This window comes from Paenibacillus sp. FSL R5-0928 (assembly GCF_037970385.1).
Classification (GTDB): domain Bacteria; phylum Bacillota; class Bacilli; order Paenibacillales; family Paenibacillaceae; genus Paenibacillus_AQ; species Paenibacillus_AQ odorifer.
The window spans coordinates 3,575,628-3,633,298 of the sequence record NZ_CP150225.1; the positions used below are offsets into that span (position 1 = coordinate 3,575,628).

The window sequence follows — 57,671 nt, forward strand, 5'->3', positions numbered from 1 at the left end:
CCACATCCTTTTTTCGGAAAATTCACTCCGGAGCAATGGGGTAAAGGGATTTATAAACATCTAGACCATCATTTAAGACAATTTGGTGGTTAGTATTTTTTCGCAATGAACAATAATATATTATTGACATAAAATCCCTATTACTTTATATTGTATCTAATTACATTGCAATCAAATGCGACGAAGAGGACAAGTAAATCCGGATATGTCGATCAGAGAACTGCTGGTTGGTGCGAGGCAGTGGACACCCGAATCGAACAATCGCCTCAGAGCTGGCTCCCGAAATCATAGTAGGCGGGCCCGGGATTCTGCCGTTACAAAGAAGCATCGTTGTTGGACGATGGCAGAGAGGGTGTATTCACGAATACACTAATCAGGGTGGTAACGCGGAATCTACTCCGTCCCTAATGGGACGGAGTTTTTTGCGTTCATATAAATAAATAAGGAGGAGTAACGATGTTCCAAAAAATCAATGTTTCCGATCGCATACTAAGCCAGGATATGTTTATTGCTGATGAGGTTCAATACAACCTGATTCACCTTATTTGCGAGTCGAAGAGTTCTAGATGCTTAAAAGATTCTAGTGAAACAATGATCTATGCCCAGTCAACGGGACATAACGCATGGCTTTGGAGTTCTAAGGAGATTGCCGAGGATAAGAAGATCGTTCTCTACGAAGAACTTATAGAATTCCTTAAAGGGACAACATTATCGGGAGTATCTGGAGAACCAAAAACAACAGAACGTTTTGCACAGCTGTATTCTCAGGCAAATAATCTTCAATATGAGTCCACGATGACTATAGAATCTTATTTCTGTACAGATCCAAAGAAACCTTTGAACGTAAAGGGCATAATGCAACAAGCAACGAGAAAAAATGTGGCCATTGTAGCAGAATTTTTGGCGGGTTTCTCAGAGGGGGCTTATGGGATTACGGTGAACCCAGAAACTAAAATTCTAGATGCCAAGAGGATGATTGAGACAGGTGACTTGTATTTATGGTTTGTAGACGATAAACCTGTATCGATGGCGTACATTGCACATCGGTCGGCAAGATATTCCAGATTAAATGCGGTATACACACCTCCGTCTTGCCGGAAAAAAGGTTATGCAAGTGCACTAGTAGCAGAGTTATGTTCTGTACTTTTATCGGAGGATTTAGTGCCCATGCTTTATGCTGATTTAAAGAATCCTGACTCCAATAAGGTTTATCGAAATATTGGTTTTGTGGAAAGCGGAAAGATTGTTGACATCAAGTTCAAATAGGCACGAAAGGGCTACCGCAAGGTAGTCCTTTTTCTATGATCAATATGTTACTTGGCATTACTTTTATACAATTTAACATAGTTTGTAAGTTCAGCTATCGCGAAAAATTGCTTCGTTAATTGAGAATTCAATTTTTGTAAGGCAAGCTGAAAGGATACCTCCACTTTTTTGTAGTTATGTGTTTCTATTTCATTCAAAAGCTGTTTCATATTCTCGATATAATAAACAGTTTTCCTTAAACTGCTGATAAGAATAATTTTTCTTAATTCCGTTAAAGTGAAGACTCTGTAGCCATTATCTTTGTTCCTATTCGAAGAGATTAGCCCTTCTTGTTCCCAATGCCGAATAGCTGATGGATTAACTCCTGCCATTTGTGCAACTTCACCAATCGTCATTGAATCTGTTACAGTTAAATCTTTGTATTTTGTTAAATCAACATCCCGAAACATGCGTAAAACTTCCTCTAACCTTTCTTTTTCCACTTGGGTCTTATGTTGCTCTTGATTGATTGCCCAAAGAGCAGACTCCATCTGCTGGCCTTTAATCTTCCTCATCACATCGTACACAACCGGAATTTCATATCCCTGCAATAATGCCCGAATGGTAATAAAAGCTTGCACATGGATGGAAGTGTAACATCTGCGGTTGCTGGCGGTCCTTGGTACATCTGGAATTAAACCTTGATCTTCGTATCTCCTTAAAGTAGTGGTACTCACATTTAATTGCTTAGCTATCAGTGTAGGTGTATATATCTCTTCCATAATCATCATCGCCCCAAAACATTAAAGTTGAACCTTCAAGTGCTACAACAATATTAAATCGAATTTAGGCAGATATATCAAGGGAGGTAAAGGGATAAACCGAAAGATTGCATGAATGTCATATGATACTTTTATAGAACACAAAGGAGTGAGTTCATTGAAAAAGATAATACAATTAGCAAACCAATCAGAAATAGAAGTAGGTATGGCAGGGCTTCCAAATCGTCCAACCATCATGTTACCCATCGCTAAAAAATCTGTGTACAATCAGGAAGCAGAAAACTTAAAGCTGTGGGGAGTAGATCCCGAATTAGGTAAACATTTTGTTGAAGGACTAGCGGACACTTTTCAAGTGCTTTATTTCGATTATGAAGGTCATCTATTTCAACATCCAGTGGAAAATCTAACAGCAGATCATATTGTGAAGGATCTTCTCCACATTGCGGATGAAATGAATGTTACAAGCTTTAGTTACTACGGTTATTCCTGGCTTGCGTTGATTGGATTGCAAATGGCTATAAGAACAGATCGCTTGGAGAGTTTGGTAATGGGAGGTTTTCCACCCTATAATGGCCCCTATCAAGAAATGAGGGTTGTGACCCATAAAACACATACACAAGCTTTGAGTAACCAAAATGAATCTGTGGAAAGCCCTGCTGGACCGGATAATCCAAACGAAATGGATTGGGACAATATAAAGGTTACCATAGATACCCGTGTTACAGCACAATTTGTCTCCCTATACCAGAGCCTCACAGCCTTTGATGATCGCAGAATTCAACATTTGCCTAGTCTCCCTAAACTAGCTTTTGCAGGTGGAAATGATACGATCGTATACGGTGAAAATTTCGGGAGCGTTACCGTTGACATCGTCGGGTTGTTAAAAAAGAATAAGGAGCAGTTGGCGGATTTAGGCTGGGATGTTGAAATCCTTTCGGGAGCCCAGATGGACCATACAAAAGCTATGCAGCCAGCAGTAGTTGTACCACTGATTAAGCCATGGTATATGAACGTGTTACTAAAAAATACTGGATTGTAATTGTGGCAGATACAAAAATCCAGTGAATTAGGTATCCCAAAAGAACAATACTTTTTAGGGTAAAATCTTTAATTTGAAGAGATTAAATAGTAAACGATCTATGATAAGATTCCATATGTAATCGCTTACATTAATATATATGGAAGGAAGTGGTGTTGCGAATCTGCCCCAACAAGAAATTGCTCGACTACTAGAAATACAGACAAGCAGTATGTAGGTATGTAGTGACAAAAAATTTCAGGAGGTAGATTATGTTTAAATTTAACAAGAAAATCGTGACTGTAATTATGGCCGCTTCAATGAGTTTCAGCTTGTTTGCAGCAACCTCAAGTGCAGCGACAGACTATTGGCAAAATTGGACCGATGGTGGCGGGACAGTAAATGCTACTAATGGATCTGGTGGGAATTACAGTGTTACATGGTCAAATACTGGTAACTTTGTTGTTGGTAAAGGTTGGAATACTGGATCCCCATCTAGAACAATAAACTACAATGCAGGCGTCTGGGCACCATCCGGCAATGGGTATTTAACTCTTTATGGGTGGACGAGAAACTCCCTCATAGAATATTACGTCGTTGATAGTTGGGGCACTTATAGACCTACTGGAACCTATAAAGGTACCGTGACTAGTGATGGAGGCACATATGATATATATACGACTACGAGAACGAACGCCCCTTCTATTGATGGTACGGCAACCTTCACACAGTTTTGGAGTGTAAGACAATCCAAGCGAGCAACGGGAAGCAATGTCGCGATCACTTTTGCCAACCACGTTAATGCTTGGAAAAGTTACGGAATGAATCTGGGCAGCAGTTGGTCTTACCAGGTATTAGCGACAGAAGGATATCAAAGTAGCGGAAGCTCAAACGTAACAGTGTGGTAATAACAGGTTATCTATAAGTAATCACTATCATTGCTAAGGTTGTCGGTCCACAACCGGCAGCCTTAGATCATTCTAGATCATTCAGCAAATGATACTTAACTACATACCAGTGGTTGGAAAGGAGATATATCCATGAGAAAACTATTAATTTCTCTTTTAATAGTTGTTGCTATCAGCGCTTGTTCGCAAGAAAAGCCTGAACAGAAGGATACTTATGTATTGGTCAAAGGTGGAAATTTCATTAACACAAATTCCAACTACAAAAGTACAACTATATCAAATTTCTATATCGGCCAATATGAAGTTACTCAGAAAGAGTGGGTTGAAATAATGGGAAGCAACCCTTCAGCATTCAAAGACGACAACTTGCCAGTAGAAATGGTTAACTGGTATGACGTAATAGATTACTGTAATAAAAGAAGTATAAAAGAGGGGCTCAAACCCTATTACAATATAGATAAAAATAAAAAAGATCCGAATAATAAAAGTGATAACGATACTTTAAAATGGACAGTAACACTCAATGCAGGAGCTAATGGTTACCGATTGCCTACAGAAGCAGAGTGGGAATATGCTGCGGGTGGAGGACAGTTGAGCAAAAGTTACACCTACAGTGGAAGCAATAAAGCAGATGAAGTAGCATGGTATTGGCAAAACGCTGGAGAGAAATTCTTATCAGGAGATTGGAACTGGCCGATCATAGAAAACAACCATAACAAAACAAAATCTATTGGTGGCAAAAAACCTAATGAGCTAGGTCTTTACGATATGTCAGGGAATGTTAGGGAATGGTGTTGGAACTGGTACGGAGATATAGATAGTAAGAGCGGTTCTTTCCGGGTTGTAAAGGGTGGCGGGTGGATCGGCGGCATTAACAACAACGAGATTTCATTTCGGGGAAAGTTCGAAGCGAATGGTATGGGTCCTGATCAAGGTTTTCGAGTGATTCGTGGTGAGTAGACGGGAACAAGACATACCAAGTATAATCGGAAAAAGCTGAAAAGGGTTTGATTAATATACAAGCTTTGCGCTCGAATATAATCAAACCCCAATATGTATGTTGCTATATTTCTTCGATCATTTGGATTAATTTTGACAACGCACTAGTAAAAACCGCGTTCCGGCGATACACAAACCATACCTGCAAATCTCGATATCCTTCAGGCAGACGGTGGGAAGTAATTACTCCCGCCTCTTCGGCCTTAGAGATCGAAGATTGGGGCAGCATAGACACGCCGAGTCCAGCGGAAACCCCACTTAGAATTACATCTAACGTTCCGTATTCCATAATCTTATAAGAGCTCACCCCGCTTTCATTTAGGAAACTCTCAGCTTTGGCACGATGTGTACATCCGACGTCGAAAAACAACATTGGCTTTGTAAGCAATTCGCGCATATCGCTCTTACCTGGTTGTGAGATAAGCACCAGCTCCTCTTCGAAAGCAACTACATGTTCTATATCAGGCTGGTCAATGGGTCCATAAACAAAGGCTCCATCTAGTTGGTAATCAAGCACTTTTTGTAAGAGTTTATGCGTTTCTCCCGTTATAAGCGATAGATTAACATCGGGATATCGTAAGTGATATTCGGTTAGCAGAGGCGTTAGATGAGTAGCCGCTGTTGTTTCGATGGAACCTAAACGGAGCGGACCAGTAGGGTGCTCAGAGTATTGTGTGGTTATTACAGCCTCGTCCATTAGTAATAATATTTTGTCTGTATATGCCAGTAAGTTCTCACCTGCCGGCGTTAACGTCATCCCTCGATTGGATCGGCGAAATAGGGGGATTTTCAGCTGAGCTTCTAGATACTGAATCCGGTTTGTCACATTTGACTGGACATAATTTAAGACTTGAGCAGCCTTCGTTATGCTACCCTCGCGAGCAACCGCTTGAAATATTCTCAAATCTCCACTTTCCATTTCCTTTGCACCTTCTTGGTATGATGATTTATGATAGTCACCTTCAGTTTTGATCATTTTACTGGATTACACCCACTATGTAAAATTTATTATAGATTCATTAATAACAACTTGAGGAAGGGGCTTGGATGATGAAAGCCATTGTACATGCTGGAGAAGGTGGCCTGAAGGGCTTGAACTATAAAGAGATTATGGATAAAAGACCGGGGATTGGAGAAGTGAAGGTTAGGTTAAAGGCTGCAGGGCTGAACCACAGGGACTTGTTTATCATGGATGACAGAACAAAACAGGATACTCCTTTGATTATCGGCTCTGATGGCGCGGGGAGAATTGAAGCAATAGGTGAAGGTGTACTTGATCATAATGTTGGTGAAGATGTCATCATTAATCCGTGCATCGGATGGGAATATGCCGACAATGTTCCTAACGTTCCAGCCATTATAGGGGGACCTTCAGAGGGTACATTCGCTGAGTCAATCATCATTCCAGCGCAAAATGCCGTCAGCAAGCCAGCTTACCTGTCATGGGAAGAAGCCGGCGTGCTGCCCTTATCAGCCTTAACAGCCTATCGGGCGCTGTTTACTAGAGGCTGCTTAAAGAAAGGTGAACGCGTTCTTATACCTGGCATTGGTGGTGGGGTTGCGACTTATGCCATGATGATGGCTTCAGCGGTGGGTGCACGTATCAGTGTCACTTCACGCAGTGAATCGAAAAGACTAGCTGCACTCGCTCATGGAGCTGACCATGCTTTTGACAGTCATAGCAATTGGAAGGAAAGCATGAATGGAGACACCGTTCATCTCATCCTCGACAGCATTGGGCCTGCGACGTTCCCACATTACTTTGATATTATTAAACCCAATGGACGTATTGTCACGTTAGGTGCAAGCTCAGGAGACCGAATGGAAATCCCGACGCGAGCCATATTTTTCCCGCAAATTAGTATCATAGGTAGCTCAATGGGAAGTAGTGAAGAGTTTGCGGATATGCTTCAGTTTATGGAACATCATTCGATTCGACCTATCATTGATCGAGTGTATCCTTTACAAGACACAGTTCAGGCATTTCACCGAATGCAGCAGGGAGAACAATTTGGTAATATTGCGATAAGAATAGAATGAGCTGAGTCCCTTATAACTGGAATTCAAATGCCAAATATATCGATTTCGGAGACAGGAAACCACTTCTTCGAAGCCACATCTTTAAAAAACACTTGAATAGTGTAGGTGCCCTTTGTATTAAAGGAATATGTATACTCGTTGGTTTTGAACCAAAAGTTTTCTTCGCTGTTCTTAATTTGTTGAGCATCAATGGTTTCTGTTTTGTCCGCAGGATCGGTGATCACAACCTTAATATCTGAAATTTCTGCTTTTAAATGATCCACCTGTAATAGAGTAGAAAATGCAAAACGTGACGGGCTTTTTACTTTACCAAAAATCTCTCCATTATTATCGAGCATAACCATGTTTATATTAGGCTTGTAGATTCGAACCGTTTTACCTGATTCATCCAAGGCGAATAGTGCAAATAAATCTTTAGACAACTGTTCAGTCGTCAAGGAAACCGAACCTTCGGATAATATTGCGGGCTGTTTTTGAAGCACATTATTCAAATATAATGATACTTCAGATGAGCCAGCTGCAGCATAAATCACGGTTCCCGGTAAAATCATGATGCAAAATCCTAAAAGAATCAGCTTCCTTAATTTTTTCAATGATTTTCCCTCCTATAAAGCTTTATGTTAATTATACCCATAAGATGGAAGATAGTTTCTTTTACACAATTAATAAAATAAAAGAAGGTCAGTAGAGGGAACTACCCTTACCTGACCTTCTTGGTGTTAAATGAAAGAGTTATTTTTTCTCAGGAGCCAGGATAAGAATGTAACAAAACATTGTGGCATAAAAATAGCATTGGGACTAGATTTCATTTGACAGAGGAGATGTGTTTGGTAAAATTATACATAGGTTTTATTAATAGGAGGTTAGCAATGGATATCGCCATTGAGTTAATTGAAAGTATGTTAGTCAAATTTAGATCGGAAAAGAAATGGACGCTCCAAGCAATCGAGCAATGTACCCAAGAGGATATTACATGGTCCCCAACCGTGGAAAGTAACAGTATTGCAAATTTGGTTGCTCATATTAGCGGGGCAGTACATTCACGAATTGAAACTATCCTTTTAGATATTCCGGATACTAGAGATAGGGAGAGGGAGTTTGAAAGAGGCCTAGAAATGACAAAAGAACAAGCCATAACCATGACCAGGGATGCTTTTGATATTATCATCCAATATCTTGAACGGCTCCAATCTAACCCGGAGTTATTGATGTCACAACCCTTTCTTAATTTACCACCACTTACATATAGCCAAGTAAATAACGAGACTACTGCTCTTAATCTCATGATAGCGATGGTGAGAGAAGTCCATTATCATACAGGCCAAATCATTTATGCAGCAAAAATAAGAAAGGGTCAGCTTGTATGGCAATGACAGTTTAACTAGAGGAACGATACATACACTAACAAAGGACTGCCAAGAGGCAGTCCTTTGTTCACTCTAACTAGAATCCTCTCACACTGCTAGGGGTTACCTTTTTATGTTTTTTAAAGGTGCGGCTGAAGTAGTAGATATCGCTGAAGCCAGTAGTGGTAGCGATTTCAGAAATCGTTAGCTGGGTATGGCGGAGCAAATAATCTGCACGGTCTAAACGGACAGCATTTACATATTCCGATATCGTATGCCCAGTGAGTTCCTTAAAGAGACGGCTGAAATGGAAGCGGCTTAACCCCGCTAGCGCCGCAAGTTCGTCAACTTGAATCGGCTCCTGGTAATGGGTATCGATATAACGCAAAACAGGTGCGAAGCGTTCAACGGTCTGAATACGCCTCTCTTGCTCAGCCTGTGAGAGTACGGTGACGATATGTCTGCGCAACAACAGCGTTAGCAGGCGGTATAACTCGGATTTGACAGCCAGCTCGTAACCAAATTCGCGACGTTCCAGTTCCCGGATAATCGCCAACACACAGTCTGTAATATGTTGATCCCCCCGGATATGGTTACGTAACAGCAGCTGGTTCCGCTGAATCGGGGCGATGAACTTGGTTTCGGCAGCATCGCTTACCGCACTATGCAGCAAAGAAGTATCTGCAATAATCGCATAATACAATAAATCAGAAGAAGCGCTTACCCCATAATGCAGCTCGTTGCTGTTCACAGCAACTAAATCGCCAGTTCGAACGTTGATCGGTGTTCGTCCGCACTCAAAAACAGCCTCACCACTTTCAATAAATATAAACTCAAGATGCTCATGCCAGTGATGTGGGAACAACATAACTCCTTCTTGGTTGAAACGCTGGGTATGTACTTTAATCGGAAACTCGGGATCCGGCATGTCCATGGGTTCCTGTAGATGTTTATCATAGTCCAACATTTATAGACTGCACCTCCTATAGCACAATTGTACAAATGAAACCGCAAGGCTCTGCATGGTGTTTAGGGTTGAAATCATTATAATACGAATCATAACCTATGCAAAATAAAGGAGCGAGTGTTAATGGATAAGATCAAAATTGGCGTGATAGGTACGGGCTCTATCTCCGGCATGCACTTAAGTGCTTATCGGAATAATCCGCAGACAACCATATATGCGGTATGTGATCTGAATGAAGAGCGTGCACGCGAAGTTGCTACAGAATATAACGTCGAGAAGGTATACACGGATTATCGTGAACTACTGGCCAATTCCGAAATAGATGCAGTCAGCATCTGCACATGGAACAACTCTCATGCCGAGATCAGCATTGCGGCGCTTGAGGCAGGCAAGCATGTGCTTGTGGAAAAGCCGCTTTGCCGTACGGTTGAAGAAGCGCTTCAGGTACAGCAAGCAGTGGAAAAGAGCGGCAAGATTTTGCAAGTAGGCTTTGTACGACGTTATGACTCCAATGCCCAGCTCCTTCAGACATTGGTGGAACAAGGAGAATTCGGCGAAATCTACTATGCAAAGGCAACGACGTTCCGTAGACTAGGCAATCCCGGCGGCTGGTTCAGTGATATTGAACGCTCAGGCGGCGGACCGCTGATCGATATTGGCGTCCATGTGATCGATCTTTGCTGGTATTTGATGGGCCGTCCGAATCCAGTATCGGTAAGTGCCAATACCTACCGGAAGCTCGGCAATCGTTCTAATATTAAGAATCTCTCTTTCTATAAAGCCGCGGATTACGACGCAGCGAACAATACGGTGGAAGATTTAGCAAATGCACTAATTCGCTTTGAGAATGGAGCTTCGCTGATGGTCGATGTCAGCTTTACACTGCATGCCAAAGAAGACGAGCGCTCAGTACGCCTGTACGGGGACAAGGGTGGTTTTGAAATCGATCCTGAGATAGTCATCGTTAAAGAACAGGCGGATACGATCGTCAATACCTATCCGCAGACTGATAATAAAGGATTTGAGTTCAACAGTGCATTCCAGAATGAAATTAATCATTTTGCGAGCAACATCAGTACCGGCTCTACACCGATTAGTCCTGTGCAAGACGGCGTTACAATCATGAAGGTACTCGGCGCGATCTATGAATCCGCAGCCAAAGGTGAAGAGGTGAAACTATGAAGTTAGGAATCAGCACTTACAGTCTGCATTCAGCTTTTTCGACGGGTGAGCTCACGCTTGAAGGAGTCATTGAGACGATCGCCGATCTGGGCGCAGAACATGCGGAGATTGTACCCTTGGGTATCAATTTGGTTGAAAATCCTGAGCTAATTGATCAGATTGTACGAACAGCAGCGGGTCGTGGACTAGAGTTATCCAATTATGCTATCGGGGCGAACTTTGCCGGGCTAGAGACAGCGGAAATGCAGCGGGAAGTCGAGCGGGTAAAGCGGGAAGTAGACGTGTGCGCGGCATTAGGCATTCAGCGGATGCGGCATGATGTAGCCTCCTCAAACGATCTATCCATCACGCATTTTTTGGAAGAGCTTCCACGTTTGGCTGAAGCCTGCCGAGAAATTGCCGATTATGCTTCAGGTTTGGGCATTACGACCAGTGTGGAGAATCATGGATACTTTATTCAGCACAGCGATCGTGTACAGGCGCTGGTTCATGCCGTAGGAAGAGACAACTTCCGTACAACACTCGACATTGGGAATTTCCTGTGCACAGATGAGAACCCGCTAATAGCTGTACCTAACAACATCAAGCTTGCTTCGATGGTGCATTTCAAAGATTTCTATATTCGTCCACAAGACCGCCAGCCTGGCGAAGGTTGGTTCCAATCCTCCGGTGGGAACTGGTTGAGAGGTGCCATCGTTGGTCAAGGAGACATCGACATGCCAAGTGTAATTCGAATCGTTAAAGAAAGCGGTTACGACGGATATATCTCTGTAGAATTTGAGGGAATGGAAGAGTGCCGTAAGGGAACAAGACTGGGGCTGGAATACATCAAGCGGGTTTGGAACCAAATCTAATTCATTATACTGGAGGATTATTGCCATGGTTAAGCCAATTATCACTAATAAAATCGGTGTTATCGTAGACAGCTTTCAGGTTGGAGTGAAAGAGGGATTGCGTAAGGCAAAAGAAGCTGGGGCAGATGGAGTTCAGATTTATGCGGTGCAAGGCGAATTTGATCCCGCTACTCTCTCTCAGTCAGCACGCCGTGAATGGAAGGATTACATTGCTTCGCTGGGTTTAGAAATCTCTGCCCTCGTTGGAGATTTAGGCGGACATGGCTTTCAGGATCCTGCCCAGAACCGTGCCAAAATTGAAAAGTCCAAGCGCATTATGGAGCTGGCTAAGGAGCTAGGTACAGATATCGTAACTACACATATCGGTATTGTTCCCTCTAACCCAGCCAGTAAAATTTATGAAACCATGCACATTGCCTGTGAGGAACTTAGCAGATATGCACATGAGATGAATTCTTATTTTGCGATTGAGACTGGGCCAGAACCCGCTGCACGTCTGAAGACTTTCCTCGACGGTCTGGGTTCCAGAGGGGTTTCCGTTAATTTTGATCCGGCCAATATGGTCATGGTGACTGGTGATGATCCGGTGCAAGGTGTTCATACTCTAAAAGATTACATTGTACACACCCATGCTAAAGATGGTCTCAAGCTTGCCGATATCGATCCGCGCGATGTTTACGGTCAATATGGTTATGAAGCACCAGCATTAGACCATGAGAAGATCGCTGAAATGGCCGAGACCGGCTCGGCATTCCGTGAAGTTCCGCTCGGAGCGGGTTCTGTTGATTGGAACAACTATCTGCAAGCGCTGAACGACATCGGTTATACAGGATTCCTGACCATAGAACGGGAGGTTGGCACTAATCCGGAGGAAGATATCCGCCAGGCTGTGAATTTTTTGAAGGGTTTTCGGCTCTGAACACGGTAGTAATAAAGATTAAATAGTTCATCCAAACAGTCCCTGTGAAAAAAGATCTTACATCCATTGGGACTGTTTGTGTTATAGAGTGTGCGGGAAAGACCTAGGACGGTAATGTTCTGAATTTGGAAAGAAGGTGTGACGATGACAGCAGAACGTTTGCTCCTCCGCCGGGCGAAAGTCCTGAATGGAACGGAAATGGACATTGTCATAGCTGATGGCAACATAGTCCAGATAGTTCCCGGTGGCACCGCCGAAGACCATGGTTTCAAGGTCGTGGAAGCCAATGGGGCATATGTCTCTAGCGGCTGGATCGACTTGCATGTACATGCGTTTGCAGAACTGAATCCGTATGGAGACGAGATTGATGAGATTGGAATCAGATGCGGCGTGACTACGCTCGTGGACGCAGGCAGCTGCGGAGCGGAGCGAATGGGTGAGCTGGCGGAGGCGGGGAAAAAGTCAGCAACGCAACTGCTAGCTTTTCTTAACATTTCAAAGATTGGCCTAATGCGAATTGACGAGTTGTCCCAACTAGAGTGGATTGATCATGAAAAGGTGCTTCAGGCGGTAGTTGCTTATCCAGAATTTATCGTAGGCTTGAAGGCCAGAATCAGCAAAAGCGTAGTGGGTGACAATGGCATTCAACCCCTTCATCATGCGCTGGAGCTCTCGGAGAAGACCGGGCTGCCGCTGATGGTACATATTGGCTCCGCTCCGCCGGATATCCGTGAGGTTCTACCGCTACTTCAACGCAACGACGTGATAACCCATTATCTAAATGGTAAAAGCAACAATTTATTCGATAAGGAGAATCGTCCGCTCCAGGTATTGAGAGATGCTATTGAGCGAGGAGTTCACTTGGATGTGGGACACGGTACGGCTAGCTTCTCGTTCGCTGTGGCCGAGGCGGCCAAACAAAACGGTATTGATCCGGATACGATCAGCACAGACATATACAGAGGCAACCGTATGAATGGTCCCGTCTACTCCATGGCGAATCTGTTGGACAAGTTTCTCGCACTGGGATATTCCCTTGAAGAAACAATTGCGCGGGTGACGAGCAGAGCAGCCCAGTGGCTGGGACGCCCGGAACTTGGGGAGATTCGGATCAATAACAAGGCAAATTTGACCCTTTTTCGTGTGACGGATGAGAAGATTGAGCTGGTAGATTCTGAGGGGGAACGCCGGGTAGCGCAGCAAACCATTCAAGCAATAGGAGTGATCATAGGTGGCAAATACATGGAATGCGAAATACGGCCTGAAAAGAGTAATTAATGCAAGCGGCCGGATGAGCATCCTCGGGGTATCGGCACCGACCGATACGGTGATGGAAGCTATGCGCCAAGGTGGACAAAGCTATGTGGAAATCGCCGATTTGGTGGATAAAGCGGGAGATTATGTTGCACGTCATACAGGTTCTGAAGCAGCGGTGATCGTGAACTCGGCTTCCAGTGGAATTGCTTTATCCGTGGCGGCGCTGGTAACCCGCGGTAATATTCGTACAAGTCTGCGGCTCCATCAGGATAGCATTTTTAGAAATGAAATTGTAATGCTAAAAGGTCATAACGTACAATACGGTGCACCAGTAGAAACCATGGTTTATCTCGGTGGCGGTAAGGTGGTGGAAGCAGGTTATGCCAATGAAGGACGGGCGGAGCATTTGGCCGCTGCGATCTCGGATCAGACTGCAGCTATTTTGTACGTCAAATCTCATCATGCCGTTCAGAAGAATATGATCTCGGTAGAGGAAGCTTGGGCTGTGGCCCAAACTCATAACGTACCGCTTATTGTAGATGCTGCAGCGGAAGAGGATCTGCAGAAATACGTGCAAATATCCGATCTGGTTATTTATAGTGGCTCCAAAGCTATAGAAGGTCCAACATCCGGACTTGTGGCGGGAAAACGTCTTTATATTGAATGGCTGAAAGTGCAGCTTCACGGCATTGGCCGCAGCATGAAGGTTGGTAAGGAAACATCCTTCGGCCTGATGCAGGCGTTGGATGAATATGCTCACAAGCAGGATACAAGCGAAAAGGAAAAAGCTACGCTCCAATTGCTGATGCCGCTCGACGGGCTTCCCGGAATTCGGGTAGCTATCGTGCAGGATGAAGCAGGCCGGGCAATTTATCGTGGACGCATCCATGTGGACCCGAATCAGTGCGGAATAACAGCACTTGAGCTATCCCAGCAGCTTCAACAAGGTGAAGTGGCTATATACACTAGAGACTATGGGGTAAGGCAAGGTTATTTTGATATTGATCCGCGTCCGCTAATGGGTGATGACATAGAAATGATTACTGCGAGGATAAGGGAATTGACAGGAGGGGCAAGCAATGTCTGAAATTAACAAGCGGTTCTATAAAGGTCGGGTGGCCTTAAACGTATTGGCTAAGGATATAGAAAATGCCAAAGAAGTGTTTACTGCCGCCGAAGGTTATGTACTGGTCGGTGTATTGTCCAAAGACTATGCAACGGTAGAGGAAGCCGTGCAGGCGATGGAGGCATATGGGCGGGAAATTGACGGTGCGGTATCGATAGGACTAGGCGCGGGTGATAATCGGCAAGCTGCTGTTGTTGCAGAGATTGTCAAATCCTATGCTGGCAGCCATATTAATCAGGTGTTCCCGGCAGTTGGTGCGACCCGTGCCAACCTTGGAGCGAAAGATAGTTGGATTAACAGCATGATCGCACCAACGGGACAACCTGGTTTTGTGAATATCTCCACCGGCCCGGCCAGTGCGGCACAATCTGTACCAGCTGTAATTCCCGTAAATGCGGCGATTGCATTGGTTCGGGATATGGGCGGAAATGCTTTAAAGTATTTTCCGATGCAGGGGCTGAGCCGTAAAGCGGAGCTAATCGCTGTGGCCAAAGCCTGTGCGGAAGAGGGGTTTGCGCTGGAGCCGACCGGCGGTATCGATCTGGACAACTTTGAAGAGATCTTGTCCATTATATTGGAAGCAGGAGTGCCGCAGGTGATTCCCCATGTCTATACATCGATCATCGATCCGCAGAGCGGAAGAACGAGAGTGGCGGACATACAACAGCTGTATCGGACGATGAAAAAGCTGGCGGATCAATATGCCTAAACATATCGCCGCTTTTGGTGAAATAATGATGCGGCTACAGGTACCAGGCTTTGAACTGTTATCTCAGGGTAACCTGCTGAAGTATTCCTTTTCCGGCACCGGCGTCAATGTACTGTCTGCATTGTCCCGATACGGACATCAAGGAAGCATGGTGTCGAGGCTGCCTGCGAATCCTATTGGTGACGCAGCAACAGCCTATCTTCGGCGACTGGGTATCCAGCCGGAGCATATCCAGCGCGGGGGCTCAAGTATAGGGATGTACTTTCTTGAAAACGGATTCGGGGCTCGCCCCTCCCGAGTGACTTATTCCGGTCGCCCGGAGAGCAGCTTCAATACTGCTCCTCCGGGCACTTATCCATTCGCAGAGCTGGCAGACCTCGCGGATGCTGTTCATTTCTGTGGGATAACGCTGGCAATGAACGACGGTGTGCGAAAAGCGATGAAAACTTATGCAGAAACGGTTAAGCAGCGCGGTGGTCTAGTCGTTTTTGACTGCAATTACCGCCCATCGCTTTGGGGAGAGAGAGGCTATGAGCTGGCGCGTTTCCATTACGAAGACATGCTGCATTTGGCCGACATCGTGCTGATGAATGAAAAAGACGCAATGCTAATCCTTGGTATGAAGCCCGAGGGAACTTCAAGGGAAGAACAACTTCAGGAGCTAATTCCCGCAGTAGCTTCACGCTACAGTCTATGTACGATAGCAGGAACGCATCGGTCCATCCATGAAGATAACCGCCATTCGTTGCGCGGTTATATCTTCAAATCCGGTCGCTTCGCATATTCCGAGACCTTAAGCTTTCCGGTGCTTGATAGAGTCGGGGCTGGAGATGCATATGCCAGTGGTATAATTCACGGAGAGCTGGAAGGTTTTGATCCTCAGCATACTGTAGCCTTTGCGGCCACGGCCGGTATGCTAGCCCACACAGTAGAAGGAGATTCTCCGCTGGCCACCGAGCAAGAAGTTATTGGTGTGCTGACAGGTGCTGTAAGAGATATATTGAGATAAAGAAGAAGCTGCCTTACAGGAGAACAGGCCTGTGCGGTGGCTTTTTTTATCGCTACAGACACTGTAACTTTGCTCAGATCAAGAATCTGATCCAATGGCTACAGGCTAGATTTGGCTTATTTAGGTCTTTTTAAATAGGTGTAAAATCTCATTTTTTGCAACTTTATCCTCTAACCGGCGTTAAAGAAGAGAGAATAAGAAGGGGGAGCCTATATGAAAAAGTTAGATCTACTAGCCCTTTTAGCAGTTATTTCAATAATCTTTGTTGGATGTGTCAATACAGGGGATAAAGATAAAGCGAATCAAACGCTAATCGATCTGAGTTCTGTGGACTCCATTACAATCCATAATGATAGCGGCGGATTAATAACCATAACGGACCAAAAGCTAATAGAACGTTTCAATAAAACTATACATACTGCTGAGTATGACAACGCGAAGCTTGATATTGCAGCACCTGATTATGAGGTTACTGTTGAATTGAAGAGTAAAGAAAACGAAAAATTCTCATTCTGGATTATGGGCAATAATAATGGTCTTTTCACCAAATCAGGAGTAAATGGGCATTACAAGTTATCAGAAACGGATAAGGCTGCTTTGATTACCTTATTTCAATCAAATGATCAACAAGTAGAATCAGATAATCTAAAATTAGATGAGACCATCAAGCGAATCACATTAGCAAACTCTCTAGCACATGGTTCAGTGAATGCTAACATAAAGGATGAATACACAGATCATGAAACCATAGATACTTTCGTCCGAGCCATCCGTACCGCTGAACAAATACCAGGGAATTTAAATACCGCAACGCCTAACTACGATATCGTTCTAATTTCAGATAATAATAAATATGCCTTTCATTTATGGATTAACGAGACAAGCGAGCAAGGCATGTTAATGAATGTGAACGAAACGGATACAGGCTACACACTTACTAAGGAATCAACTGCCGAGTTAAAAAAGATTCTGTTCTCGGAAGCAAAATTTAATGGTTTGGAGTTTAATACAGAACGGAACTCTATTGGAGATCTGGTGGCCAAACCGATGGGCCTATCCGAAAATAACTATCTATTAAACGGTGGAGAAGTAGTTGAACTGCAAGGGATCTCTTATCATACCATTCATCTTTTCTATGGCGACCATAATGCTGTCAACGCTTTATTAGCCCATGATCCTGCTACGGATGAGGTAAAGGTGAAATGGAGCGACGAGCTCAACGATTCCAATAATCGATGGAATAATGCTTTTATGAGCAACTATAATATGCTAATCCCGCTGGATGAGGATCATCTATTATTTCTGGAATCGGATGTGACGAAAAAAGCCGGGCAATATCATTTGTCCTCATATAATGTTCTTACAGGAAAGATTGAACGACTTCGGGAAAACTTCTGGCCGCTTTCTGATGATTATGATTACATTTATAAATTTCAATGGAAAGCTGATGAGCAAAAATTGTTTATGCAGAGTTATCTCGGCAATGTATGGATCTTTGATCTGAAAACAGGAAAGGACGATATCCATCTTCTGAAATATCGCGTAATCCCACATTCGACGACCGGGGCGCCATCCCTGTTCCTCTCACCAACTTTTAAGAGATTTGTACATGATGATGAGAGCGGCGAATTAACTTTTTACGATAATAAAGGAGTTTCGCTACGTACTGTACCGTTACCACAAGAGCAATATGTACCTTCTGAGAAAATAAAGTGGAATCCGGCGGGCACGATTGCCTGGATGGATACAGCAGAGATCAACGAAAACCGAATTCTTGACATCGATATCGATTATCTGAAAATAGCTGCACAAAAAATTATTTTTTATAATCAGGATGGTCTTTCCATCGGTTCCATTAAGACTGAAGGCAACCATGAAGATACAGCTATTGAAGTTGTGGGGTGGATGGACGCTAATGTAGCCGTGATAAAATCCTATACTGTAGAACTTATACACAAGGATAATGTAGGGCTTAATGTTAAGGATGTTTCTTATTATCTCTATGATGTAAAAAAGAAGCAGAAGGGGGCAAGCTTTTCGTCCATCCCTTCCAGTGCTACCGTTACTACAGATCTTCGAATGGGCGATGCTGATAATACGGGGGAAATCACTGTGAGTTTTAAAGAAATTACTTATAAAAAAGAAAAATAAATAAGCCTCGGGAGTTCGCCGTAACGATCACACAAGATCATTGGGTAAGCTTTCCGAGGCTTCTTTTTATATTTAAAAGACAAATATTTAAGAATTCTCGAATTCTATATTTGTCCCGCTGTAGAACGGACGGAGGACAGCAGGTCTAGCCGGAAGCCTTGTACTAGAGTGTCACCGTTCATAAGATCGGTCTCATACGCACGATTAAAGCCTAAGCGCTGGTACAGTTTGATGGCTGAAGACATCATTTCCGAGGTGTGCAGGTTCAAGGTGGTGGCACCCAACTGTAGTGATCTCCGTGCAGCATCGCGAATCAGAAGGGTTGCAACGCCAAGACCACGAGCGGATGGAGATACGGCTAGCAGACGTAGGATAGGGGAGTGAATCCCGAGCTCCGGTTTCCCGTAAGCCGTTTCCGAGGAACTGAACAAGAGTGCGCTACCAACGATTTTCTTGTCGATTTCAGCGATGATCCGAACGAGCGGGGTATCACCATGAACGGAATCAAGAAGCGATTTCCGATACTCCAGCCACAACGGCTCAGGCATGATCTCCGAATATTGGTGGTATGCATCTAACAGCAAATCGGCGATAGCATTACGATCTTTATTCTCAGCTTCACGGATAATGATCTTTTGTGACATGTTTTCGCTATCCCCTTTCAGACAAATGTAATGTTCATTCGAATGAAATTATTATACATGATAAATCCTAGTGGAATAAGATGAGTTTCATAATTCTGATTTAGGAATAGAAAAGTTCTATATGAAATAAACATGACTTTCAGTTCAAAATCCGATTGATTTACACGGAATTAATTGTTGACAAAAAATAGGGTGATGACTAAGATATAAACAAAATCTATAGGGTAGCATCGCTTTAATTCATTGTTATTACATCGGAATAGTAAAATTAATAAAAGCATAGGGGGATTAGGGATGAACATTGAAAATATTGAGGCTTTTGTCTACATCAACCATTATGGAAGCTTCAATAAAGCGGCCGAAGTTCTATATATCTCCCAGCCGACAGTAACGGCCCGGATTCAATCGCTAGAAAGGGAACTGGATTGCAAAGTGTTTGATCGGTTGGGCAAGCAGATTAACCTAACGGATAAAGGTAAACAGTTTCTTCCCTATGCCCAGCAGATTCTCCAGATCTATCAGAACGGTAAATATCAGGTTCAGGCTAAGGGACACATTCCAAATGAACTGAGAATCGGCAGTACGGTCTCGGTTTCCAATTATTTAATGCCCCATCTGATGCTCCATTTAAAGCGCAGATATCCTCATATCACAATCAAGCTGATGACAGCTTCTACGGAAGTATTGACTGAAAAGTTGAAATCGAAGGAGCTTGATTTGGCTTTTATCCGTAAGATCGTAAATCCGGCAATTCAAACCTTTCCTTTCTGCGAGGACCCCATCTCACTGTATGTACATGAGGGACATCGCTTTGCTAAAGCACAGCGGGCTTCACTGGAGGATATCCGCCAGGAGACGTTGGTTTTTTTTGAATGTGGCTCTTTAGATTGGATGCGGCTGCATCGTGTATTTGAGAGCATGGAACAGCCGCCGAAGATTGAATATCAGGTAGATAACCTGGAGACAGCCAAAAAGCTGGTATTGAAAAAAGCAGGCATCTGTTTCCTTCCCGCCCTCAGTGTGCAAGAGGAAGTGGCGACGGGGTCGCTGATCCGGGTGGATATTGCGGAGACGGAAGGCATCTCCTTACGAACCAGCTTGATTTCGCTAAATGGAGAGAACGCAGAATTCATCGAAACCCTGCTTGAACTGGGGATTGGTAAAGTCGGAGATCGACTAATTGTATAGATGTATTAAAAAACTCTATTAGCGCATGGACACATGCAGTGATAAAGTTAATTGCATATAATCACAACTAATTCGATAGGGATTATAAAATTAATTTTCGAAAGGCTGGAGGGCATGTGATGAGTGAGGTATACAGGCTGGCAGAACTGAAGGATGCGGAGCAATTACTGGATGTTACATATCGTGCCTATCAGCTGATTCGTGAACTTGGGCTGCATTGGCCTGCGGCCACAGCCGACTTGGCGCTTATTGAAGACAATATAGCTACGAATGAGTGTTATGTGCTTGAAGTTGACGGAACGATAGTTGCGACCATAACCCTTTCAAAGGAAGAAGAGATTAAGAAGATTAGCCCACTGCCTTTTATCAAATGGTTTGCTGCTCATCCAGATTACAGTAACAGAGGTTATGGTGGAAAACTTTTGGATTGGGTGGAAGAGAACATTATTGCTGGACAGTTAGGTTCGGCTGCGGTCACGCTGGCAACGGCGAAGAAACATCCGTGGTTGGTTCAAATGTATGAACGCCGGGGGTACGAACGGTTTCTAGAACTGGATCAGCAGAATGGTGACGGCATTATGTATCTGCTGAAAAAAACACTTACAGACAAACCACAGTTCATTCAAAGGGGATAAAACAATGAAAAAGTCCATTTCACTAGTATTTGCATCGATATTGACACTGGCGATTGCCGGCTGCGGAAACAACAGTAACAGCGCTAGCAGCAATCAGAATGGAAATACAGCAGAAGCTGCGGCACCGGCAAAGGATTCGGCTAAGATAACTAAGATCATTGTGGGCACGGGTACTGCTTTTCCGAAAGTCTGCTTCATTGATGAGAACGGCAAACTCACCGGATTTGATGTGGAGCTGCTCAAAGAAATCGATAAGCAGCTGCCAGAATATGAATTCGAATTTCAAACCATGGATTTCAGCAATCTGCTGCTGAGCCTGGAAACCAAAAAAATCGATTTGGTCGCCCATGTCATGGAGAAAAATCCGGAACGGGAGTTGAAGTACTCTTTTAACAAAGAAGCCTATGCCCACTGGAGAAACCGCATTGTAGTGGCAAAGGATAATAATTCAATCCAATCGCTTGATGATCTCAAAGGGAAAAAGGTGCTTGTAGGTGCAACGAGTGCACAAGCACAAATACTCGAGAACTACAATAAAGAGAATGACAATGCGATTGATATCGTGTATCAGAATGGTGCAGCGAATGATACCGTCGCACAGATTAGTACTGGTCGTGTGGACGCAACGCTGGCTGCAGATTTTGTCCTGCCGATCATTGATCCGCAGAATCAGCTAAAAGCAACGGGCGACGAGCTGTCCTCCGCGGACATTCTCTATGTTTTCCGTAAGGATGATGCCGATTCACAAAAGCTGTCAGATGCGATTGACAGTGCGATTAAAGAGCTGAAGACAGACGGCACACTAGGCAAGCTTAGTACGGAATGGTTGGGTGCGGATGTTACAGCGGATTCGGTTAAATGATTGAGCCGGTGAGCACGGGAAGGGAGGGAATATATGGGCGCACAGTTTGATATCAGCTTTGTATTTTCGTTTTTGCCTAAGTTACTAGAGACTTTAAGCACCACGCTTCTGATTGTCGCCTGTTCTCTACTGACAGGAATTCTTGTCGGCTTTCTCGTAGCTCTGCCAAGACTTTATAAAGTGCCTGTGTTAAAAACCATCTCCGAAATCTATATTTCTTTTTTTCGGGGAACTCCGATTCTTATCCAGCTCTTCTTGTTTTATTATGGTCTGCCCGAAATTATGAAGCTGGTTCATGTCGATATGACCCGGACTCCCGTGCTTGTTTTTGTGATACTTACTTACGGGCTGCATACGGGGGCATACATGTCCGAAATGATCCGGGCTTCTGTAATGGCGGTGGATAAGGGGCAGGTAGAGGCTGCTTATGCTACAGGAATGACGGGGTTTCAAGCCTTTACGCGAATCGTGCTGCCGCAGGCGCTCGGAATCGCAGTTCCGGTATTCTCCAATCTGGTGATTGCTCTACTGAAAGATACGTCATTGGCCTTTACTCTTGGAGTGATGGAAATGTCAGGCAAAGCACAGACGCTAGGCAGCTTAACTCAGCATTTTATTGAAACGTATATCGCGCTTGCGCTAATCTATCTGGTCATCAGCTTTACAATCGAGAAACTGCTGCTTATAGCAGAACGCCGGCTGCTGCGGCATGAGAAACGGAATACACCGGAGAAAAAATCGTTCAAAATCAACAAAAGCTGGTCCTACCGCCGCATCATTGCTGAACTTGGACCGGGTAAAGGAGGTAGCGGATTATGAAGCTGGACCCATCTTTTATCTGGACTGCTCTGGTGCAAATTTTAAGTGCAATTCCTGTGACCTTATCTATTACTGTTGTCTCAGTACTCATTGGATTTGTGATTGGTGTGGCTGTAGCGTTGATCCGGATATACAGAATTCCGCTGCTGTATCCGCTGGCTGTCGGTTATGTTACGTTCATCCGCGGGACACCGATGCTGACGCATCTTTTGCTCATCTATTTTGGGCTTCCCGTATTAATCGATGGTCTGGCGGTACAGTTCGGCTGGAGCTTCAGGTCAGTATCGATTCCGATGATCGGTTTTGCCTATATTTCGTTCTCGATTACAGCGGGAGCCTATATGTCCGAAGTCGTCCGTTCCGGTCTGCTTGCGGTGGATCGCGGTCAGTTGGAAGCGGCACATTCTATCGGCATGACCACGCCCCAGGCACTGCGGCGGATTGTTTTTCCTCAGGCGCTGGCGGCGAGTCTGCCCAATCTCTCAAATTCGGTAATTGGTATGCTGCATGGATCTACCCTTGCTTTTACCGTTTCGGTGGTGGATATCAATGCTAAGGCGCAAATTGTTGCTTCAACGAACTGGAAGTTTTTTGAGGCTTATCTGGCGGCAGCACTGATTTTCTGGGGACTTACGTTCCTGATCGAACGCGTGACGTCGCTGATTGAAAAAAGAATTAATCTTTACAATCGAGGTGGAGTAGCATGATCAAGCTTGCGCAAATTTCGAAGTCATTCGGTCGGAATCAGGTGCTCAACAATATAGATTTAACGGTGACGAAGGGTGAAGTTGTCGTCATTCTCGGTCCCAGCGGCTCAGGCAAAACGACATCTTTACGCTGTGTGAATTATCTGGAGAAGCCAAGCAGCGGAGAGATCGCCATCGGCGATTTCAAAGTGAACTGCAAGCATGCCCGTAAAAAGGAGATTCATCTGCTCCGGCAAAAAACGGCAATGGTGTTCCAGCAGTACAATTTATTCCGCCATAAAACCGCGCTGGAGAACGTGATGGAGGGACTGCTGATTGTCAAAAAGCTTCCGAAGGAAGAAGCGAAAAAGCGGAGTATTGCTCTACTTGAAAAGGTTGGTCTTGGCAGCAAGCTGGACGCCTATCCAAGTCAGCTGTCCGGAGGCCAGCAGCAGCGGGTTGGCATTGCCCGTGCCTTGGCACTCGAGCCGGAGGTTATATTGTTCGACGAACCCACATCGGCGTTGGACCCAGAGTTAGTGGGTGAGGTGCTGGCCGTCATCCGTAAAATTGCTAAGGAAGGCATCACAATGATTGTGGTGACTCATGAAATGGGTTTTGCTCGTGATGTGGCGAATCATGTGGTTTTTATGGACGGAGGCGTCATTGTTGAAGAAGGGACTCCGGCAGAGCTGTTTAACCATCCGCGCGAAGAAAGAACGAAGCAGTTCCTGAAGCGGATCACACCTGAATTTAACTATTCCATATAGGAGGAAAAACAATGGCTATTACAATCAGCGTACTTGATCAAAGTCCGATCTATCCGGGAGAAACGCCGGAGGAAGCATTCCAGCATACGATCAAGCTGGCACAATTGTCCGAAGAGCTTGGATTCCACCGGTTCTGGGTTTCAGAGCATCATGACTCCGAGCAGGTAGCCGGCTCTTCCCCGGAAGTACTTATCTCACATCTTCTGGCTAAAACAGAGCGAATCCGCATTGGCTCCGGTGGAATCATGCTCCAGCATTACAGCCCGTATAAGGTAGCGGAGAACTTCAATGTGCTGTCTACACTGGCTCATGGACGAGTGGATCTCGGTGTGGGACGTGCTCCCGGTGGACTCTCGCGCAGCACACAGGCACTGCAGCAGGGAAAAGCTGAAACCCCAGACCTGACGGGCAAAATCATCGAGCTGGAAAAGTATGTACATAACCGCCTCGAAGAAAACCATCCGCTGGCAGGGTTGAAGGCAGGTCCCCTTCCTGGTATTCCTCCCGAGTTGTATGTCCTTGGTGCGAGTGTAAGTAGCGCGGAAATTGCCGCTGAACTGGGGTTACCGTACGTATTCTCCCTGTTTATTAACAGCGATAAGGCGGTAGCGCTGGATGCCATTCGTGCTTACCGCAGCGGTTTTGCTTCTTCACAGGGCAGACAACCGCAAGCGATTATCGCTTTATCGTTAGTGGTGGCTGAGACTGAGGAGGGAGCGAAAGAACTGGCAGGTGCGCATAAGCTGATCCGGATTCAACTGGCGAGCGGGAAGAAGCTGACAGTAGGGACCTTGGAACAGGCGGAAGAATTTGCCCGCCAGAGCAATGAAGCCTACACGATTGAAGAGCTGGAACCGGAGATTACCAAAGGAACTAAATCATCTGTCCGTGAACAGTTGTTGGAACTTTCAGAGGCATCCGGTGTCGAGGAGTTCATCATAACGACGAATGTACAGCCCTTTGACAAACGGCTCCGATCCTTTGAGCTATTGAGCGAAGCAATCGCTGAAGTGGCGGCAGAGGCATAAAGCGGGCGGGCTCGGTATCACACAGGAAATCGTGTAAAGGAGGGTGACTGTATATGACAAGTAAAGCTAAAGAGTTAAGTGCGGAAGCGCTTGAAGAAGAATTAATCGGGATACGCCGTCATCTGCACCGGCACCCGGAACTGTCCAATGAAGAATATGGCACAACAGAATATATTATTTCCCTGCTGGAGCGGGCAGGAGTCAGGATCGTAGAATACGGTCTGTCTACCGGCGTGATCGCAGAGATTGGCGGCAAAAAGCCTGGTTCGGTCATCGCACTGCGCGCAGATATTGATGCCTTGCCAATCCAGGAGGAAAGCGGAGTATCCTTTGTTTCATTATATCCCGGCAAAATGCATGCCTGCGGGCATGATTTCCATACGGCTGCCTTGATGGGTGCCGCCTATCAATTGAAACAGCGAGAGCAGCAATTACAGGGAACGGTGCGCCTGTTATTCCAACCAGCGGAGGAGAAGGCGCAGGGTGCACAGCGAATCATTGCTAGCGGGGCACTAGAAGACGTCCGGGCAGTGATCGGGCTGCATAACAAGCCAGACTTGCCAGTCGGAACCATCGGTATTAAGGGTGGTCCTTTAATGGCAGCAGCTGACGGGTTTGTGATTGAAGTGCAGGGTGGCAGTTCTCATGCTGCCGTTCCGGAAGCTGGCATAGACCCGATTGTAGCGGCTTCGCATATTGTGACGGCATTCCAGTCCATTGTAAGTCGCAATGTCAGCCCACTGCAGAGTGCGGTGGTCAGTGTGACGCAGATTCACAGCGGCAATTCATGGAACATTATCCCCGAAAAAGCCGTGCTTGAAGGGACGATCCGCACCTTTGATGAAACGGTGCGCAGCAAAGTGCTGAACCGGTTTCAGGAAGTGGCGGTCGGTGTAGCAGCGGCTCTTGGAGCAGAAGCTACCGTTCGCTGGATAGAAGGGCCACCTCCGGTTATCAACGACCCCTCCCTAGCAGCGCTTGGAGTTGAATCGGTCGAAGCTCTTGGTTACCGAGCGATTCAGCCAGAGCTTTCTCTGGCTGGAGAGGATTTCGCCTTCTATCAGCGCGTGATACCCGGACTGTTCGTTTTTGTTGGTACTGAAGGAAGCCAGGAATGGCATCATCCGGCCTTCAATCTGGATGAACGTGCACTCCCTGTGGCAGCACGTTTCCTTGCGGATGTAGCTGTTCGTTCCCTAGTGCAGTACAGTCCCGATGGAGGTGCAGAATTATAGCTGAATATAACAGTTACGATGTAATTATCGTCGGCGCAGGCTCGATGGGCATGAGCGCCGGTTACTATCTTGCGAGGCGCGGAGTGAAGACGCTGTTAATTGATGCCTTTGATCCTCCACATACACAGGGAAGCCATCACGGGGAAACCCGACTGATCCGGCACGCTTACAGTGGTGATCCCGCTTACATTGATTTGGCTCTGCGGGCAGATCGTTTATGGAAAGAAGCCGAGCAGTTGAGTGGAATAGAACTGCTTGTCCGCTCGGGCGTATTGAATCTAGCAGATAGTGCAGTGTATTCCTTCAGCGGTCGTCTCGCGGAAGCGAAGAAACGGAAGGTGCAGGTTCAGCATCTGGATGCCGGAGAGATCCGGCGGCGCTGGCCGGGATTGAACATACCAGAAACATTCGCAGCAATGTATGAACCAGATGCCGGGTATTTGTACAGCGAGCGCTGTATCTCCGCCTACCGCCAGCTTGCCCTTGGACAGGGTGCGGAGCTGTTGACGAACACTTCGGTAGTAAACATCACCGCCCGCGAAGGCAGTGTGACAGTTCATACAACAAACGGCGATTATCACGGAGCGTCAGCTATCCTTAGTGCCGGAGCCTGGTTTGGAGCGTTAGCGCCTTTTGTGCATTTGCCAATCAAGGCGATCCGCAAAGTTGTGGGCTGGTTTGAGAGCTCACCTGCTTTTTCAGCCGGTAACTTCCCTGGCTTCACGCTAGGGGCTGAGGAAGGTGGCTATTATGGCTTTCCCAGCATTGCTGGAACCGGTCTGAAGATCGGCCGGCACGATACGGGGCTGGAATGGAAACCAGGCACACTACTTGCTCCCTTTGGCAGTGAAGCCAGCGATGAGCAAGACCTTCGTAGAGTACTGGAGTCTTATATGCCGGGTGCAGCTGGCCGATTACTTAAAGGTTCTGTATGCAAATATGAGCATACGCCTGATGAAGATTTCATTATTGACCGCCATCCGCTCCACTCCAATGTGCTGGTAGCCGGAGGGTTCTCAGGGCATGGTTTTAAATTTTCTAGTGTTGTAGGTGAAATACTTGCTGATATGGCGACAAGTGGAGCTACCAACCACAACATCCAACCTTTTTCGTTATCACGTTTTGCACCTGATCATTCGCAAGCAGGCCTTATATTGGAGGGGATTTAATGAGCAAAGTTCAAATCAGTAATTTTTTAAGTACTTACAACCAGCTGGTGCATGCAACTGCAGGGTTAACAGAGGAACAGCTGAAATGGAAGGCGGAACCAACAAGTTGGAGTGTCACTGAGGTGCTGGCTCATCTAGCTGATCACAGCATTGTGGTTTCGTTCCGCATCCGTGATATTCTCGCTGCTACAACTGCGCAGCTGCCAGTCTTCAATCAGGACGCTTGGGTCAGCGGCCAGTACGCCAACAGTGGTTATGCTTCCGATAGCCTGGAGTTGTTCCGCAGCCTGCTTTATTATAACAGTCTATTGTTTGAACGGCTCAGCGCAGAGGATTGGGAGAAAAGCGGGATTAACTTCAAGGGAGAGATCGTGAAAATTTCCGATATCGTCCATAGCTTCCCCGCACATGTGGAAAGGCATCTTGGCCAGATCGAGCGAATCAAGCAGGGCGCTGCCAATGCATCGTTCGTGCAATAAATGCTTATAAAGTGAGTTTTGCACAAAGTAAAACCTGGGAATCGTATGCTCACAAAACTTTTAGGAGGAATGAACATGACCAAACCAAAACAACTGAAGCTAGGCGCACTGCTGCATGGAGTAGGAGGCAGCACGTCGATGTGGCGCCATCCTGATGCTAAGCCGGATGCAAGTGTAAACTTTGAATTATACAAAGCGTGGGTACAGAAGGCAGAAGAAGGCAAGCTGGATCTGATCTTCATCGCAGACGGTTTGTACATTAATGAAAAGTCTATTCCGCATTTCCTTAACCGGTTTGAGCCGCTGACCATCCTTAGCGCACTCGCCGCCGTCAGCACCAACATCGGTCTGGTTGGTACCCTGTCCACCTCCTACAGTGAACCGTTTACTGTCGCGCGTCAATTCGGCTCACTGGATGTAATCAGCGGAGGCCGGGCCGGCTGGAATGTGGTGACTTCACCGCTGGAAGGCTCTGCCTCTAATTACAGCAAAAAAGAGCATCCTGACCATGGCAAGCGCTACCGCATTGCTACCGAATATTTGCAGGTGACGCGCGGATTATGGGATTCCTGGGAAGATGATGCGTTTGTCCGAGACAAGGAATCAGGTGTATTCTTTGATCCGCAAAAAATGCATACCCTGGACCATCAAGGTGAGTTCTTCTCCGTGAAGGGACCGCTCAATATTGCTCGTTCGAAGCAGGGGCAGCCAGTCGTGTTTCAGGCAGGTTCCTCAGAAGTTGGTAAAAATTACGCCTCAAAGGAAGCGGATGCTATCTTCACTGGCCACGAAACGCTAGAAGATGCCCAGGCATTCTATAGCGATGTTAAGACACGGGTAGCTTCATTTGACCGGGATCCGAATGAGGTGCTGATCTTTCCTGGCATTGCACCAATCATTGGCGACACACCAGAGGAAGCAGAGCGCAAATATCAGGAGGTTGCTGGTCTCGTGACGATTGAGAATGCACTGAACTATTTGGGCAGATTCTTCGAGCATCATGATTTCTCGCAATATCCGCTGGATGCACCGTTCCCTGAGCTTGGCGAGTTGGGGCGCAATAGTTTTCAGAGCGGCACGGATAAAATCAAAAAGGACGCGAAGGAGAGAGGCTTAACACTAAGACAGGTCGCCTTACAATCCGCTACCCCGCGCAGCAGCTTTATTGGCACACCTGAGCAAGTGGCGGATCAGATTCAAACCTGGTTTGAGGGTGGAGGAGCAGACGGATTTATGATCGCAGCTGCTGTTCCTAACGGACTGGAGGAATTCGTCGATCGGGTAGTGCCGATTCTGCAAGAGCGGGGTCTGTTCCGCACTGAATACGAAAGTAGCACCCTGCGTGGAAATCTCGGTATTCCATTGCCTGAGAACCGCTATTCCAAGGCATCTCAACCGGCAGGGCATAAAGCCATACATTAACAATAATATTAATTTGAATTTCAATATTTAGCTTTCGTCATAAAAAATGTAACGCAGCCGTTTAAGGCTGCGTTTATTTGCGTGCGCGCGGAGCTTGTATATCAACGTAAGCGCTTTAAATATCCAATCAGAGCAATAGATAACCAATCACTGTTATATAGGCAGGGTTCCCGCTGCACCTTATGATAGAAATATCAAGGAGGGATGTAAATTGTACGCTAAGTTCTACAAGTACCGATGGCAATATTTAATGATTCTTCCGGGAGTTCTGTTGCTATTTCTGTTCAGCTATATTCCGATGGCAGGGATTCAGGTCGCCTTCCGCGACTTTCAGATTGGCACCTCGATCTGGAACAGCGCATGGGTGGGATTAGACAACTTTTCTTTCCTGCAAGATCCCCAGTTTTTAACTGTTGTCAAAAACACGTTATATATATCCGTGCTTAAGTTCATCTTCGGATTCCCGGCACCGATTCTGCTGACGCTGGTGATTAACGAGGTAACCCGGCCTGTATTTAAACGATTCGTGCAATCGGTCAGCTATTTGCCACATTTTTTCTCATGGATTGTAGTCGCTTACATCCTGCAGTCTTTTCTGACTTTGGATGGTGGGCTGGTCAATCAGTTCATCGAGAAAGCAGGTGGTGATCCCGTATTTTTTCTAGGTTCCACGGAGTGGTTCCGGCCCATGGTTATATTAAGCGGCTTGTGGAAAGAGACCGGCTGGAACACGATTCTCTATTTGGCTGCGATCACAACGATTGATCCGCAATTGTATGAGTCCGCCAAAGTAGAGGGTGCAGGAAAGCTAGCCCAGATTCGGCATATTACCTTCCCGGGTATTCTACCGACAATATCGATTGTGCTAATTCTGAGTATCCCAAGCCTGATTTCAGTAGGGATGGATCAGATTTATCCGCTGATGAATTCTGCTAATCAAGGGGTCGCGGATGTACTGGATACGTATATCATCCGCAACGGATTGCAGCAGGGATATTTTGGGATGGCAACCGCAGTAGGACTGTTATCCTCAGTGATCAGCTTGATATTGGTTGTTTCGACTAATCAGTTATCCAGAAAAATAAATGGTGAAGGATTATGGTGATGGCATATGAAGCTCAGCAGAGGTGAAAAAATAGCTCAATACGTCATCGTCATAGTACTGGCCGGTCTGTGCTTGTCTGTACTATATCCATTCCTGTACATGCTGGCAATCTCACTGAATGACGGTGCAAGTGCGGCCAAAGGTGGCGTGTATCTATGGCCCAAGAATTTCACATTAATTAATTATGAGATTGTATTAGGAAATGAGATTATCCGCCAGTCTTATCTAATTACAATCGCTAGGACAGTCATTGGCACATTCGCAGGACTTATCGTCACACTTCTGGTGGCATTTGGCTTGTCCTACCGCGCTCTTCCATTAAGAAGCACGATACTAGGCTATATTCTTTTAACCATGTTATTCAGCGGAGGACTGGTTCCTTTCTATATTCAGCTTAATAATCTCGGGCTTATCAACACGTTCTGGGTGTATATTTTCCCCGGGCTGTTCTCGGTCTGGAACATGTTTGTCATGCTGAAGTTTATACAGGGAATCCCTGAAGCTCTGGTAGAATCCGCTGAACTAGATGGAGCCGGTCCTGTTCGTACTCTGATTCAGATTATTATTCCACTCTCTCAACCTATGCTTGCAGCGCTGGGACTGTTTACCGCAGTGGGACACTGGAATGATTGGTTCGCCGGTGCTTTCTTCGTCACGAAGCAGAATCTGATTCCGGTGCAGACCTTCCTGCAGCAATTGCTCGCTGCTCAGGATTTATCCGCTGTCCTTGGCTCGAATACCAACCAGGAAGCTTTGGCGAGGAGCTCACAAATGCAGAATATTACGCTGATGTCGATTAAGATGGCAGTCGTTATGGTGAGTGCAATCCCCATCCTGTGCGTGTATCCGTTCCTGCAGAAATATTTTGTGAAAGGAGTTCTTGTAGGGTCAGTAAAAGGTTGATCTACAATAATAGAACAGGGGGAATTAAACAATGATGATCAAAAAAACGGGTCTAGTCGCCTTGGCTGCAGCAACCTTACTGATGTCTATTGCCGGATGCTCCGGATCAGGTGGGAATACTGCGAACAAGCCTGGAAGTGACAATGAAACGTCAAATAACCAGCCCGCCAGTGGCTCGACTTCCTTTAATCTCTGGCTCGGATGGACGGCAACCATCAATAATGATAGTTTGGTCCAGAAATATTGGCGTGAACAGGAGCCTGGAGTAAATGTGAAGCTGGAAACCACCCAAGGCGACGCGATGACTGCACTTAATTTGAAGATAAACACTGGCGGCTTTGAGGATGCAGCTATCTTCAGCCGAAACGAAACGGTCAAAAGCGCGATGAACCGGTCGAAGCAGCTTATGCCGCTAGAGCAGTATTTCGACATGCCTGACAAATATCCAGGACTTGCGTCTATTCCAAAGCAGTATCTGGAACTTATGAAGGATAATGAGGGCCATATCTGGTCCATCCCTACCTGGTTTGACCAAAACCCGGAAGATCCGTGGCCAGGTTGGGCATCTCAAGCCTGGATTGTCAGAAGTGATGTGCTGGAGAAAACAGGTATGACCAAAGAGGACTTAGCAACGTTAGAAGGAGTTGAGACCTTCCTTCGGAAAGCTGCAGAAGAGAAGGATGCTTCCGGCAAATCGCTGATTCCTCTATCATTCCTGATGGACACTAGTGATAATCTGGGCTGGAGCGATGAAAACGCAATTTTGACAGCATTTGGGGTGACTACAGCAGGTAATGGCGTTGACAAACGCGGCGATGATTTTGTATTCGCTTACGACGATCCCAATTATAAAGCAGCTTATCAATGGATGAACAAGATGTACCAGGAGAAGTTGATCGATCCAGAGGTCGTTACCAGCAAAAAAGAACAGTATACAGAAAAGAACAAATCAGGTCGTATTGCCTTCAATGTCGGCAGCTTCTGGAACATTCCTGCCTCAGCCTGGGAGACATTGGACGGCCCAACAGAGCCAGGGTGGTTTTACGAAGCGATCCCTTTTCCTAAAGTGGATGGTGTAGAGAAAGTCGGAATTAATCAGGTTACCAATCCGAATCCAGGCTATGATGTCTATGTTAGTGAAAAAACAAAAAATCTGGAAGCTATTCTGAAATTCTTCGATTATACCTTGCAGCCGAAACCCGAACAGCAGCAGGTCATTAATGAAGGACCGGCGGGATTATACTGGGATTGGATTGATCAACCGTTGGGCAAATGGAAATTCACAGACGAAACCTACAAGACGAGCCGCAATTCCGGAGACACCGCACAAAAAGCTAAAGTCACCCCGGAGCTTTACATGACTGCCTCTTACAGCAATGAATGGTACCCATGGTGGAACACAGAGGATGCAGGAAAAGCCGGAGCTGCTAAGACAATTAAGTTCACAGAAGCTATCGGCAAAATGGGAACGATCCGCGTGGCAGAGCCTTATGATCTATTCCAGATGAAACAGGGCGGCGCATGGGAAAAATATTCACCGGAGATCGAAAATATCCGCAAGGAATATCGAGCCAAGCTTTTAATGGCCAAAGACGAGGGGCAATTCGAGAAGAATTGGAGCGATTTCCAAGCAGCACTAGAGAAGCGTGGGCATTGGAGTGAAGTCAAGCAGGAGTGGCTGGATACGTACAAGGAGGAAGTAACCGCCTTGCAATAGACAACCGTGATGCTCTTTCAGTCGCGGATCTTAAACGATAAAAAAATTAATGGAGCACCTCTCACTTGGAGGGGGCTCCCTTTGCACTTCATGGGGGAAATCTATGATTAAACAACAAATAGAGAAATGGATCATCCGTATGACCCGTTCTATGAACCTGAGGAGTAAGATTGTATTATTCTACGGACTAATTGTATTTCTCCCCACCGTACTGCTGGCTGCAGGTGCAGGGTACATGATGCTTCATACGGTGCGGGCCAATTATATGCTTACGATCAGGGAAGCCGTTCGGCAAAGTGCGCAGAGTATTGAATTCAGGAAGCAAAGCTATGATCTGCTGGCTACCCGGACGGCTACGGATGGTGAGCTGATCTCTAGATTAGCCAGGGACTATGCGGATATCGATGAACAATTGGGTACGGTCAATTATGTGGACCGTTCCTTCCTGCTCACCAGTAAATACTTGCCAGGTATTGAGAATTTCCGGATCTATCATACCAACGATACACTAGTGCAAGATGGAGGGCTTCTGTGGAAGCCGGAAGAACGGAGCCTTTCGGGAATTCGAGAGCGGGAATGGTATACGAAAATGCTTCGCACAACAGACAATCTGGTATGGACTAATGCAGCTGACGACAGGACTAAGCTAGTGGTATCCCATAAAATTCTGAACGCATATGGAGATGTTTACGGGATTGTGTACCTGTTACTGAACTATAACGGTGTCTTCATGGAATCGTTCGAGCATCCTTTTGAAGGGGCCGGAGAATTGTATATTGTTGACGACAACGAACGAATTATTGCATCCTCGGAGCCCTCTGAAATTGGCAGCCGGTTATCCTCATCCTCCTTAGGTCAGTACTGGAATAACTCGTTGGAAACATCGGCGACAAAAAGCGGGATGATGCTGATCACTCAGGAGATTAAGTCTGGCTGGACGGTTGCCGCGCTTGTGCATCTTGACCGACTGGAGGAGCAGTCTACGCGGATTATGTACTATATCGGAGCAGGTATTGCATTTTTCCTGCTGTTGTCCATCTTTCTAATCATGATTGTACTTAAAAATGTGATTTGGCGGATCCGCAAGCTGGGCATCCGAATGACAGATATCTCACAGGGCTATTTCGAAGTTACAGTGAGAAACCGTGACAACGATGAGCTGGGTGAGCTTGAGGTATTGTTCAATTCCATGTCTGGCCGTTTGAGAAAACTGGTTGAAGAACATACAGAGGCCATGCTCAAAGAGCGGGAGCAATCATTCAGGGCGTTGCAGGCACAGATTAACCCTCATTTCATCTATAATTCGCTAAGTCTGATCCGTTGGCGAGCATTAGATCAGCAGGACGAATTGCAAATCCGAACCATAGATGCGCTGACGACATTCTATCGGCTGGCACTCAATAACCGGGTTAATGTGACGCTGATCCGTGACGAAATTGAGCATCTTAAGGCGTATATCGAAATTCAGCAGCTGCGTTATCCCGGTCAGGTATCCGTAGAGTGGCTGGTAGAGCCTGACGTTCTTGACCTGTACAGCATTAAGCTGATTCTACAGCCAACTGTCGAGAACTGTTATCTGCACGGGGGCATCACAACTAGAACTCATGCTTTTATACAAATTACGATCAAACGAGTGGAGAATACGGTGCAGTTTCAGATTTTTGATAATGGAAAAGGGATTGGCAGTGAGAAGCTGGAACAGATCCGTACCGGCAGCTACACGGGTACGCAAAACGGATTCGGGATGAACAATATCCGTGAACGTCTTGCCTTGTATTTTGGCACAGAGGGCGGCTTTGAGATTGACAGTGTAGAAGACGAATGGACTTGTGTAACCATTGATATCCCTGTTTGCAAGGAAAGTCCTGAGATAAAAAAGGGGGATGGAGCTTAATGCGGGCATTAATTGTCGACGACGAGCCTATGCAGATTCAAGGGCTTCTTCGTCATATTGGCTGGAAAGCTCTGGGGTATGAGGAACCGTTAACTGCATTATCTGGTGAAGAAGCACTAACAATCCTAGGAAAAACTCTTGTGGATGTGCTGATCGCTGACGTCTCGATGCCCGGTATGACAGGGATCGAACTGCTCGCCAGATGCAGAGCGGATTATCCGTTACTTCAGTCTTTACAGACTGTGATGATCAGTGGATATGACGAGTTTGAATTTGTGCAGGAGGCTATACATCTGGGAGCTAAAGCTTACGTTCTGAAGCCCATCAAGACGGAAGAACTCGAAATGAAACTGGCGGCGTTCAGAGAAGTAGTTGAGAAGAAAAAACAGATTGAACAGGAAACCACTGTACTTAGGGAGAAAGTAACAGAGAGCTATGAGGTGCTGCAGGAACGTTTCGTCAAAGATATGGTCGAAGGCTGGATCCACAGTGATGAGCTGCTCGAATCCTGGCGGCGTCTGCTGGATCTGCCTAATGGGGAATGGCAGGCAACATTATTCCTGTTCGGATATGACCGCAGGTTTCTAGATAATCCGCATGATGCCAAGGATCGGATCCTGCTTAGCGAAGGGTTATTGAACTGCGTTAAGACTGGTCTATCTGGCTTCACCGGTACCTATATAGGGAAGACAGGAGCGGATGAACTTGCCGTCATTGTGCTGAACGCAACGCCATTGGTGCGGGCAAGACTTGAGAAGCAGCTTGCGTTTATCCAAGACATCCTAAGAGAGCAGTATAAAGCCTCCGTCTCGGTCGGAATCAGCAGAGAGTGTTTGTTCTGGACGGAAATACCGTTGCTGTATAAGGAAGTAAGGCATATGATGGCCGGTGCCAGACTGGCCGGCTACGGACAAATCCTCTATTTCGACCGGAACTTGATGAACGAATATCATGATTTCCGCTTGCGTGAAGAATACATTCCGGAAATCGTTAAGCTACTGGACAGAGGAGAGAGCGATAAAGCTTCCGCTTATTTCAATCATGCTTTCGAAGTGTTACTTGCGCGAGAGCCTGTGTCCTTTTCCTATGTGCAGGCTTTCGGAATGGGTTTGCTTAGCGAACTAGCCAGAAAACTGAAGCGTATACATGAGAAGGATACAGAGTTGAACATCCTCATGTGGCAGCGGTTGATCGACTGTACAGGCGTAGATGAAGTCAGGAAGGTCGTACTGGAATATTTGGCGCAATATGCTAAGCTTAATCAAAGAGAGCAGGTCGCTCAGCAGCATAACCTTATCCAGCGAGTCGCCCGCCAATTGGAGGAGCATCTGCATGAGAACATGACTGTAAAGCAGCTTGCTGAGCAGTTTCACTTGAATCACAGCTATTTAAGTGTTCTCTTCAAGAAAGAAATGGGCCGGACGATTTCCGATTTCGTGCAGGAAGCGCGTATGAACAAAGCCAAGGAACTACTTCGTGACCCCAATATTAAGGTTTACGAGGTTGCCGAGCAGGTGGGCTTTCAAACCGCGGCTTATTTTGCCTTCCTTTTTAAGAAAACAACCGGCACTACACCTCAGGAGTTCAGAGATTATCATTATTAGGAGTGATATTTTGCAGACAAAGATCAGCCTGGAAGGCGAATGGAAGTTGCAATTGGATGAGGGAAATCAAGGACTGGCATTGCCTTTTACAGATGTTATCACACTGCCGGGAACAACGTCCTACGCACGCAAAGGTTCGAAGAACGAGGATGTTTTAGTAAGCGCATTAACGGATGAGTATTTGTTTGAAGGGCAAGTCTGGTATTCAAAAGAGGTCGTCATTCCGGAAGAACTAGCCGGCAAAGTCTGCTTCCTATATTTGGAACGCACGAGGCTGACGACTCTATGGCTGGACAATCAGGAAATAGGCAGCCGTAACAGTCTGAACACCCCACATATATACGAGTTGCCACAGCTTCAACCTGGGAATCATACGCTCACCATCCGTGTGGACAATACGGGTTACCCAACCAAAGGTGGACATTTAACGTCGCAGGATACCCAGACCAACTGGAATGGGATTACCGGACGTATGGAGCTTCAGTTCTATGGTGAGTCACGGCTCAGCGGCATCCGGCTCGATCCGGATCTCTCAGCACGCTCAGTCCGAATCACGGCAACCTTGGACAGCAGGAACGAATCTATACTTACAGTGTCTGCTCAGAGCTTCAACAGCGACAATACACATGCTGTGGACGAGAGGGAGTACCCTGTCTCACCGGGTAGTTTTTCCGTCAACTATGAGCTTGGTCAAGACGCGCTGCTCTGGAGTGAAGGCGCTCCCAATCTTTATAACATAAACCTTGTTTTGAAAGACAGCGATGGATATATAACGGACCGACAGGAGCTCGTTTTTGGATTGAAGGAATTCCGGGCAGAGGGCGATAAGTTTACAATCAACGGAGAAAAAACCTTCCTCCGTGGCAAACATGACGGCCTGATCTTCCCGCTTACCGGTTATGCCCCGACTGACGTCGAGGAATGGGTAAGAATCCTTGGCATCTCCAAGTCTTACGGCATCAATCATTATCGCTTTCATACCTGCTGTCCGCCGGAAGCTGCTTTCACCGCAGCGGATATGCTAGGTATCTACATGCAACCAGAGCTTCCATTCTGGGGAACAATCACAGAAGAAACCGACGAGGGACATAATCAAGCGGAGCAGGACTATCTGATCAGCGAAGGCTATGCCATACTTCAGGCTTTTGGCAATCACCCCTCCTTCGTGATGATGTCGCTTGGCAACGAGCTATGGGGCAGCAAAGCCAAGATTGATTCCTTCCTAAAGGACTATAAAGCATTTGATAACCGGATTCTCTATACACAGGGGTCCAATAACCACCAATGGGTGCCAGAAATTCTGGAACATGACGATTTCTTCAGCGGCGTGCGCTTCTCCAGAGATCGGCTGTTCAGAGGTTCCTATGCGATGTGTGATGCTCCATTAGGTCATGTCCAGATCGATCTGCCAGGCACGATGAAAGACTATGACGATCAGATCGTCCCTCAGGATTTCTTCAACGGAGAGGGGATGGAAGCTGCCGCTGGCGGAGAGATTCAGATCCAGTATGGTACGGAAGCCAAGACGGTGAAGGCTGGAGACGCTTCCGCAGAATGGATACCGCACATTCCGGTAATCTCGCATGAGATCGGACAGTATGCTACCTATCCTAATTATGAGGAAATCGATAAATACAACGGTCCGCTCAAAGCTGAGAATTTCAAAATTTTCCGTGAACGACTGGAAAGTAAAGGGTTGGGTCATTTGGCCGCCAAATATTTTGAATCCTCGGGGCAACTGGCAGTAGCTTGCTACAAAGAGGAACTTGAGGCGGCATTCCGCTCCCGGCGGCTTGCGGGCTTCCAACTGCTTGATTTGCAGGATTTCAGTGGCCAGGGAACGGCGCTGGTGGGTGTCCTCGACGCCTTTATGGATTCCAAAGGAATGATAAGTCCGGAGGACTGGCGAACTTTTTGTAATGATGCCGTTCTGTTGGCAAGATTCCCCAAGTATAACTATGTCTCTGGTGAATCGTTCGATGCCCATGTTGAACTGAGCTGTTTCCGCAGTGGTATGCCGAGTGCATTTGAACTGCATTGGGAGCTTACCGCGGATAATGGTATACTCGCCGCAGGTTCAACCGAGGTGGACGTACCTGCAGGAACGAATTATATCGATATCTGCGATCTGGCAATAAAACTACCTGAAGTTGACCGTATGAGTACTATCGTATTGTCCCTCTCCATACAGGGAACAGATATCCGTAAGAGTTACGACCTGTGGATTTATCCAGTGAAGAGTGGCAACATGCTGGAAGGTGTCCATGTCTTCGACAAGCTGTCTGATGATGCGCTTGCATTGCTGGAGCAAGGTGAGAATGTGCTGCTTATGCCGAAACCGGAATCTCTCCAAAATGCCGTTGAAGGTTATTACTGCACAGATTTCTGGTGTTATCCAATGTTCCGCTCGATCTCAGAGAGCATGAACCGGCCAGTACCCATTGGTACTATGGGGCTGTTGATTGATAACAAGCACCCGGTGCTTCGTGAGTTCCCGAGCGAGGAATATTCTACCTATCCCTGGTGGAGTATTGTTGAGAATTCGAAATCGCTCATCATGGATGCAGCTGACCGCGATTGGAATCCCGTTGTGCAGACTATCGATAATTTTGAACGCAATCATAAGCTGAGTTTCCTAGTGGAATGCAGTGTAGGAGCAGGCAACCTGCTGATATGCGCATTGGATGCTGATAAGGTTAGCGATACGCCGGAAGGCAGACAGTTCTTATCCAGTATTGCGGGTTATATGAAATCAGATGATTTCAAGCCACAGTACAAGGCGAATGTTGCAGAACTTCTTGAGCTGATCCAATAGGCAGAGGCAGGCGATTGCTAAGGTTACCTGTCAAATTTCATATGGATGAATAGTCCAATGGGGCTACAGTGAAAACTACGTTCTCCACTTGAGTAAAACAGACTGTCGCATCGTAAAAAACTGAAGAGCAGAGATTCTCTTAATGAAGAGAGATTCGCTGCTCTTAGTTTTTTGCTGCTTTTAGTTTATTGGTAGCCGCCAGCTTCAACAGTGTCATCGTTATCTGAGCCTCTGAGGGTTTCGGACTCAGATGACACTATTTTCTGATTTTCAGCCTTGTGAACAACATTTCGGACTCCAGTGACGCTATTGCTTATAAAGAGGTTCATATGTGGTATATTTCATGCAAATAGTGGCTATGAAGACCGTTAGCCTACCAAAAGTGCAATAATACTGCATTTAGCGTCATCTATGTCCGATAGGTGGTGCTAGTTTGAAAGATACAACAATGCGAAGAAGGTTTCAATTAGGCAGCATTTCGAAGTTGAAAAATTAAAAGATATTCCTTTAATTACTATACTTTTTCAAAGCATCTGCCATATCCAATTTATATTGATCTACTTTTTTGAAATTATCGATAGTTGTTACAACCATTTGGAAAAGATACTCCGATGTTCCTCCTAATTTTAGATTGTTACGTATTAAATTCATTACAATGTCCAAAACGATTGATGACGGAATGAGGACATCTGTAAGTCTAAACGTATGAGATAAGGATTGTGACCCTAAAGGCCATGGTAAGTCAATCGAAAAAGAAACGGGCACTTTAATATCCAATTTGAAATTTTTCATATTTAAACCTTTTTCAAGTTGATTCTGGATCTCCCCAAAAATATAATCGTTAAAAATCTCAGAAAATTTAGTAAAAGTAAAGTCGGAAACGTCTCGGCAAAGATCCACGAGCTTACGAGGATTGAACTTGATTTCTTTCACTGTCATAACAACAGGAGGGATGATTGCTTCTTGAATTATAGCTTCGACTGCTCCTCTTAACCCTTTGAAAAATTCATCTTTTACTTTACCGGCACCGATTAGAGAAAAAATGTTAAACGTTAATACGTCAGCGGCTTTTTCAGCGATTTCCATTACAGGTTCAATCAGTTCTTTCATTAATTTTTCTTGCATTAACTTAGTTATGAAATCGGTAATAGTATTTAATATCTTGGCTATTACATTTAGCCAGTGTTCGATTATGGCCAGGAGCTCATCGATCAAGGCTTGAAACAACGCTGGAATCAGTTTTAGAGCGAATTGAATCATATGATCAGTTAAATGATTTATCAAAATTTTGGCTATTGCTTCTATTTCAGCCATTTGAGGCATCCACATCGGATCGCTTTGCAAATGGTTGGCGAAGTCCACGGCGTTACCTTTTATTGGAGTAAATATGTTTAGAGCATTCTCAAAAAGTTGTTCTTGTGCTTCAGGTGTCAAAGGCGCTACCATTTCCGCAATAATTTTAACAGCTGCCTCCAACGGTTTCTTTAAAATATCTTGAGCTCCAAGTGGTCCAAGAACATTTGCAGCCTGACCAGCAGCTTCGCGAAGAAGACCCTCGATTTGTTTATTAACTGAAGTCTGAATTCCGTCCATGACATGAATAACGCTTCTTCCAAGCATTGTGAGTAATACGCTGGATAATACTTCTTGCATAGTTTTTATGTCAAAATTTTTAAATCCATTAACGATCTCTGGAATTAGAACATCAGAAGTCAGTTGTATGCAGGGAATCAGGGCTTGCTCAAATAGAATCTTAATCTCTTCCTCACCAGCCAAAGTGTTCGAGATTGCAGTTTTTCTGGCACTTATTTCCGTATCCACGTAATGATCGAAAGCTTGATTTATGGCTCCAAGTGTTGATCTAAAAGAGTCTTCTCCTGTAGTCGAAGGAAATGAGGGACTAAATAAGAACTTCATTGCATCTTGGGCCGTTCCTGAAACGGCAGGTTTCAGAATTGCTGCTATCTCCCGAACGCTATCTACATGTTGCATGGCAATCGTCAAAGGTTTATCAAGTAGAAATGAAAGAAGATCCCCCTGGTTCAAATTTGTGTCAGACGGACGGTTCAAATCTGTATTAATTGCACTTTTGACAGCGGGAGGAGGTTGGTAAGACAATTGTGCCGTAAAAGTAGGCATGGTTGCTTTATCTGCCGCTTGCACTGCAAGGGGGAGCAACAAAGCTGATACCCACAAAGCAGAAATACTTCGGTCAAACTCCTTCTTAAGTTGCTCGTTTTGAATTAATGCTGATAATGAGTCTAAACGAACAAAAATTTCATGGTTATCCGGCACTAACTGAAAAGAATTAAAACCTTTCAGGGTTTGAATGACTTCTGAGGTTTGTTCAGCTGGTAAAGAAGCAAGGCCAATTAAACGAAGGATCTCTTCCTTAAAGAACACATTCATAGTCAAGAAGAACAACGATTGGAACTGTCCGCCAATAAATGTAAGAACGGTTTGCGCTAGTTTTTCGTTATTGCTCCCGGTACCTTCATTTAATTGTCTACTGACCTCATAGGCTGATTTCACTCCTATCCTTAGCATAGTACCGAGCATTAATGCTTGTTCCTGCTGTGTGTCAATAGCTTTATTAACAATGCCCTCAATTAAGCGGTCCCCATAACGATTGACCAGTTTTGCAGGATCGGGGAATTTAAAATTGATGCCACCTCTATAGCCACCCCCCGCAATAAATCCCATTCCCGCCTCATAGACAAATTGGAATCCAGATTCCCCTAGAGTAGCTGTCTTATGTAAATTACCAAGCATAACAAAATTGGCATACGCCATAAAACCAACCGCAAATTGGGCGTACAAATAACCTTCGAGCTTTGATTCTTCTAACAATAGCTCAATCAATTCACCGGATAAACCATTTCCTGACGGTTTATTCTTCAGGATTTTCAATAACTCTTTAACTGTCATATTCATGCTTAATCCAGCCGCTACCGCCGCTTTAAGAACGGCTTGAAGTCGACCAGCTAGCCCGGCTTCGTCGAATAGATCCAGGGGCGTTTGTATCTGTACTTGGAGAAGAAGCGAAACTTCGGCACTCCCCAATATTTTTAATTCAGCCCATTTATTTAATAAATTATTGATTTGTGTCATAGCCTGAGCGCCTAACTTATAGTTCATTCCTCTTCTCAAGCTACCCTGGCCTGCAACTAAGGTCTGTCCCTGGATATTTCCCCAGCTTTGAGTTGTTGTGCTTTGTTGAAAGATCTGCTGATCTTGATTCAGTGGCAATCTAACACCTCCATATTACATTGTTTTAGTATTAAGTAATATGGGGTGTGAACTCATTTGATAACTTTTATGGAAAAAATTTGCTTGGATTAAATCGAAAACTTCTCATGAAACATTTCATCCAATAATATTATTTCTGCTTTTCTGCTGACAGCTTGGTTTCCAAACTTAACATCAATGATAAACTCATCACTCAGCATCTGCCGATACCGGGATATAATCTCTTCTTCCATCAGTTCTCCCATTGACTTCGTTTCAGTCGGGATTACAGAGATTCCAGCTTGCTCTACCAAGTAAAGATTTTGTTTGATATCTGTAGCTACTTTGCTAAGAATGCTTTCGCTTATTGCTGTCTCAATATCTACCATTCCTTCATTCGTATAAAAATGCTTGTTGACTGCAGCGAGTGCAGCATGTGAAACATGAAATGCTTGAATATCTTTTTGTATTTCATACTGCATTTCAGCTGTTTCGAATATCAAAGCAAGCTCCTTAACTCTTTCGGTCGTTTGTCCATTTATTTCACCAAAATAAGTTTTGGAACCAAATTGAGCGTATAAAATATCCTCTTTAATGTCTCCACCTGCACCAGGGAATCCTGGAAGTAACCGATCACCCACGATTTCAAGCCAGGAATTATAACCAATAGTGTTGGTCAGTGTAATTATTGTTTTGCTCTGATTATTTTTGATCGCAGACAGGGCAGATTCTGCCTGATCATATCGTACAGGAACAAAGATAAAATCATAGATGTCATCATCTGCAAGCTTTTCGACCGTCTTAATGGATAGTTGCTTTATCGTACCGTTGTCGTTGTATCTCAAACCCTTCCGCTTAAGTTCATCCAGCCTTTTTCCTCGAGCCAGTAAAGTGACGTCAAACCCCGATTGTGCAAATCTAAGAGCGTATAAACTGCCAATTACGCCAGCGCCAAATATTAGAAGTCTATTTTGTTTTATGTTCACTATTATCATTCCTTCCGACTAACTAGTCACTGATTGTTTAAGCAACATCTGTTTGATAAGATAATAGTATGACAAGACTATGCTTACAACCGTCATTGTAAGAAAAGAGTTGCATAGACAACACATTCCGATAATTGATGTTTTAGAAAGGGGAGACTCAGATGGTACATCAAGAAGATCCGAGAGTAATACGGACTCGCCTGTTAATAAGAGAAGCTTTCAGAAATCTTTTACAGACTAAAGGATTTGATTCAATGACAATAAAAGATATCTCACAGAAAGCTACGATAAACCGGGCTACTTTTTATGCCCATTATGAAGATAAATATGCTTTACTCGATGAATTTACAGAACATTCTTTTCATCAGATGATTCCTGAACAAGTAATGAATGCACGGGAGTTTTCAGATGAAATATGTAACCAGTTGATCTTGTTGACTCATCAGTACATCGTTGATTTTTATCAGAAATGCAGAATGGATTCCAAATCTATTGCTAAGCTGGTGGATGAGAAAGTAAAAAATATGCTGCAGCAAATCATTGAAAACATATTTTTGAAAGGGATTAATTATGATATCGCAGACCGCCAACATACAAAGATCATTTCAGCAATGACAGGATCAGCGATCTATGGCGCTGCATTTACTTGGTTAATTGAGGGGGAGGCTGATCAGACCGATTTACTTGTGGACATTGTTCGTCCTTATGTAATGAGTGGCCTGGGACTCTTGATAAGATAGAATAGGAACGCTTACAAGCATAACACTCGGGACAAGTCCCACGAACAGGAAGGTTTAATCACTTCGCCAAGATTATCAGAAAGGTGGAACCTATGGTTGATTTTGACTGGTCATTTTGGGAGACGATATTACTTTATTTTTATTATGTTTATAGTTGATAAACTAGTCATCAAATCCTAAATTGCAAATATCCACAAAAACTAACGCTTCGGACCATTCCGAAGCGTTAGTTTTTGTATGCACAAGTTATGTTTAGTCATCTAACGCATGCCTAAATCCAGAAAATAATAATTCTCAAATTAGCTATTTTAAATTTGATGAAAATGATATAAGATAATGTAACAATTGAAACGATACGTATCGTACTACAATTACATTGTTTTAATAACTAAATAACATTTAGGAGGTGAAATGAAATTGAACGTGAAAAACAAAGAACCTCGAAGTAAAAAGGAGATTCTTACTGCAACTCTAGAAATGTTGGAATCTAACAGTTATTCATCATTAACGATTGAGGCTATTGCAGCACAAGCTAGAGTTGGCAAAACAACCATCTATAGATGGTGGGAAAATAAAGCACGGCTTGTATTGGACGCTTTTCTAATGACCGTAGAATCAGAGTTTGAATTTGATAGCAATAAATCCATTGAGGTTAACTTTAAACAACAGCTTGAAGCTTTAGCTCGTATCCTCAATAGCAAAATCGGGAAATCCACTTTAACTATAGTTACAGAGAGCGAAGAAATCGCAAAAGATTTTTACGTATTGTTTTTAATGACTAAAAGAAATGATGCCAAACAATTACTCCAAGCAGCCATAGATAAGGGAGAATTGAAGTCAACAATTAACCTGGATATAACTTTAGATCTGCTTTATGGTCCCATTTACTTTCAAATTCTCATCTATAAAAAAATTCCGGATGCGGATTACATAAACGATTTGTTGATCCATGTCTTGGAAGGCATCACTGTTGCAAATTAATAGTAAACCGGGGAATATTCACTTTATGAATCAGACGATAGACGTTCAGAATTACAATAAGAACTATTCATTAATGACGATTATTTTATTTTGGTGTGGTTTAGTTATTCTAACTAGCATGTATATTACAATTCCATTATCCGAAGTGTTTTCGCATGCCTTCCAGATTAGCCCGAGTGAGGCGGCTTGGATTGGGAGTTCATTTTCTCTTTGTTATGCGCTGGGCTGTCTTTTGTATGGACCTTTCTCAGACAGGTATGGACGTAAAGTATTTTTAGTAGCCAGCATTATTGGGTTAACCGTAGTTACGCTTGCGCTAGGATTTGTGGATAGTTTTTACGGGCTTATTATGCTCAGAGGAGTGCAAGGCCTAGTGGCTGCTGCATTTGCACCTATTGCGCTAGTGTATGCAGGGGAAATGTTTCCGCCTCATAAAAGATTAACAGCCGTTGGATTTATAAGCTCAGGACTGTTAATGGCAGGCATAGTAGGCCAGGTTTTTAGTGGGATTGTTAACGAAGCTCTTGGCTGGCGTGCTATTTTCTTTATTTTGGGGATTGTGTATGGTATTACTTCAGTGATTGTAATAAGGTTCCTTCCTAAAGATGAAATGCTAAGACCGAAAGAAAATGTTCTGCGGAAGTTTAAACAAATGACAATTCTGCTAAAACAATCACAATTGCTTTTGGCTTTTGCGATAACCTTTATGCTTCTATTAACTTTAGTTGGCATGTACACTGTTTTGGGAAGTTATTTAAGCTCAGCTAAGTTTGGACTTTCCTCACAGGATATCCTTTATATTCGTGCATTTGGAATCGCGGGGATGCTTTTAGCACCCTTTTCCGGAAGAATTGCTCAAAAACTTGGAATGGCCGCTGTTCTAAGGGGAGGCTTAGCTTTAGCTGCAATTGGGTTGCTTGCTCTAGGTTTTAGCACGAACCTGCCACTTCTTGTCCTAATGAGCGTTGTATTTGTGGCTGGTATCGCGCTGGTAACTCCCGTTATCATCTCAATTGTCAGTCAATTAGGGGGAAATGCAAGAGGGTCTGCTATTTCATTCAATGCATTTATTCTATTCCTAGGCGCTAGCACAGGCCCGATATTAGCTTTGAAATTATTAAAAACAGAAAATTATTCGTTATCCTTTACTATATTAGGTTCTATTCTTTTATTAGGTTTTTTAATCTCTCTTTTTCTTAGATTATCGGCTAGGGAACCCGCAGTAAAAAATGAACGGGCTGCTTCTTTACCCACAGAGTGATAGGAATGATTAAAGAAACGGAGATTTGCATTGTTGGTGGTGGACCTTCTGGCCTCTTTCTAGGGCTGCTGTTAGCCAAAAACGGAATTAGAGTTACCGTACTGGAAAGTCAAACAAGCTTTAATCGCAAGTTTAGAGGAGAAGTTCTCCAGCCTCGATTTGTAAGGCTCATGAAAGAGCTGAACCTGGAACAGTGTCTTGAAAAGTATGAGCATATAAAATTATTTAATTCCGAAATATGGAATAATAAGAAATATATCACTCAAATTGATTATGAAAAAGAAATGCCGGAGGCACCTTACGCAATTAAAATAAAACAATCCGTCCTGTTAACTTTTCTTTACGATCTAGCAAAGGATTATACTAATTTTGAGCTCATTTTTAACGCTAAGGTCACTTCAACTATTAAAAGTACAAATCGAACAGTCGGGGTAAACGCCTTAGTAGATGGACAAATGACTGAGATCCATGCTTCTTTAGTAGTCGGAGCGGATGGACGGATGTCCACGGTTAGGAAGACAAGCGATTTTTCTTTTAAGTATAAAAAAGAAGATTTTGATTTAATCTGGTGCAAAATATCGACTAATGAGTTCAAGCTAAATCAAAAACTCCTTTTCAGATTGTCTGATTTTAGTAACTTCATAGGGCTTCCTTATTCCTCTGATTGTGTGCAAATAGGTTTTACAATGAAGAAAGACCAATGGAATACCATAAAAAGAAAAGGCATCGAACCATTAAAGCTTGAATTCATAAAGGCCTTTCCTGAGCTTGAAGAAGACATTGAAAAAATCAGTGATTTCAAATCGTTCGTTTCTATCCAATCAGAGACTTTTATGGTGGACAATTGGCATGATAAGGGTTGTATTCTAATCGGTGATGCTGCACATTGTTCTTCTCCACTCGGAGCTATCGGATTGTCCTTGGCTTTTGAAACAGCGCTGGTCACAGCTGAACTTATTGTTACATCAAAATTAGAGCCAAATCATGAATACAAGCGTTTAGATCGTTTGCAGTCCATTCGTAATCGGGAAATTCGTTTAGTGCATTTTGCTCAACAGTTGATAATCAGCATGATCGTTAAATCCCCTAAAGGGATTAAAAACTTCTCGCTAGCGTGCATGAAACTGATGGGAAATAGCAGGATCGCTAGATATTTAATGCGGAGATTCTTTTTGGGGAGTCCTAAAATAACGGTTGATAATGCCTTTAAATTTTAACGAAGCCTCATTCCTAAGTAGAGTTCATTGGGAATGAGGTTATTTTAATTTGTTGAAACGCAAAGAATTTGTATAGAAAACGCTTTCTATCCATTGTAAAATACAGGTTGAGGTGTAATTACAAAACAAGGATGGAAATCCCATGCGGATCAAATTTAATATTTTTCAGAAAATGTTAGTGTTATTGCTGATTCTGCTAACTCCGGTTGTGGCGCTGTACTATTATTCTACCTCTAAGAGCATCAACGTCATACAGGAGGAGCTTATCAAAGCCAGCCTGAACCGGATGGAGCTTTTCGTGGCACAACTGGATGCCAGCATTGAGAAGTTCGACTTAGTCTCCGCACCTATGCTCGTTGACACGAACGTGCTGGAGTACCTTTACAACCTCAACATGAGCGATTATTCCCTAATGAAAACAAGGCTGCTGATCCAAGAGAAGCTGTCGCTGGCCAGCGCATCGGGCAACTGGCGCAATGACGTAACCGTCTATTTCCCTCAACGAGACGATAGTATTTCTTCTTCCCCCTCCTATGAATATGACCTTAAAGAGTTTGAAAGCCGATTTTCGCTAGGGTGGAGCTACAGCGAAGATTTGGAGATTGGCTCCGGTTTTACTCGAACTTATGTCACTACGGGTTACAAACCAGCCCGTCCGGACGATCTGGATGTTGCCGTTCGCATTAACCTCTACAAGTGGAGCTTCGAAAATTTGCTTGATACCTACAAATCTGGTCACTCTGACAACCCGTTTTTTTACAAAGAAGGACATGCCATCATCGCCAGCCGATCCGCAGATGGGCCCAAGATGGACCAAATCATCGCGGAATTAGGCGACAGGATCAATAGCCGGGATTCAAGTTTTTTAATTCATTCCTTCGACGGCAGGCCTTATCTGATTACCTATTATTATTCCAATATTCTTGAGTGGCATCTCGTCGATTCTGTTCCACTTAACCAGATTATCGGACCTATCAAGCAACAGCGGTTATTGTTTGGAGCTTCTTCGATTATTTTGCTCCTATCCTGTATTACCGCCGCGTCTGCCTTGTACTGGAACGTACATCGACCTATTTTCCAACTTGTGCGTGCGGTGCAGCGGATTAAGGAAGGCGATTACGCCTACCGGCTGCCGAAGAAATCAAACAATGAATTCACGTTCCTGATGCAGAACTTTAACGAGATGGCGACGCAGATCCAAGATCTCATCGAGAATGTCCTACAATCGCGTATTCTTGCGCGCGATGCTACGCTAAAGCAGCTACAAGCACAGATCCATCCTCATTTTCTGTACAATTGTTTAGGTTTCATCATTAATATGACCAAGATGGGGAAGAATCGGGCTGTCATAGACATGGCGTATCATCTGGCTGACTATTACCGGTATACGACACGAATGGATAATCAAGGAGTCAGCCTGAGTGAAGAACTGGCGTTCGTGCGCATTCACCTCGAGATTCTTCGGCTTCGCAATGAGACGCTGTCCTACAGCATCGAACTGCCTGAAGAGTTGGCGGAGCTGCGAATTCCCCGGCTTCTTATCCAACCGATCGTGGAGAATGCGATCGTGCATGGACTTGAGAACGTCGAATATCCAGGCCGGGTTGAAATTAGAGTTTACGTCAATGAAGACCAATTGCACTTGGAAGTGGAGGATAACGGAAAAGGATTAAATAAAGAACGGATGGACCAACTGCAAATGGAGCTTCATATTCCGGCCAGCGAATATGCAGGCTGCGGTCTTTGGAACGTATATCAAAGACTGCAAGGCAACTTGGGTTCAGACGCTCAAATTGAGTTTTGCCCGTCCAGACTGGGGGGGCTAAACGTGAGGCTGATTTGGAGACTTGGGATGAAAGATGAAACGAAGGAGGAAGAGCAATGAATAGCCTGCTTGTAGTTGATGACGAGAAACATTATGCGGACAGTCTGGCAGATACAATTCCATGGGCGACACTTGGTATCTCCCGCGTTTGGAAGGCTTACAGCGCGAGCGAGGCACTTGCTCTGATAGACACCTTCCCCATTGACATCCTTATGACGGATATCCGTATGCCCCGCATGAACGGCCTGGAACTGATCGAACAGGCCAGGCTTCGTATTCCAGGGCTGAAGTGCCTGCTGCTCACAGGTTATGCGGACTTCGATTACGCCCGAAAAGCGATTGAGCTGCAAGCGCTCGATTACCTGATGAAGCCCGCGAAGGACGAGCAGCTACTTAAGGCAATGGGCCGGATCATTAAGCAGCTTGAGCAGGAGCGATCAATCGAACAGGGCTTCCGTATCTACCGAGACAATAGTGCAGAACTGAAAGCAGGGTTGTTGCTCAAAGTGCTCAGCGGAAATCTGAATAGCAAGGCGCTTGCAGAGAAGTTAAAGCTGTTTGACCTCCCTCTTCCGATACCAGGTCATGTCTCGATGTGCCTGGTCCGATTGGGTTCCCCCTTCGATGGACAAGACCTCTATTCGCAGTCACTGATCCGGTTCGCGGTAACAAACATGCTGGAAGAATTGCTGATGGACCGCTATGACTGCTGGTCGGCGGCGGATGATGAAGGAAACCTGCTCGCTCTGGTATACGACCTATCAGGAGCACCACCCGATCCGGAATGGGTGCTTGAGCGGATAGAGCGATTAAAGCAAGAAGTACAGAGTTTGCTTAAAGGTAAAATTTCTGTAGGGGAAACCGACTGTCTATTCCCGGAAGGACTGCAAGCTAGTTATATGACAGCTAAATCGCGATTAGATAGTGACGGTTTTTCGGGTGGGCAGGTGCCCGAGCGGAATGAAGAGGAAGCGCGTCTTATGCGCAAGCTGTATGAAACGCCTCTGCTGACACATCTTTTGGAAACGGAGCAATGGGAAGCGGCGGAAGCTAAGATCCGAGCGTTCGTGTCACCGCTATTGCATACGGGTTCACCTAACCTCATGCGCGACGTCTTTTTCTTTCTCTCCAATGCCTTCCAGTATATCGCGAATCGCAGTGGCAGGACGCTGGCCCAAATGCTCACTCCTGAGCAATCGGCTTTCGTTAAAGGAAAAGCGATGCTGCACGCGTCGCAGCTGGAAAGCTGGGCGCTCGACTTACTACGCACACTTCGCGATAAGCTAGGGGAGGAGACCGAGGACCACAGCCAGGTGATCGTCCGGAAGACGCAACTCTACATCCAGAAAGAGCTGGACAAGGACTTATCACTTACTTTGCTGGCCAAACGCGTCTTCGTACATCCTAACCATCTGTCAAAAATCTTTAAGCAGTGTACAGGCACTACCGTATCCCAATATATTTACGAGCAGCGTATGCTCAAAGCCTGCGAGGTGCTCAAGCATACAAATAATAAAATCTACCATATTGGTGAAAGTATTGGCTATCCCAATACCAACTGGTTTATTCGGAAATTCCGTGACTATTATCAGGTGACACCGCAGGAATTCAGGGATAGATACCGATCGGGAATGGAGTGATTGGGCCGGTGAAGAAGCAAAAAAGAAAGGCCAGATTTCTATGGGCAGTTCTGAGTGGAGTACTGCTAGTTTCCGGCTGTTTAAGTAACACAGGGAAAACGGCACAGAACAGTACATCCAATGGGGAAACGAAGCCGGTATGGGACTTTAAATACGATCCGCCTATAACCATCACAACAGGAATCGTGGACGAGAATCGGCCTAACGCATTCAAGCCAGATGAGAGCCTTACAGACAACGTGCACACCCGCTGGATGGAAGATAATCTGGGAATCGTCACGAAGTTTGATTGGATTGTCAGCAAGTTCGAGGATGCAGATACCAAAATTCGGCTGGCGCTGGCTGTGAATGGCAAGCTGCCGGACACCCTTAGCGCTGAAGGAGACATCCTGAAGTATCTGCTGAAAGCCGACAAGCTGCTTCCGCTGGATGATGCCATCGAGAAGTATGCGCATCCTAAGCTAAAAGAAGCGCTCGAGAAGTACGCTTATACTATGGCAGAAGTGACCAAAGACGGCAAGATATATGGACTTCCCCGTTTTAGTGCAGGAGATGAGGGAACGGTCATGTGGATCCGTAAGGATTGGCTTGAGAAACTGTCGCTGAACCCGCCTACGACGATAAGTGAGTTGGAGAACGTGCTGAAGGCATTTTCTGAACAAGATCCTAATGGGAATGGTGAAGATGACGAAGTTGGTCTGGCGGTTCCGCTAAAGGAAGGTCCCTGGAGCTGGATGGGGCAGACAGATGCGATCGCCGGAGCTTTTTCAAGGCAGATGATTAGCACGTCTGACATCAAACTGTTCTGGAATGAGGACGAGAAGGGCAGCTTGATGTTTGGCGCCGTACATCCGGATGCTAAGAAATACCTGGAAACGATGGCGTCCTGGATGGCGAAGGGCTACATGGACAGAGATGCAGGCATGCAGGACCCGAGCCAAGCGTCCGAACTGGCGGTTAACGGAATGGCTGGTGTCATGTTCGGCCCGTTTTGGATGGGAGCCTGGCCGCTCGGCGATACAGTGAAGGTCGACCCGGAAGCGGATTGGGAGGCTTATTCCCTTCCTGCCGGACCGGATGGGTTAAAGGGCAAGGCACAAAAGCCGTTGTACGGTATCTATACGGTGTTCAGCAAGGATTTCACGAATATGGAAGCCTGGTTCGCTTATTATAACAAGTTGCTTGCCAAAAATTTCGGACCGGATGATCCGTACTTCGATCCCCGATTCGCACAAGGGTTTCACGAAGGTTACGATTATGTGATCATGAACGACAAGGTCATTACTGTCAATTTTGCGACTGAAGGCGTGCCGAATGATAAGTGGCCGCTTGCGGACGGGTCTTCAATGGATATGCGCTGGATGCTCTATCCGCTGACAGGTGGCGCTCCAGCCTTGCCTTATATGAATGCGGATGCAATCAGAAAATTATCTGAAAATTCGGAAGCAATAGTGACGACGCCGATCGAACAAGCCATTAAAGGTTTGAATTCGGCTCAACTTACGGCGGCTGGGGTAGCGATTGCCGAGCAGGGACTCGAAATCCCGAACCGGTACCACGGACCTTTAACGGACGGGATGGAGAAACACGGAGTGTTCCTGCAGAAACTCGCAACGGAGAGTTATCTGAGCATCATTTATAGCGAGAAGCCGCTCTCCTACTTTGATGAGTTCGTAGCCCAATTTTACAAGAATGGCGGCGACGTAATCACGAGAGAAGTAAATAATTGGTACATGGAAAACAAGCCATAATATTGTGGCTTGTTTTCTTCTATGTTCCTTTATTTCTTCTATATAACAGGATTAACTTATTGAATTAAAATGATTTTATTAGAAAGCGTTTTCAATAAAAAGAGGTGATGGTATACGAAGCTAATCATAGAGTAACTCTCACAACTAAGTGTAAACTTTCGAACTGAGTTTTGTTTGAAGCGGAGCGAAGCAGTTTATGCTCACAAAACTTTTTAGGAGGAGAGGTAATGAGGAAAAAAGTAAGCGTGTTTCTGGCATTAACTATGTTTGTGACTATCTTTTTTTCAAATCCGATCAAGACTAATGCGGCAACCCCCGAAGCGCCTGCAGGGTGGAGAGACTTACTGGATTACCAAATATTCAGTAATATATCCGACGGCTGGGCAGGAGATAGCGGGTTTGGATTGGAGACGGAGAACAGCAAGCTGCCCATAGATTCTACAGCAATGTACAATGGATTGCCTTCATTATTGTTGAATGCGAAGACGCCTACCAGTCCTTCCTGGTACAACGCTTTAATTACGGTTGCAGGCTGGAAAGCGTATGACTTTACCTCTTATCATCCAAATGGATTCCTTGAGTTTAATATCAAAGGAAATGCGGGCGGAGAGTCCTTTTTACTGGGCTTCAAAGACCGGGTATTCGAAAGAGCTGCCGGCAATGAAATTACCACTACAGTAAACATTAACAACTACGTCAACATTACTACAAGTTGGACCCATGTGAAGATCCCGTTAAAGGATCTAATTCAGGTCTCCCAAGGAATTGATGTATCTTCCATAGATGCATTATCCATAAAGAATAATGGTTTTCAACCTTTAAAAGTCTGGCTTAATGACATTAGGGTTACGTCTCCCGATAAGGAGAAAGAGTACGCACCCATCAAGGTCAATCAATTAGGGTATCCCGTAGATGGAGTAAAGCAAGCGCTCGTAACCGGTTTTGAGGATGTGCTCACGGTCGATGCAGGTACTCCGTTTAACATTATTAACGCCACAAATAATTCCACAGCTTACTCCGGAACGCTTGTACTCACCAAAAATTATGATGCTATCGATAGCGGGGAGCATATTTTCACCGCCGATTTCACGAATTTAACGATTCCGGGAAAATATTATGTTTCAGTGCAGGGTCTCCAGAATTCGCCCAAGTTCACTATCGGCGAAGCTAACGAAATCTATGAACCCTTTTTAAATGACGTAACGAGATACTTCTATTACCAGAGAACCGGGATTAATATTACCAGCCCATACACTCAAAATTATCAAAGAACAGATTTTACTCCTGACACCGCAGTACCTTTAATGTCCAATCCTTCCATCAAAAAAGATGTTTCCAAGGGATGGTATGATGCGGGCGATAAAGGCAAGTACGTTAACGCAGGAGCCAAAGCCTTGTCGGATCTCTTCTGGGCCTATGAAATGATGCCGGAGAAATTTACGGACAATCAATTTAATATTCCTGAGAGCGGAAACGGCATTCCCGACATCCTGGATGAGGCAAGATGGGAACTGGAATGGATGCTCAAAATGCAGGATGCTGCAACTGGCGGTTTCTATGCTCGAGTGACCTTTCAGGATGACGACAATATGGTAGACAGAGAAATTATCGATAAGGATACGGTAAGCTCGCGTACTGATATCAAAACGACCGCCGATACAGCTACCGCAGCCGGTGTATTGGCACATGCCTACTTAATGTATCAGAATATTGATCCGGCTTTTGCCCAAAGTTGCTTGGATGCGGCAATAGACGCATGGGGGTACCTGGAAGCACATCCGGAAAATATTCGGACGCCTAACACGGGCAGATGGCCTTACGATGTGACGGATGACGCTTCGAATCGTCTGTGGGCTGCAGGCTCCCTGTACCGATCGACCGGCGATGCCGAATACAACGATTATTTCCTGGCGAATTACACTGATATGGGAATATTTTTTGACGATACCCTTGATTTCGCCAGTGGTTGGGCAAACACCTGGAATACAGGCTTCTTCAGCTATCTGAAAGCCGCTAATCCGGACTCTGGAGTCTTAAGCTGGTATTCGGATAAATTCCAGCAATGGTTCAATGATAAAGTGAGCAGATACAACGACAGCCCTTGGAAAAGCATCATAAAAGATGGTAACTACTATTGGGGAATCACCATGCAGGTTGCGGACACACCGATGGAAATGATCATCGGTACGAAATTGCTGGGAACTTTTGAGAGCAACCGCGCTATCATTAATGAGATTAACAATAGCCAGTTAGACTGGATTCTGGGGCAGAACCCGGTAGGCGTATCTTTTGTATCAGGTTACGGCGATAACAGCGTGAAATATCCGTTCAGCATCATGTATAGAACGGATGGTTTACCTGGTGTACCTAAGGGATATCTGGTCGGAGGACCGAATAAATACTCCAATGACATAACTGTAGGAAACCAGATATCAAGATTTGCAGCCAAAAACTATACCGATAACTTCCAAGAATGGACTACAAATGAACATACCGTTTATTGGAATTCAGGGTTGGTATTCATCGCCGCATTCGCAACCGGAAATAGCAGCAACTCGACCATTAATCCAACGACTGCTGCCTTTGATAAGAAAACCGCAAATCAAGCTGATATTCCGGTGACCCTAACGTTGAACGGCAACACGCTCACCGACATTAAGAACGGTACGACATCTCTGGTTGTGGACACGGACTATACCGTTTCGGGTAACACGGTCACTCTACACAAGAGCTATCTCGCGCAGCAGCCAATCGGCACGGCGAACCTCACTTTCCAGTTTAACGCCGGTTCATCTGCTACGCTATCCGTTGCTGTGAACGATTCGTCGGTTATTAACTCGACGATCAGTCCGACGACCGCTACCTTTGACAAGCAAACCGCGAATCAGACCGACATTCCGGTGACCTTGACGCTGAACGATAACACACTCATCGGCATTAATAATGGCACGACTGCCCTAGTTGCTGGTACGGACTACACCGTATCAGGCACGACAGTGACGATCCAGAAGGCTTATCTGGCTGCCCAACCGGTGGGAACAACGACACTGACTTTCAACTTTAGCACAGGAGCAAGTGCGAATCTTGCGGTCTCCGTGGTCGATACCCCCTCTACCGGAAGTGGTTCTATCACAGTGCAGCAGTACAATTCTCCTGTTACGGCAACGAGCAATTCGTTGAGCCCACGGATAAAGCTGAAGAACACCAGTACAACTGCCATCAATCTGTCCGACGTGAAGCTTCATTATTATTATACGATCGATGGGGAGAAGGACCAGAATTTCTGGTGCGATTGGTCCACTGTCGGCAGTAGCAACGTAACTGGCGCCTTCGTCAAGTTGCCGGCTCCTTTGACAGGAGCTGATCATTATCTGGAAATCGGCTTTACGAGCGGAGCTGGAAGTTTGGCTGCTGGAGACAGCATTGAGCTTCAGATCCGCATGAACAAGACCGATTGGACGAACTACACGCAGACGGGCGATTACTCCTTCGATCCGACCGATTCGACTTACACCGATTGGAGTCATACAACTGGCTATGTCGCAGGCGCTCTTCAGTGGGGAACAGAACCTCAATAAGTAACGTCACAATTGCCATTACGGCTCAATAGCGAAAACCTGAACTCCCCATTACCGCCTAAACAACGGTGTGGGGAGTGTGTAAGACAGTGAAAGGAGTGCAACAACTCTATTGAAAGCTATGCCACTTCCTACAAATAGGAAACCGATACGTACTGTACGTAATTTTTCCATCGTGAAGAATCTTCGTACTTACTGGATGTTCTACGCAATGATGCTGCCGGGAATCGTTCTGCTTGTAATAAATAACTACATCCCTTTGTTCGGGATCGTAATTGCCTTTAAAACAATTAACTACCAGGACGGTATCCTTGGAAGCCCCTGGACAGGGATGAAAAATTTCGAATACCTGTTTGCCTCGAAGGATTCGTACATCATCATTCGCAACACATTGCTTTATAACTCGCTGTTTATTGTATTGAACATGGCGCTTCCACTGGGGTTCGCCTTGATGCTTAACGAGATGAAGAATCGCTTCCTCTCGAAGCTACACCAAACGATCATGTTCCTGCCATACTTCCTGTCGATGATCGTCATCTCGTACTTGGTGTATGGGTTCATGAGCGACGAGCGAGGATACTTCAACGGCACATTGCTGCCGGCGCTTGGTCTTGATTCCGTACGCTGGTACTTCACGAAAGAAGTGTGGCCGATCGTCTTGCCGATCATTAACACGTGGAAAAACATGGGGTACTACACGGTTGTGTACATGGCAGCAATCATTGGTATCGACGAGGAGTACTACGAAGCCGCGACGATAGACGGGGCGAACAAGTGGCAACAGATCAAGAAAATCACGATTCCCTTGATCATGCCTGTCCTCACGATTATGACTTTGCTGCAGGTTGGCCGGATCTTCAATGCTGACTTTGGCCTATTCTTCCAAGTGCCGCGTGAATCGGGGGCATTGTTCCCTGTGACAAACGTTATCGATACCTATGTCTACCGCACCTTCCTGACCGTTGGGGATATCGGAC

General features: G+C 45.1%; 48 protein-coding genes and 1 other annotated feature (2 of these 49 cut by a window edge). Of the genes, 41 read left to right on the plus strand and 7 right to left on the minus strand.

Annotation, left to right across the window (positions count from 1 at the left end; genetic code table 11):
* A protein-coding gene (locus MKZ16_RS16075; protein ID WP_076105714.1) for a DUF1569 domain-containing protein crosses the window boundary here: on the plus strand, window positions 1-93 show its 3' portion. 357 nt of this gene lie to the left of the window's left edge; only the last 93 of its 450 coding nucleotides appear in the window; the start codon falls outside the window, past its left edge; its stop codon occupies window positions 91-93.
* A 78-nt stretch (window positions 94-171) separates the two neighbouring features.
* Window positions 172-409, plus strand: a binding site (T-box leader).
* 47 nt (window positions 410-456) lie between these two features.
* Window positions 457-1,266, plus strand: coding sequence for a GNAT family N-acetyltransferase (locus MKZ16_RS16080; RefSeq protein WP_076105715.1), 810 nt, complete (start codon window positions 457-459; stop codon window positions 1,264-1,266).
* A gap of 47 nt (window positions 1,267-1,313) precedes the next feature.
* Here MKZ16_RS16080 and MKZ16_RS16085 read toward each other — a convergent pair whose 3' ends face one another.
* Entirely contained in the window at window positions 1,314-2,027 is a 714-nt protein-coding gene (locus MKZ16_RS16085) for a MerR family DNA-binding transcriptional regulator (protein WP_076105716.1), read from the minus strand.
* 157 nt (window positions 2,028-2,184) lie between these two features.
* On the opposite strand from MKZ16_RS16085, the gene MKZ16_RS16090 reads away from it, so the two are divergent.
* From MKZ16_RS16090 to MKZ16_RS16100, 3 genes are all read left to right on the plus strand, one after another.
* Entirely contained in the window at window positions 2,185-3,066 is an 882-nt protein-coding gene (locus MKZ16_RS16090; RefSeq protein ID WP_076105717.1) for an alpha/beta hydrolase, read from the plus strand.
* Between the two features lie 251 nt (window positions 3,067-3,317).
* Window positions 3,318-3,953 carry a glycoside hydrolase family 11 protein gene (locus tag MKZ16_RS16095; protein WP_036677315.1) on the plus strand — a complete coding sequence of 212 codons (636 nt, stop codon included), beginning with the start codon at window positions 3,318-3,320 and terminating at the stop codon, window positions 3,951-3,953.
* Window positions 3,954-4,085: 132 nt separating this feature from the next.
* Entirely contained in the window at window positions 4,086-4,913 is an 828-nt protein-coding gene (locus MKZ16_RS16100; RefSeq protein ID WP_076099222.1) for an SUMF1/EgtB/PvdO family nonheme iron enzyme, read from the plus strand.
* Between the two features lie 103 nt (window positions 4,914-5,016).
* On the opposite strand, the gene MKZ16_RS16105 is transcribed toward MKZ16_RS16100, so the two are convergent.
* Window positions 5,017-5,871, minus strand: coding sequence for a LysR family transcriptional regulator (locus MKZ16_RS16105; RefSeq protein ID WP_076105819.1), 855 nt, complete (start codon window positions 5,869-5,871; stop codon window positions 5,017-5,019).
* A gap of 131 nt (window positions 5,872-6,002) precedes the next feature.
* On the opposite strand from MKZ16_RS16105, the gene MKZ16_RS16110 reads away from it, so the two are divergent.
* A complete protein-coding gene (locus MKZ16_RS16110) occupies window positions 6,003-6,992 on the plus strand; it encodes a zinc-binding dehydrogenase (RefSeq protein ID WP_076099354.1) in 990 nt (329 codons plus the stop codon).
* A 23-nt stretch (window positions 6,993-7,015) separates the two neighbouring features.
* Here MKZ16_RS16110 and MKZ16_RS16115 read toward each other — a convergent pair whose 3' ends face one another.
* The gene (locus tag MKZ16_RS16115; RefSeq protein WP_076105718.1) at window positions 7,016-7,585 is read right to left on the minus strand and encodes a hypothetical protein; all 570 of its coding nucleotides are present in this window, start codon (window positions 7,583-7,585) and stop codon (window positions 7,016-7,018) included.
* 276 nt (window positions 7,586-7,861) lie between these two features.
* Here MKZ16_RS16115 and MKZ16_RS16120 point away from each other — a divergent pair, with 276 nt between their 5' ends.
* A complete protein-coding gene (locus MKZ16_RS16120; RefSeq protein ID WP_036677310.1) occupies window positions 7,862-8,365 on the plus strand; it encodes a DUF1572 family protein in 504 nt (167 codons plus the stop codon).
* 70 nt (window positions 8,366-8,435) lie between these two features.
* On the opposite strand, the gene MKZ16_RS16125 is transcribed toward MKZ16_RS16120, so the two are convergent.
* The gene (locus MKZ16_RS16125) at window positions 8,436-9,305 is read right to left on the minus strand and encodes an AraC family transcriptional regulator (protein ID WP_076105719.1); all 870 of its coding nucleotides are present in this window, start codon (window positions 9,303-9,305) and stop codon (window positions 8,436-8,438) included.
* 123 nt (window positions 9,306-9,428) lie between these two features.
* On the opposite strand from MKZ16_RS16125, the gene MKZ16_RS16130 reads away from it, so the two are divergent.
* The 8 genes from MKZ16_RS16130 (at window position 9,429) to MKZ16_RS16165 (ending at window position 18,512) form a co-directional block, all read left to right on the plus strand.
* Window positions 9,429-10,487, plus strand: a complete 1,059-nt coding sequence (locus MKZ16_RS16130) for a Gfo/Idh/MocA family oxidoreductase (RefSeq protein WP_036677306.1) — start codon at window positions 9,429-9,431, stop codon at window positions 10,485-10,487.
* A complete protein-coding gene (locus MKZ16_RS16135; protein WP_076099219.1) occupies window positions 10,484-11,341 on the plus strand; it encodes a sugar phosphate isomerase/epimerase family protein in 858 nt (285 codons plus the stop codon). Before MKZ16_RS16130 ends, MKZ16_RS16135 begins: the two co-directional genes overlap by 4 nt.
* A 25-nt stretch (window positions 11,342-11,366) precedes the next feature.
* A complete protein-coding gene (locus MKZ16_RS16140) occupies window positions 11,367-12,260 on the plus strand; it encodes a sugar phosphate isomerase/epimerase family protein (protein WP_076099218.1) in 894 nt (297 codons plus the stop codon).
* 144 nt (window positions 12,261-12,404) lie between these two features.
* Window positions 12,405-13,538 carry an amidohydrolase/deacetylase family metallohydrolase gene (locus tag MKZ16_RS16145; protein ID WP_076105720.1) on the plus strand — a complete coding sequence of 378 codons (1,134 nt, stop codon included), beginning with the start codon at window positions 12,405-12,407 and terminating at the stop codon, window positions 13,536-13,538.
* Window positions 13,492-14,604, plus strand: a complete 1,113-nt coding sequence (locus MKZ16_RS16150; RefSeq protein ID WP_076105721.1) for a DgaE family pyridoxal phosphate-dependent ammonia lyase — start codon at window positions 13,492-13,494, stop codon at window positions 14,602-14,604. Before MKZ16_RS16145 ends, MKZ16_RS16150 begins: the two co-directional genes overlap by 47 nt.
* Window positions 14,597-15,352, plus strand: coding sequence for a KDGP aldolase family protein (locus MKZ16_RS16155; RefSeq protein WP_038571118.1), 756 nt, complete (start codon window positions 14,597-14,599; stop codon window positions 15,350-15,352). Before MKZ16_RS16150 ends, MKZ16_RS16155 begins: the two co-directional genes overlap by 8 nt.
* Window positions 15,345-16,361: a sugar kinase gene (locus MKZ16_RS16160; RefSeq protein WP_038571120.1), complete on the plus strand. Its 1,017-nt coding sequence runs from the start codon at window positions 15,345-15,347 to the stop codon at window positions 16,359-16,361. The genes MKZ16_RS16155 and MKZ16_RS16160 overlap by 8 nt, the downstream gene beginning before the upstream one ends.
* Before the next feature lie 213 nt (window positions 16,362-16,574).
* Window positions 16,575-18,512 carry a hypothetical protein gene (locus MKZ16_RS16165; RefSeq protein ID WP_339815906.1) on the plus strand — a complete coding sequence of 646 codons (1,938 nt, stop codon included), beginning with the start codon at window positions 16,575-16,577 and terminating at the stop codon, window positions 18,510-18,512.
* A 104-nt stretch (window positions 18,513-18,616) separates the two neighbouring features.
* Here MKZ16_RS16165 and MKZ16_RS16170 read toward each other — a convergent pair whose 3' ends face one another.
* Window positions 18,617-19,156 carry a GNAT family N-acetyltransferase gene (locus tag MKZ16_RS16170; RefSeq protein WP_036677290.1) on the minus strand — a complete coding sequence of 180 codons (540 nt, stop codon included), beginning with the start codon at window positions 19,154-19,156 and terminating at the stop codon, window positions 18,617-18,619.
* A gap of 294 nt (window positions 19,157-19,450) precedes the next feature.
* On the opposite strand from MKZ16_RS16170, the gene MKZ16_RS16175 reads away from it, so the two are divergent.
* The 17 genes from MKZ16_RS16175 (at window position 19,451) to MKZ16_RS16255 (ending at window position 39,487) form a co-directional block, all read left to right on the plus strand.
* Window positions 19,451-20,344 carry a LysR family transcriptional regulator gene (locus MKZ16_RS16175; RefSeq protein WP_076105723.1) on the plus strand — a complete coding sequence of 298 codons (894 nt, stop codon included), beginning with the start codon at window positions 19,451-19,453 and terminating at the stop codon, window positions 20,342-20,344.
* Between the two features lie 119 nt (window positions 20,345-20,463).
* Window positions 20,464-20,979, plus strand: coding sequence for a GNAT family N-acetyltransferase (locus tag MKZ16_RS16180; RefSeq protein ID WP_036677287.1), 516 nt, complete (start codon window positions 20,464-20,466; stop codon window positions 20,977-20,979).
* A gap of 4 nt (window positions 20,980-20,983) precedes the next feature.
* Window positions 20,984-21,841, plus strand: a complete 858-nt coding sequence (locus tag MKZ16_RS16185; protein WP_076105724.1) for a transporter substrate-binding domain-containing protein — start codon at window positions 20,984-20,986, stop codon at window positions 21,839-21,841.
* Window positions 21,842-21,874: 33 nt separating this feature from the next.
* A complete protein-coding gene (locus tag MKZ16_RS16190) occupies window positions 21,875-22,660 on the plus strand; it encodes an amino acid ABC transporter permease (protein ID WP_076105725.1) in 786 nt (261 codons plus the stop codon).
* Window positions 22,657-23,367: an amino acid ABC transporter permease gene (locus MKZ16_RS16195; RefSeq protein WP_036677282.1), complete on the plus strand. Its 711-nt coding sequence runs from the start codon at window positions 22,657-22,659 to the stop codon at window positions 23,365-23,367. The genes MKZ16_RS16190 and MKZ16_RS16195 overlap by 4 nt, the downstream gene beginning before the upstream one ends.
* Window positions 23,364-24,116, plus strand: a complete 753-nt coding sequence (locus MKZ16_RS16200; protein WP_076105726.1) for an amino acid ABC transporter ATP-binding protein — start codon at window positions 23,364-23,366, stop codon at window positions 24,114-24,116. Before MKZ16_RS16195 ends, MKZ16_RS16200 begins: the two co-directional genes overlap by 4 nt.
* An 11-nt stretch (window positions 24,117-24,127) precedes the next feature.
* Complete coding sequence (locus MKZ16_RS16205) at window positions 24,128-25,144, plus strand: LLM class flavin-dependent oxidoreductase (protein ID WP_339814221.1); 1,017 nt, start codon at window positions 24,128-24,130, stop codon at window positions 25,142-25,144.
* A gap of 53 nt (window positions 25,145-25,197) precedes the next feature.
* Window positions 25,198-26,379, plus strand: a complete 1,182-nt coding sequence (locus tag MKZ16_RS16210) for an amidohydrolase (protein ID WP_076105728.1) — start codon at window positions 25,198-25,200, stop codon at window positions 26,377-26,379.
* Window positions 26,376-27,548 carry an N-methyl-L-tryptophan oxidase gene (gene solA / locus MKZ16_RS16215; RefSeq protein ID WP_076105729.1) on the plus strand — a complete coding sequence of 391 codons (1,173 nt, stop codon included), beginning with the start codon at window positions 26,376-26,378 and terminating at the stop codon, window positions 27,546-27,548. Before MKZ16_RS16210 ends, solA begins: the two co-directional genes overlap by 4 nt.
* Entirely contained in the window at window positions 27,548-28,027 is a 480-nt protein-coding gene (locus MKZ16_RS16220) for a DinB family protein (RefSeq protein ID WP_076105730.1), read from the plus strand. Before solA ends, MKZ16_RS16220 begins: the two co-directional genes overlap by 1 nt.
* Before the next feature lie 75 nt (window positions 28,028-28,102).
* Window positions 28,103-29,449: an LLM class flavin-dependent oxidoreductase gene (locus MKZ16_RS16225; protein ID WP_076105731.1), complete on the plus strand. Its 1,347-nt coding sequence runs from the start codon at window positions 28,103-28,105 to the stop codon at window positions 29,447-29,449.
* A gap of 211 nt (window positions 29,450-29,660) precedes the next feature.
* A complete protein-coding gene (locus MKZ16_RS16230) occupies window positions 29,661-30,554 on the plus strand; it encodes an ABC transporter permease subunit (protein WP_339814225.1) in 894 nt (297 codons plus the stop codon).
* Window positions 30,555-30,560: 6 nt separating this feature from the next.
* Window positions 30,561-31,457 carry a carbohydrate ABC transporter permease gene (locus tag MKZ16_RS16235; protein ID WP_076105733.1) on the plus strand — a complete coding sequence of 299 codons (897 nt, stop codon included), beginning with the start codon at window positions 30,561-30,563 and terminating at the stop codon, window positions 31,455-31,457.
* A 31-nt stretch (window positions 31,458-31,488) separates the two neighbouring features.
* Entirely contained in the window at window positions 31,489-33,174 is a 1,686-nt protein-coding gene (locus MKZ16_RS16240) for a hypothetical protein (RefSeq protein WP_036677265.1), read from the plus strand.
* 103 nt (window positions 33,175-33,277) lie between these two features.
* A complete protein-coding gene (locus tag MKZ16_RS16245) occupies window positions 33,278-35,068 on the plus strand; it encodes a sensor histidine kinase (protein ID WP_076105734.1) in 1,791 nt (596 codons plus the stop codon).
* Window positions 35,068-36,672, plus strand: a complete 1,605-nt coding sequence (locus tag MKZ16_RS16250; RefSeq protein WP_076105735.1) for a helix-turn-helix domain-containing protein — start codon at window positions 35,068-35,070, stop codon at window positions 36,670-36,672. Before MKZ16_RS16245 ends, MKZ16_RS16250 begins: the two co-directional genes overlap by 1 nt.
* A gap of 10 nt (window positions 36,673-36,682) precedes the next feature.
* Complete coding sequence (locus tag MKZ16_RS16255; RefSeq protein ID WP_076105736.1) at window positions 36,683-39,487, plus strand: glycoside hydrolase family 2 TIM barrel-domain containing protein; 2,805 nt, start codon at window positions 36,683-36,685, stop codon at window positions 39,485-39,487.
* Window positions 39,488-39,994: 507 nt separating this feature from the next.
* Here the strand turns inward: MKZ16_RS16255 and MKZ16_RS16260 are convergent.
* Both MKZ16_RS16260 and MKZ16_RS16265 read right to left on the minus strand, forming a co-directional pair.
* Window positions 39,995-42,736, minus strand: a complete 2,742-nt coding sequence (locus MKZ16_RS16260; protein ID WP_076105737.1) for a hypothetical protein — start codon at window positions 42,734-42,736, stop codon at window positions 39,995-39,997.
* Window positions 42,737-42,825: 89 nt separating this feature from the next.
* A complete protein-coding gene (locus MKZ16_RS16265) occupies window positions 42,826-43,701 on the minus strand; it encodes a 2-dehydropantoate 2-reductase N-terminal domain-containing protein (protein ID WP_076105738.1) in 876 nt (291 codons plus the stop codon).
* Between the two features lie 161 nt (window positions 43,702-43,862).
* On the opposite strand from MKZ16_RS16265, the gene MKZ16_RS16270 reads away from it, so the two are divergent.
* The 9 genes from MKZ16_RS16270 to MKZ16_RS16310 form a co-directional block, all read left to right on the plus strand.
* Window positions 43,863-44,441 carry a TetR/AcrR family transcriptional regulator gene (locus tag MKZ16_RS16270; RefSeq protein WP_038571167.1) on the plus strand — a complete coding sequence of 193 codons (579 nt, stop codon included), beginning with the start codon at window positions 43,863-43,865 and terminating at the stop codon, window positions 44,439-44,441.
* A 411-nt stretch (window positions 44,442-44,852) separates the two neighbouring features.
* Window positions 44,853-45,422: a TetR/AcrR family transcriptional regulator gene (locus MKZ16_RS16275; RefSeq protein ID WP_076105739.1), complete on the plus strand. Its 570-nt coding sequence runs from the start codon at window positions 44,853-44,855 to the stop codon at window positions 45,420-45,422.
* A 25-nt stretch (window positions 45,423-45,447) separates the two neighbouring features.
* Entirely contained in the window at window positions 45,448-46,683 is a 1,236-nt protein-coding gene (locus MKZ16_RS16280) for an MFS transporter (protein WP_076105821.1), read from the plus strand.
* A gap of 5 nt (window positions 46,684-46,688) precedes the next feature.
* A complete protein-coding gene (locus MKZ16_RS16285) occupies window positions 46,689-47,900 on the plus strand; it encodes an FAD-dependent monooxygenase (protein WP_076105740.1) in 1,212 nt (403 codons plus the stop codon).
* A gap of 142 nt (window positions 47,901-48,042) precedes the next feature.
* Window positions 48,043-49,785 carry a histidine kinase gene (locus tag MKZ16_RS16290; protein ID WP_076105741.1) on the plus strand — a complete coding sequence of 581 codons (1,743 nt, stop codon included), beginning with the start codon at window positions 48,043-48,045 and terminating at the stop codon, window positions 49,783-49,785.
* The gene (locus MKZ16_RS16295) at window positions 49,782-51,365 is read left to right on the plus strand and encodes a response regulator (RefSeq protein ID WP_076105742.1); all 1,584 of its coding nucleotides are present in this window, start codon (window positions 49,782-49,784) and stop codon (window positions 51,363-51,365) included. Before MKZ16_RS16290 ends, MKZ16_RS16295 begins: the two co-directional genes overlap by 4 nt.
* Window positions 51,366-51,373: 8 nt before the next feature.
* Complete coding sequence (locus tag MKZ16_RS16300) at window positions 51,374-53,116, plus strand: extracellular solute-binding protein (RefSeq protein ID WP_076105743.1); 1,743 nt, start codon at window positions 51,374-51,376, stop codon at window positions 53,114-53,116.
* Window positions 53,117-53,343: 227 nt separating this feature from the next.
* Entirely contained in the window at window positions 53,344-56,694 is a 3,351-nt protein-coding gene (locus MKZ16_RS16305; protein WP_076105744.1) for a glycoside hydrolase family 9 protein, read from the plus strand.
* A gap of 121 nt (window positions 56,695-56,815) precedes the next feature.
* Window positions 56,816-57,671: the 5' portion of an ABC transporter permease subunit gene (locus tag MKZ16_RS16310; protein ID WP_038574490.1), read on the plus strand. It continues 104 nt past the right edge of the window; the window shows 856 of its 960 coding nt (coding positions 1-856); it begins with the start codon at window positions 56,816-56,818; its stop codon lies beyond the right edge, outside the window.

Coding starts and splice junctions, on each gene's coding strand:
- MKZ16_RS16080 (WP_076105715.1), top strand. CDS start 457: ATGTTCCAAAAAATCAATGTTTCCGATCGCATACTAAGCCAGGATATG.
- MKZ16_RS16085 (WP_076105716.1), bottom strand. CDS start 2,027: ATGGAAGAGATATATACACCTACACTGATAGCTAAGCAATTAAATGTG.
- MKZ16_RS16095 (WP_036677315.1), top strand. CDS start 3,318: ATGTTTAAATTTAACAAGAAAATCGTGACTGTAATTATGGCCGCTTCA.
- MKZ16_RS16100 (WP_076099222.1), top strand. CDS start 4,086: ATGAGAAAACTATTAATTTCTCTTTTAATAGTTGTTGCTATCAGCGCT.
- MKZ16_RS16105 (WP_076105819.1), bottom strand. CDS start 5,871: ATGGAAAGTGGAGATTTGAGAATATTTCAAGCGGTTGCTCGCGAGGGT.
- MKZ16_RS16110 (WP_076099354.1), top strand. CDS start 6,003: ATGAAAGCCATTGTACATGCTGGAGAAGGTGGCCTGAAGGGCTTGAAC.
- MKZ16_RS16120 (WP_036677310.1), top strand. CDS start 7,862: ATGGATATCGCCATTGAGTTAATTGAAAGTATGTTAGTCAAATTTAGA.
- MKZ16_RS16125 (WP_076105719.1), bottom strand. CDS start 9,305: ATGTTGGACTATGATAAACATCTACAGGAACCCATGGACATGCCGGAT.
- MKZ16_RS16130 (WP_036677306.1), top strand. CDS start 9,429: ATGGATAAGATCAAAATTGGCGTGATAGGTACGGGCTCTATCTCCGGC.
- MKZ16_RS16135 (WP_076099219.1), top strand. CDS start 10,484: ATGAAGTTAGGAATCAGCACTTACAGTCTGCATTCAGCTTTTTCGACG.
- MKZ16_RS16140 (WP_076099218.1), top strand. CDS start 11,367: ATGGTTAAGCCAATTATCACTAATAAAATCGGTGTTATCGTAGACAGC.
- MKZ16_RS16145 (WP_076105720.1), top strand. CDS start 12,405: ATGACAGCAGAACGTTTGCTCCTCCGCCGGGCGAAAGTCCTGAATGGA.
- MKZ16_RS16155 (WP_038571118.1), top strand. CDS start 14,597: ATGTCTGAAATTAACAAGCGGTTCTATAAAGGTCGGGTGGCCTTAAAC.
- MKZ16_RS16160 (WP_038571120.1), top strand. CDS start 15,345: ATGCCTAAACATATCGCCGCTTTTGGTGAAATAATGATGCGGCTACAG.
- MKZ16_RS16165 (WP_339815906.1), top strand. CDS start 16,575: ATGAAAAAGTTAGATCTACTAGCCCTTTTAGCAGTTATTTCAATAATC.
- MKZ16_RS16170 (WP_036677290.1), bottom strand. CDS start 19,156: ATGTCACAAAAGATCATTATCCGTGAAGCTGAGAATAAAGATCGTAAT.
- MKZ16_RS16175 (WP_076105723.1), top strand. CDS start 19,451: ATGAACATTGAAAATATTGAGGCTTTTGTCTACATCAACCATTATGGA.
- MKZ16_RS16180 (WP_036677287.1), top strand. CDS start 20,464: ATGAGTGAGGTATACAGGCTGGCAGAACTGAAGGATGCGGAGCAATTA.
- MKZ16_RS16185 (WP_076105724.1), top strand. CDS start 20,984: ATGAAAAAGTCCATTTCACTAGTATTTGCATCGATATTGACACTGGCG.
- MKZ16_RS16190 (WP_076105725.1), top strand. CDS start 21,875: ATGGGCGCACAGTTTGATATCAGCTTTGTATTTTCGTTTTTGCCTAAG.
- MKZ16_RS16195 (WP_036677282.1), top strand. CDS start 22,657: ATGAAGCTGGACCCATCTTTTATCTGGACTGCTCTGGTGCAAATTTTA.
- MKZ16_RS16200 (WP_076105726.1), top strand. CDS start 23,364: ATGATCAAGCTTGCGCAAATTTCGAAGTCATTCGGTCGGAATCAGGTG.
- MKZ16_RS16205 (WP_339814221.1), top strand. CDS start 24,128: ATGGCTATTACAATCAGCGTACTTGATCAAAGTCCGATCTATCCGGGA.
- MKZ16_RS16210 (WP_076105728.1), top strand. CDS start 25,198: ATGACAAGTAAAGCTAAAGAGTTAAGTGCGGAAGCGCTTGAAGAAGAA.
- MKZ16_RS16220 (WP_076105730.1), top strand. CDS start 27,548: ATGAGCAAAGTTCAAATCAGTAATTTTTTAAGTACTTACAACCAGCTG.
- MKZ16_RS16225 (WP_076105731.1), top strand. CDS start 28,103: ATGACCAAACCAAAACAACTGAAGCTAGGCGCACTGCTGCATGGAGTA.
- MKZ16_RS16235 (WP_076105733.1), top strand. CDS start 30,561: ATGAAGCTCAGCAGAGGTGAAAAAATAGCTCAATACGTCATCGTCATA.
- MKZ16_RS16240 (WP_036677265.1), top strand. CDS start 31,489: ATGATGATCAAAAAAACGGGTCTAGTCGCCTTGGCTGCAGCAACCTTA.
- MKZ16_RS16245 (WP_076105734.1), top strand. CDS start 33,278: ATGATTAAACAACAAATAGAGAAATGGATCATCCGTATGACCCGTTCT.
- MKZ16_RS16250 (WP_076105735.1), top strand. CDS start 35,068: ATGCGGGCATTAATTGTCGACGACGAGCCTATGCAGATTCAAGGGCTT.
- MKZ16_RS16270 (WP_038571167.1), top strand. CDS start 43,863: ATGGTACATCAAGAAGATCCGAGAGTAATACGGACTCGCCTGTTAATA.
- MKZ16_RS16275 (WP_076105739.1), top strand. CDS start 44,853: ATGAAATTGAACGTGAAAAACAAAGAACCTCGAAGTAAAAAGGAGATT.
- MKZ16_RS16280 (WP_076105821.1), top strand. CDS start 45,448: ATGAATCAGACGATAGACGTTCAGAATTACAATAAGAACTATTCATTA.
- MKZ16_RS16285 (WP_076105740.1), top strand. CDS start 46,689: ATGATTAAAGAAACGGAGATTTGCATTGTTGGTGGTGGACCTTCTGGC.
- MKZ16_RS16290 (WP_076105741.1), top strand. CDS start 48,043: ATGCGGATCAAATTTAATATTTTTCAGAAAATGTTAGTGTTATTGCTG.
- MKZ16_RS16295 (WP_076105742.1), top strand. CDS start 49,782: ATGAATAGCCTGCTTGTAGTTGATGACGAGAAACATTATGCGGACAGT.
- MKZ16_RS16305 (WP_076105744.1), top strand. CDS start 53,344: ATGAGGAAAAAAGTAAGCGTGTTTCTGGCATTAACTATGTTTGTGACT.